The 49,771-nt window shown below is 71.9% G+C and carries 21 protein-coding genes and 2 pseudogenes (1 of these 23 running past the window's edge); 15 read left to right on the top strand and 8 right to left on the bottom strand.

All coding sequences use genetic code 11. The annotated features are described in order from the left end of the window. Both FXF65_RS12475 and FXF65_RS12470 read left to right on the top strand, forming a co-directional pair. Nucleotides 1–218 (top strand): annotated as a pseudogene (locus FXF65_RS12475) (hypothetical protein); the annotation flags it as partial. Nucleotides 219–297: 79 nt separating this feature from the next. After that, the gene (locus tag FXF65_RS12470; protein WP_222868520.1) at nucleotides 298–774 is read left to right on the top strand and encodes a Crp/Fnr family transcriptional regulator; all 477 of its coding nucleotides are present in this window, start codon (nucleotides 298–300) and stop codon (nucleotides 772–774) included. Here FXF65_RS12470 and FXF65_RS12465 read toward each other — a convergent pair. Next, on the bottom strand, nucleotides 771–1,193 hold the full coding sequence (locus tag FXF65_RS12465; protein WP_148349914.1) for a pyridoxamine 5'-phosphate oxidase family protein: 423 nt from the start codon (nucleotides 1,191–1,193) through the stop codon (nucleotides 771–773). The two genes, FXF65_RS12470 and FXF65_RS12465, sit on opposite strands and share 4 nt — an antisense overlap. Nucleotides 1,194–1,354: 161 nt before the next feature. Here FXF65_RS12465 and FXF65_RS12460 point away from each other — a divergent pair, with 161 nt between their 5' ends. Next, nucleotides 1,355–2,212 carry a universal stress protein gene (locus FXF65_RS12460; protein ID WP_148349913.1) on the top strand — a complete coding sequence of 286 codons (858 nt, stop codon included), beginning with the start codon at nucleotides 1,355–1,357 and terminating at the stop codon, nucleotides 2,210–2,212. On the opposite strand, the gene FXF65_RS45240 is transcribed toward FXF65_RS12460, so the two are convergent. From FXF65_RS45240 to kdpF, 5 genes are read right to left on the bottom strand one after another with little or no spacing between them, the layout of a single operon-like run. Then, entirely contained in the window at nucleotides 2,209–2,916 is a 708-nt protein-coding gene (locus FXF65_RS45240) for a TetR family transcriptional regulator C-terminal domain-containing protein (protein ID WP_425458746.1), read from the bottom strand. The two genes, FXF65_RS12460 and FXF65_RS45240, sit on opposite strands and share 4 nt — an antisense overlap. Before the next feature lie 21 nt (nucleotides 2,917–2,937). Next, nucleotides 2,938–3,861 carry a potassium-transporting ATPase subunit C gene (locus FXF65_RS12450; protein ID WP_148349911.1) on the bottom strand — a complete coding sequence of 308 codons (924 nt, stop codon included), beginning with the start codon at nucleotides 3,859–3,861 and terminating at the stop codon, nucleotides 2,938–2,940. 1 nt (nucleotide 3,862) lies between these two features. Next, the gene (gene kdpB / locus FXF65_RS12445; RefSeq protein ID WP_148349910.1) at nucleotides 3,863–6,016 is read right to left on the bottom strand and encodes a potassium-transporting ATPase subunit KdpB; all 2,154 of its coding nucleotides are present in this window, start codon (nucleotides 6,014–6,016) and stop codon (nucleotides 3,863–3,865) included. Then, a complete protein-coding gene (gene kdpA / locus FXF65_RS12440; RefSeq protein ID WP_148349909.1) occupies nucleotides 6,013–7,677 on the bottom strand; it encodes a potassium-transporting ATPase subunit KdpA in 1,665 nt (554 codons plus the stop codon). Before kdpA ends, kdpB begins: the two co-directional genes overlap by 4 nt. Then, nucleotides 7,677–7,766 carry a K(+)-transporting ATPase subunit F gene (kdpF, locus tag FXF65_RS45235; protein WP_148349908.1) on the bottom strand — a complete coding sequence of 30 codons (90 nt, stop codon included), beginning with the start codon at nucleotides 7,764–7,766 and terminating at the stop codon, nucleotides 7,677–7,679. Before kdpF ends, kdpA begins: the two co-directional genes overlap by 1 nt. A gap of 327 nt (nucleotides 7,767–8,093) precedes the next feature. On the opposite strand from kdpF, the pseudogene FXF65_RS46215 reads away from it, so the two are divergent. Continuing rightward, a pseudogene (locus FXF65_RS46215) lies at nucleotides 8,094–8,186 on the top strand (LuxR C-terminal-related transcriptional regulator); the annotation flags it as partial. 11 nt (nucleotides 8,187–8,197) lie between these two features. On the opposite strand, the gene FXF65_RS12420 reads toward FXF65_RS46215, so the two are convergent. Then, on the bottom strand, nucleotides 8,198–9,547 hold the full coding sequence (locus tag FXF65_RS12420; RefSeq protein ID WP_187412245.1) for an aminotransferase class I/II-fold pyridoxal phosphate-dependent enzyme: 1,350 nt from the start codon (nucleotides 9,545–9,547) through the stop codon (nucleotides 8,198–8,200). A 43-nt stretch (nucleotides 9,548–9,590) separates the two neighbouring features. On the opposite strand from FXF65_RS12420, the gene FXF65_RS12415 reads away from it, so the two are divergent. Further along, nucleotides 9,591–10,358 (top strand): YggS family pyridoxal phosphate-dependent enzyme, encoded by a 768-nt coding sequence (locus FXF65_RS12415; protein ID WP_148349906.1) that lies wholly within the window; start codon nucleotides 9,591–9,593, stop codon nucleotides 10,356–10,358. A gap of 15 nt (nucleotides 10,359–10,373) precedes the next feature. Here FXF65_RS12415 and FXF65_RS12410 read toward each other — a convergent pair whose 3' ends face one another. Next, on the bottom strand, nucleotides 10,374–13,025 hold the full coding sequence (locus FXF65_RS12410) for an ATP-binding protein (protein WP_187412244.1): 2,652 nt from the start codon (nucleotides 13,023–13,025) through the stop codon (nucleotides 10,374–10,376). A 140-nt stretch (nucleotides 13,026–13,165) separates the two neighbouring features. Here FXF65_RS12410 and FXF65_RS12405 point away from each other — a divergent pair, with 140 nt between their 5' ends. From FXF65_RS12405 to FXF65_RS45220, 10 genes are all read left to right on the top strand, one after another. Next, a complete protein-coding gene (locus FXF65_RS12405) occupies nucleotides 13,166–13,516 on the top strand; it encodes a hypothetical protein (RefSeq protein WP_148349904.1) in 351 nt (116 codons plus the stop codon). Continuing rightward, nucleotides 13,513–14,112 (top strand): ABC transporter ATP-binding protein, encoded by a 600-nt coding sequence (locus tag FXF65_RS12400; protein WP_148349903.1) that lies wholly within the window; start codon nucleotides 13,513–13,515, stop codon nucleotides 14,110–14,112. Before FXF65_RS12405 ends, FXF65_RS12400 begins: the two co-directional genes overlap by 4 nt. Then, nucleotides 14,109–14,801 carry a hypothetical protein gene (locus tag FXF65_RS12395; protein ID WP_148349902.1) on the top strand — a complete coding sequence of 231 codons (693 nt, stop codon included), beginning with the start codon at nucleotides 14,109–14,111 and terminating at the stop codon, nucleotides 14,799–14,801. The genes FXF65_RS12400 and FXF65_RS12395 overlap by 4 nt, the downstream gene beginning before the upstream one ends. Before the next feature lie 62 nt (nucleotides 14,802–14,863). Next, on the top strand, nucleotides 14,864–15,232 hold the full coding sequence (locus FXF65_RS12390; RefSeq protein ID WP_148349901.1) for a hypothetical protein: 369 nt from the start codon (nucleotides 14,864–14,866) through the stop codon (nucleotides 15,230–15,232). Nucleotides 15,233–15,490: 258 nt separating this feature from the next. Continuing rightward, entirely contained in the window at nucleotides 15,491–17,008 is a 1,518-nt protein-coding gene (locus FXF65_RS12385) for a hypothetical protein (protein ID WP_148349900.1), read from the top strand. Continuing rightward, nucleotides 16,977–17,639, top strand: a complete 663-nt coding sequence (locus FXF65_RS12380; protein WP_148349899.1) for an NUDIX hydrolase — start codon at nucleotides 16,977–16,979, stop codon at nucleotides 17,637–17,639. The genes FXF65_RS12385 and FXF65_RS12380 overlap by 32 nt, the downstream gene beginning before the upstream one ends. Before the next feature lie 80 nt (nucleotides 17,640–17,719). Beyond that, entirely contained in the window at nucleotides 17,720–18,553 is an 834-nt protein-coding gene (locus tag FXF65_RS12375) for a metallophosphoesterase family protein (protein WP_148349898.1), read from the top strand. Next, on the top strand, nucleotides 18,553–19,182 hold the full coding sequence (locus tag FXF65_RS12370; RefSeq protein WP_187412243.1) for a 4'-phosphopantetheinyl transferase family protein: 630 nt from the start codon (nucleotides 18,553–18,555) through the stop codon (nucleotides 19,180–19,182). The genes FXF65_RS12375 and FXF65_RS12370 overlap by 1 nt, the downstream gene beginning before the upstream one ends. A 158-nt stretch (nucleotides 19,183–19,340) precedes the next feature. After that, a complete protein-coding gene (locus tag FXF65_RS45225) occupies nucleotides 19,341–34,808 on the top strand; it encodes a type I polyketide synthase (RefSeq protein WP_187412242.1) in 15,468 nt (5,155 codons plus the stop codon). 6 nt (nucleotides 34,809–34,814) lie between these two features. Next, nucleotides 34,815–49,771 carry the 5' portion of a type I polyketide synthase gene (locus tag FXF65_RS45220; protein WP_148349896.1) on the top strand. The gene runs 1,288 nt beyond the window's last position, so only the first 14,957 of its 16,245 coding nucleotides appear in the window; it begins with the start codon at nucleotides 34,815–34,817; its stop codon lies off the right edge, out of view.

The raw sequence follows: 49,771 nt of genomic DNA, 5'->3' as shown, positions 1-49,771 counted from the left end.
GCATCGGGATGCGGATCGCCGCCGTGGCGGGCGCCGCGCTGCTGGTCATGATGTGGTCGGCCGTCCTGCCCCCGGCCAACAACCTGTTCATGGACGACCACCTGATCTACGCGCTGCTGATCGTCGGCCTGGCGCTGGTCGGCGCGGGCGAGACCCTGGGCCTCGGACGCTGGTGGGGCGACACCCGCCTCGTCCAACGCCTCCCGATCCTGAAGTAGGCGACCTCGACGCGAAACTCGACGGGAAAGGCGCCCGCCCTCCGGTGGGCGCCTTTCCCGCAATCGAAAGGGGGACCGGATGAGCATCGTCACCGGTACGGACCTGGCGCGCGAGCCGTTCCTGAGCGGCATGCGGAGCACCGACCTGGCCAGGTTGGCGAAGGCCGCCCGGCACGTCGCGATTCCGGCGGGACGGCGCGTCTTCGGCCAGTCCGACCCCGCGGAGCGGTTCTGGCTCGTCAAGGACGGGACCGTCTCCGTCGACCTGGACACGCCCGGCCGCGGCGCGGTCGTCATCGAGACCTACGGCCCCGGGTCCGTGCTGGGCTGGTCGTGGCTGTTCCGCCCGTACGAATGGCGGTTCGGCGGGGTCGCCGGGACGCCGGTCCGGGCGATCGAGTTCGACGGGCGGCTCGTCCGGACGCTCTGCGCGGTCGACCCGGCCATGGGGTACGAGCTGACGCGCCGCTTCGCCGAGTTGGTAGTGCGAAGGCTTGAGGCGACGCAGGCGAGGCTGCTGGAACTGTCCGCGGCCGGGGCCCCGGCGACGCCCTAGGACGCGAGCGCGCCGTCGCCGATCCGGCGCCCGGTGATCAGCTCGGGGTGGATCCGGATGAAGGTGTCGCGCGTGCCCGGCGCCCAGCTCTCCAGCGGGAGGGCGGCCAGCGCGGCGATCTCGCGGGGGTCGGTGGCGCGGCGGGCGCGGCCGACGACGACCACCGACCAGCCCGTCCGGGCGGCGGTGTCGAAGTCGTCGATCTCGAAGGCGACGATCGTGTCGGCGGCGGCCGTGGCGAGCCGCGACGTCCCGGCCGTCCGGAACACGATGTCGCCCCGGCTGAGGATGAAGTTGACCGGCTGGACGGCGGGCAGCGCCTGGTGGGTGAAGACGATCCGTCCGATCGCGGCGCGGCTGAGGAGAGCGCGGCACTCGTCCCGGTCGAGGATCTCCAGGCCGCTCTGGTCGAGCTTCATGCGTCCAGCGTGCCGCCCCGCCGCGCGGCGCGTTAGGGACCAAGGTCCCGGGAAGGGCCGAAGGTCCCCGCTGATCTGGACCGACGCCTCTCTTCGGACGGCGTCGTCCGGGGCAGGGTGAAAGTGGGCCGCAAGGCCGAGAAACGGGAGGTGCGGGACTGATGATCACCGGTGTCGTGGTCGGCTACGACGGTTCGAAGAAGGGCGTGCAGGCGCTGGACTGGGCGGCCGGGGAGGCGCGGGCGCGGGGCGTCCCGCTGACCGTGCTGCACGCGTGGAACGTCTACGTCGGCGGCCCGGTCGCCGTGCCCGTCGTCGACTTGCAGGCGCTCGGGCAGGAGATCGTGGACGAGGGCGTCGAGCACGTCCGCAGGGCGGCGCCCGAGCTGTCGGTGCGGGGCGTCCTCGCGCGCGGCCCGGCCGCCGCCGAACTGATCGACGTGGGACGGAGCGCCGACCTCATCGTGCTGGGCCCGCGCGGTCTCGGCGGGTTCGCCGGGCTCGTGCTCGGCTCGGTCAGCGCGCAGGTCGCCGCGCACGCCGCGTGCCCGGTCGTGATCGTCCGGGGCGACCTCGACGCCGGGCCGGGGCGCGTCGTGGTCGGCGTGGACGGCTCGGCCGCGTCCCGGTCCGCGCTGGAGCTGGCCTTCGCCGAGGCGGACGCGCGCGGGCACTCCGTCCACGCCGTGACCGCGTGGGAGTCGGTCCCGGTGAAGGACCTCCCGCCGCTCGCGGACGAGGACGGCATGCGCGCGGCGGCGGAGGCGCGGCAGGCCCGGCTGATGATCCCGATGCGCGAGCGCCACCCCGGCGTGGACGTCCGGGCCGAGGTCGTGTCGGGCTCGCCGCGCGAGGTGCTGCTCGCGGCAGCGGCGGACGCGCGGCTGCTCGTCGTCGGGTCGCGGGGCCTCGGCGGCTTCCGCGGGCTGCTGCTCGGCTCGGTGAGCCAGGCGCTGGTCGAGCACGCCTCGTGCCCGGTGGTGGTCGTCCACGAGCCGCGTCCGAACGGGGACGCCTAGCCGTTCTCCGCCTCGGGGAACGTGATCTCGGGCGTCTCACCGGCGGCGAGGAGGAAGTAGCCGAGGAACGTCACGCCCTCGTCCCGCGCGTCGAACCGCGCTATGCGGACGCCCGCGGGCTCGTAGAACACGTCCCCGGGACGGAGCACCGACGCCGCGTCACCATCGATCTGATAGACCGCCGAGCCGGTCTCGACGCTGCCGAACACCGGACCGTTGTGCACATGGAGCCCGCCCGCGTGGCCGGGAGCGATGGTGATGCGGCGGACCTCGACCCGATGCGTGTCCTGAGGTTCCGCCAGAAGCTGGTCAAGGACGACGGTGCGCTTGATCGGGGACGCGGCGCGGACGGCGTGTGCGTCGAGCAGCGCGAGGATGCCCGCGATGGCCTGGTCGAACGGCTCGGTGGAGTCGGCGGCGCGGGCCAGGACGTATCCGCCCTGGAGGCAGGCGACGATCGCGGACGCGGTGGCCACGGCATTCACCGAGGGCTTCAGTTCCCCGCGATCCACTCCCTCCTGGAGGACTTCGGCCAGCCGGGCGCGCAGCCAGGTGAACGTCTCCTCGACCGGCGCGCGGAGGGCGGGCGTGGCCATGACGTCCGGGTCCTGGGTGAGCCGTCCGACGGGGCAGCCGCGCAGGACGTCCCGTTCCCGGCGCAGATACGCGGTGACGCGTTCGGCGGCGGTGCCGGGCGCGGACAGCAGCTCGTCGGCAGCGCAGGGTCACGGCCGATCCCGGAAGGGGAACTGCCGGTCCAGTGCGAGGTTGAGTTCGAGGACGTTCACCGCCGGTTCGCCCATGAAGCCGACCGCCCGCCCGCCGGTGTGCTGTTTGACCAGCTCTGCGACTCGGGCGGACGGGATGCCGCGCGCCGTGGCGACGCGGGCGGTCTGGAGCCGCGCGTAGGCGGGGGAGATGTGCGGATCGAGGCCGCTGCCGCTCGCGGTCACCGCGTCCGGCGGGACGGCCGGGTCGGCGGGCGCGTCCCCTCGGACGGGCACGACCAAGCCCGTCGCGTAGTCCTCGCCGTACCGGGCCAGCTCAACGCGAACGCCCTTGTACGCGGCGACGAACGGCGCTCTGACGACGCCTTCCTGCTCGTTCAGGCTGACGACGCGGGTCGGGTGCGGGACGTCCCCGCCCGTGGTCCGCTCGCCGAACACCGCGAGGACGGCGCCGACCCCGCTCGGCGCGCAGAACGGGCGCGCACCGCTCACCCCGTCGAGTTCCCCGATGGACTTGCTGCGCTCGCAGACCTGCGTGAGCAGGCTCTGCTTCGCGTTCTCGTCCTCCTTGCCCGCCGCGAGGAGTTTCGGGTCGGGCAGCGTGTCGACGATGTCCTCCGGGCCGAGGTTGCTCGCGGACGTGGCGGTCGGGTCGTAGCCGTCCCCGGCGTTGGACGGACGGCTCTGGAAGTACTGCTTGAGCGGATTTCCGTCCTTGTCGGTGAACGACTGCCCGATGAGCGCGCTGCCGACCGTCCGGCCCTCGGACGTGACGAGCGAACCTTCTGCTTTGCCGTGCAGGCCGGGCAGTTGCGCGACGCCGAACACGGCGAGCGGGTACAGGACGCCGAGCACGACGGTGAACACGAGGAGGGCGCGGACGGCCGCCAGGTGCCGCCGGACCCACGAGAGATTGAACATGTCAGGACATCCCCGGAAGGTACCGAACGAACAGGTCGATGAGCGTGATGCCGATGAACGGGGTGACGATCCCGCCGATCCCGTACAGGCAGAGGTTGCGCGACAGCAGCTTGGACGCGCTCCCCGGCGAGTACCGGACGCCGCGCAGCGCGAGCGGGATCAGCGCGACGATGACCAGCGCGTTGAACACGACGGCGGACAGGATCGCCGACTGCGGGCTGTGCAGGCGCATCACGTTCAGCGCGTCCAGGCCCGGGAACAGCGCCATGAACATCGCCGGGATGATGGCGAAGTACTTGGCGATGTCGTTGGCGATGGAGAACGTCGTCAGCGCGCCGCGCGTGATGAGAAGTTGCTTGCCGATCTCGACGATCTCGATGAGCTTGGTCGGGTCGGAGTCCAGGTCGACCATGTTCCCGGCCTCTTTGGCGGCAGAGGTCCCGGTGTTCATGGCGACGCCGACGTCGGCCTGGGCGAGGGCGGGCGCGTCGTTGGTGCCGTCGCCGGTCATCGCGACGAGCCGGCCGCCCTCCTGCTCGCGCTTGATCAGCGCGAGCTTGTCCTCGGGCCTGGCCTCGGCGAGGAAGTCGTCGACCCCGGCCTCGTCGGCGATGGCCTTCGCGGTGAGCGGGTTGTCGCCGGTGATCATCACGGTGCGGATGCCCATCCGGCGCATCTCGTCGAACCGCTCCCGCATGCCCTCCTTCACCATGTCCTTGAGGTGGATCACCCCGAGGACGCGGGCCCGGCCGTGCGCGTGCTCGGCGACGACCAGCGGGGTCCCGCCGGACGCCGAGATCCCCTCGACGATCGCGCCGAGCTCGGACGGGACCGTCCCGCCGTGCCCCCCGACCCAGTCCGCGACGGCCGAGGCGGCGCCCTTGCGGAGCATCCGCGCGGGGGCGTCCCCGGACGCCTCCAGGTCCACCCCCGACATCCGGGTCTGCGCGCTGAACGGGACCCAGGTCGCGTGGCCGAGTTCGCCCGGCGTCCGCTCGCGCAGGCCGTGCCGCTCCTTCGCGAACACGACCACCGAGCGTCCCTCCGGGGTCTCGTCGGCGAGGCTGGAGAGCTGCGCCGCGTCCGCGAGCCGCGCGCCCGTCACGCCCTTCACCGGGACGAGCTCGGCCGCCTGCCGGTTGCCCAGCGTGATCGTGCCGGTCTTGTCGAGCAGGAGGGTGTTGACGTCGCCCGCCGCCTCCACGGCGCGCCCGGACATGGCGAGGACGTTCCGCTGGACGAGCCGGTCCATCCCCGCGATGCCGATCGCCGAGAGCAGCGCGCCGATCGTCGTCGGGATCAGGCAGACCAGCAGCGACACCAGCACGATCCCGGTCACACCGTGCGCGTCCAGCGCCGCCGTGTCCCCGATGCCGGGGTTCCCGGACTTGGCGTAGATGGCGAGGGGCTGGAGCGTCGCCACCGCCAGCAGGAAGATCACCGTGAGCGCGGCGAGCAGGATGTTCAGCGCGATCTCGTTCGGCGTCCGCTGCCGGTTCGCGCCCTCCACCAGCGCGATCATCCGGTCGATGAACGACTCGCCGGGCCTCTGGGTGATCTTGACGACGATCCGGTCGGACAGCACCTTCGTGCCGCCGGTCACCGCGGACCGGTCGCCGCCCGACTCCCGGATCACCGGCGCGGACTCGCCGGTGATCGCGGACTCGTCCACGCTGGCGATGCCCTCGACCACGTCCCCGTCGCCCGGGACGATCTCGCCCGCCTCGACCACCGCGAGGTCGCCCGGCCGCAGCTCGGACGCCCCGACCCGCTCCTCCCGCCGGTCCGGGCCGGTGAGGCGGCGGGCGGTGACGTCGGCCTTCGTCCGGCGCAGCGCCTCGGCCTGCGCCTTGCCGCGTCCCTCCGCGACCGCCTCCGCCAGGTTCGCGAACAGGACGGTCAGCCACAGCCACACCACGATCAGCCAGCCGAACACGGTCGGGTCCAGCGCGGCGAGGACGGTCGTCCACACCGCGCCGACCTCGACGATCAGCATCACGGGCGTGCGCCAGAGGGTGCGCGGGTCGAGCTTGCGGAGCGCGTCCGGCAGCGACGCGACCAGCAGTCTCGGGTCGAGGAGCCCGCCCTGCACACGGCGGCGGTCGCGCTGCGGCGCTGGTGGCCCGGCGGCCTTCTGAACGGCCTGGGTGGTCATCGGTGGATTCCTTCGGCGAGCGGCCCGAGCGCGAGCGCGGGCAGGAACGTGAGGGCGACAAGGACGACGGTCACGCCGGCGACCATGCCGACGAACTGCGCGCGGTGCGTCGGCAGCGTCCCCTTCGACGCCGGGACGCGGCCCTGCCCGGCCAGCGAACCGGCCAGCGCGAGGACGAAGACGATGGGCATGAAGCGGCCGAGCGCCATGCACAGGCCGAGCGCCGTGTCGTAGAAGACGGTGTTGACCGTCAGCCCCGCGAACGCCGAGCCGTTGTTGTTGGACGCCGACGTGAACGCGTAGAGCACCTCGGACAGCCCGTGCGGGCCGGTGTTGAGCATGCCCGCCCGGCCGTCGCGCGTCGCCATCGCCACGGCGGTCCCGGCCAGCACCAGGATCGGTGTGATCAGGAAGTACAGCGCGGCGAACTTGATCTCGCGGGAGCCGATCTTCTTGCCCAGGTACTCCGGCGTCCGGCCGACCATCAGCCCCGCCACGAACACGGTGATCACCGCGAGGACCAGCATCCCGTACAGGCCGGACCCGACGCCGCCGGGCGCGACCTCGCCCAGCATCATGTTGAACATCGTCATCATGCCGCCGAGGCTCGTGTACGAGTCGTGGAAGGAGTCGACGGCGCCGGTCGAGGTCAGCGTCGTCGCGGTGGCGAACACCGCCGAGTTCAGGACGCCGAACCGGGTCTCCGTCCCCTCGGTCGCCGCTCCCGCCGCCGTCGGGACCGTTCCGTGGTGGACGCCCTGGAACACCATCGTCAGGACGACGCTCGCCATCGCGATGACGCCCATCGCCGCGGCGATCGCGTAGCCCTGCCGCTTCTGCCCGACCATCCGGCCGAACGTGCGCGGCAGCGCGAACGGGATCAGCAGGATGAGGAAGATCTCCAGCCAGTTCGTCCAGGCGGTGCCGTTCTCGAACGGGTGCGCGGAATTGGCGTTGTAGAAGCCGCCGCCGTTCGTCCCGAGTTCCTTGATGACCTCCTGGCTCGCGACGGGACCGCCGGTGATGGTCTGGGAGCCGCCGGTCAGCGTGCTGATCGTCGTCCCGTCGTGGAAGTTCTGGACGAGCCCGCCCGCGACCAGCACGACCGCGCCGACGAACGCGATCGGCAGGAGAATACGCAGCGAGCCGCGCGTCAGATCCACCCAGAAATTGCCGAGGTGCGGGCTCTTCTTGCGCGCGAATCCGCGCACCAGCGCGATGGCGACCGCCATTCCCACGGCCGCGGACACGAAGTTCTGCACCGCGAGCCCCGCCATCTGCACCAGATGGCCCATCGTCGACTCGCCCGAGTACGACTGCCAGTTGGTGTTGGTGACGAAGCTGACCGCCGTGTTCCACGCCTGGTCCGGCTTCACCGGGTCCATTCCGAGGCTCAGCAGGAGATGCTGCTGCACCCGCTGGAGCAGATAGAGGAACAGGACTCCGGCCACGGAGAACGCCAGGACGCCGCGCGCGTAGGCGCCCCAGGTCTGCTCCGCGTCCGGGTCGGTGCCGATCAGCCGGTAGACGCCGCGCTCCACCCGGTTGTGGGACCGTCCGGTGTACACGCGGAACATGTAGTCGCCCAGCGGCCGGTGCACCGCGACCACGGCGAGCACCAGGGACCCGAGGAACAGGATCCCCGCCAGTGTCGGGCTCATCAGAACCGCTCCGGGAACAGCAGCGCGGCCACCAGGAAGCCGATCAGCAGCACCGCCAGCACCAGCCCGGTCGCGTTCACGGCGGTCACAGTCTCTCCACGCCCTTCACCAGCAGGCCGAGCGCGGCGAAGACCGCCACGGTCAGCAGGACGAAGGCCAGGTCGCTCATTTCGGGATCGCCACCTCTGTCGAACTCCGGCGCTGGGACGGCTGCTCCGCGCCGTCCCGAACAAGCCCGGCTATTTCGGACTCAGTGGGAGTAAATTCGCCTTTCTGCGGTGAACTGGAGATCTTGACGGGTTCCTGACGCCGAGCCCGCGGATCTTGACGCGCCGCCGACGTGCGCCGCAATTCCGGACGCGCCGTTCTGTCAGTAGGCCGTGACAGCGTGAAGGCATGACGCCGACGATCCCCGGATCCGACGGGCGGACGGTCCGCTTCCGCAGCTCACCGGCCGAGAACGGGAGGTGCTCACACTCATCGCGGGAGGCATGACGAACAAGCAGATCGCGGACCGGCTCTACCCGGCGACGGCCTCGACGAGGTCGTCGGCCAGCAGTGCGGCGTGCTCGTCGCCCAGGTGGTGGACGGTGAGCCGCAGGTGTCCGGCGGCGGCCGGACGGTCGAGCGCGAAGCGGTCGCTGGTCCGGGCGAGCCAGCCCCGGCGCAGCAGCCGCTCGGACACCGTCCCGGCGTTGTTCGCGCCGACCGGTATCCAGAGGCTGAGGCCGTCGCCGGGACGGATGTCGATGCCGCGTGCGTCCAGCAGTTCGGCGAACCGGGTGTTGCGGTCGGCGTAGTGCGCGCGGGCCCGGTCGACGAGGGCTAGCGCGGACGGGTCGGTGAGCAGCGAGGCGGTCAGGCGTTGCAGGAGGTGGCTCGTCCAGGTGCGTCCGGGGCCGATGCGGGTCGCGAGACGGTCCGCCGTGTGCGGGTCGCTGGCGACGAGGGCGAGGCGGAGGTCGGGTCCGAGGAACTTCGACACCGACCGCACCAGCGCCCAGCGCGCATGCCCGGGATCGATGATGCTGCGATAGCGCGCATTGGACAGCATGGAGAAATGGTCGTCCTCGATGACCAGGACGTGAGGGTGCCCGGAAAGAACGGCGCGGAGTTCCTTTGCGCGTGCGGCGGAAAGGCTCACCCCGGTCGGGTTATGCGCACGCGGTGTGCACACCACCGCGCGCACACCCCGTTGCAGCGCGGCATGGAGCCCGTCGGCCGTCATTCCGTCCGCGTCTACGGGGACGGCGACCGGGCGATATCCCGCCAGCCGGACGGTATTGATGCTCGCCAGGAAGCAGGGGTCTTCCAGGGCGACCGAATCACCGTGCGTCAGGGCTTGGGCGAGCAGCCGCTCGACCGCGTCCACGGCACCCGCCGTCACTGTGAGGCGCATTTCGCGGGGCTGGTCGGACTCCAGCCACCGATGCGCCCACCGTGCCAGCCCAGGATCGGTCGTGCGTTCTCCGTACAGCACGGCTTCGCCCCGCGCCGGACGCACGCCGAACGGATCGGGGAGCAGGGCCGGGTCGGGGTTGCCGCTGCCCACGTCGCGGAGCGGGCTCCCGGCGGCGAAGCCCTCCTGCTCGACGGCGGCGGCGGCCGGGTCCGCGATCACGGTTCCGGCGCGCCGCCGCGTTTCGGCCACGCCCGCCTGAACGAGCCGCTGGTACGCGGCCATGACCGTGTTGCGGTTCACGCCGAGCCGTTCGGCGAGCCGCCGCACCGGCGGCAGGGGCGTGCCGGGGACGAGTTCTCCCGCGTCCGCGAGGGCGCGCACGCTCGCCGCGATCTCGCCCGCCGTCCGCCCGGTGATCTCCGTGCCGCTGATCTCCGTGCCGCTGATGTCCACGCCGCTGGTCTCCATGCCGCCTCCTGGTCCTGGCATGGGACATGTTAGCTTTTGTCCTATGCCAGATGAGCCGCAGCGGTATCCGAAGGCCGAGAGCGTCGCCGACTTCGCCCGCAACCTCGACGCGGTCCGCGCGCGTATCGACGCCGCCGCCGGACGGGCCGGGCGTCCGGGCGCGGAGGTGCGGCTGCTGCCGGTCAGCAAGACCGTCCCGGAGGAGCGGATCCGCCTGGCCGTCGAGGCGGGCTGCCGGACGCTCGGCGAGAACAAGGTCCAGGAGGCGAAGCGGAAATGGCAGAACCTGGCCGACCTCGACGTCTCGTGGTCGGTGATCGGCCATTTGCAGACCAACAAGGCCAAGGACGTCGCCGCGTTCGCCGACGAATTCCAGGCACTCGACAATCTGCGAGCCGCCGAGGCGCTGGACCGGCGGCTCCAGGCGGCGGGCCGGAGCCTGGACGTGTTCGTCCAGGTGAACACCTCCGCCGAGGACTCGAAATACGGCCTGCCGCCGGAAGAGCTCATCCCATTCCTGAAAAGGCTTCCGGAATACGCGGCGCTGAACGTCCAGGGCCTGATGACCCTCGCCGTCTTCACCCCGGACACCGAACGGGTCCGCACCTGCTTCCGTCTCCTGCGTACGCTCCGCGACCAGGCACGTGACCTCGACCTGGTCGGGCCGGGGGAGTTGTCGATGGGCATGTCCGGCGACTACGAGACGGCCATCGAGGAGGGCGCCACGGTCGTCCGCGTAGGCCAGGCGATCTTCGGCGCACGGCCCGTCGCGGACGGCCATTACTGGCCCGGCGCCACCAATGGCAGATAGGCGTCTAGGCGAAAGCTAAGCGTTGGTGGCGTGCCAGGTGGCGATATGCGCGCGGTTATTCACGCCTAGCTTCGTGAGGATGTGCGAGACGTGGTTCTCGACCGTCCGTTCCGAGAGGTGGAGGCGCGCGGCGATCTGCCGGTTGGTGAGGCCGTCGGCGACGAGCGCGGCGATCTGCTGCTCCCGTTTCGACAACGGCGTCCCGCCGTCCTTTCCGCGAAGCGCCGCCGCCCGCTCGGCGAGCGGGCGCATGCCGAGCCGCGCCGCCTCGCGATGGCACCGCTCGCGGTGCGCGGCGGCGGAACGCGGGTCGCCGGGCGCCCCGCGGGCGAGGCACAGCCGCGCCAGTTCCAGGTGCGCGAGGGCCTGGTAGGGCGCGGAGTTGATCGCCTGGCTCTGGGCGAGCGCGCTGGTCAGATGGGTCTCGGCGGCCGTCCAGTCGGCGAGCAGGAGCGCGAGCCGTCCGAGCTGGAGGGCGACGGGCGTGCCCCACGGGGTGTGGGCGGCGGCGCCACCGGACTGGACGCCGGCGTAAGGCAGCAGCCTCTCGTACAGCTCCCGCGCCCCGGCCGTCTCGCCGAGCAGGCTCAGCAGGTCGGCGTTGCCGACGGCGATGACGAGCCATTCCGGGCTCCGCTCCGGAACCCGGCCCAGATGCGGGACGAGCCCGTGCCAGATCCGGGACGCGTCGTCCACCCGCCCGAGGCTGGCGAGCAGGAGCGCGTGCCAGGCGCGGGCGAAGAACGGCCCCTGCTCGGTGAAGCGGCGGACCCGCGGCTCCACCTCCGCGAGCCCGGTGCCGGTGAGGACGGCGTCGTGCGCGGTGAAGATCAGGTCCAGGAACTCGGCGCCCTCGTGGCCGCAGCGGCGGCCGATCGTCCGCGCCTCCGCGACCCGGGCGCGGCCGTCGTCGAAGCGGCCCTCAAGGAACGCCAGCGACGCCAGGGACAACGTGTGCCGCCAGCGCCACAGCGGCTCGCCGGACTGGGCGACGAGCCTGCCGAGCGCCGCCAGTTCGGTGTCGAACTCCACCCGCCGTCCCAGTTCGGTGAAGGCGGACAGCCGCCAGAACCGCCCCCACAGCGCGCATTCCGGGCCCTGCCGGACGGCCTGCTCGCACAGCGCGAGCCTCCGCTCGACGTGCCGCGGGTGGACCAGCTCGGTGTGCCGGGCTTCCAACGCCAGCAGCAGCGCGTCCGGGTCGCCGGTGGCCTCGGCGGCGGCGAGCGCGCGTTCACCGAGGCCCGCCACCGCGTCCGCCTGCCACGGGTCGGCGGTGATCGCGAGCTGGGCGAGCAGCCGCGTCTCGCGGACGGGATCCGTGCCCGCGAGCAGCGGGAGCGCCTCCTCGCACAACGCGTGGACCCGCCCGGTCAGCCCCGAGAAGTAGTCGGCGCGCGGCGCGGTCGCGGCGTCCGCGATGATCCGGGCGTCGCCGGACGCGCGCCCGAGGTCGGCGGCCTCGGCGCAGTGCCCCCACGCCTCCTCCATGTCCCCCGACCGGAACTGGCAGCGGGCGAGCGCGATGAGCAGCTCCGCCCGGCGCGGCCCCGCCGCCGGGAGCGCGAGCGCGGCCCGGTACTGCGCCGCCGCCGACTCGTAGGCGGAGCGGGCCTCGGCGTGCCGGGCCGCGGCGAGCGTGGCGTCGAGGGCCCGGTCCCGGTCGCCGGCCTGACGGAGGTGGTGCGCGACCGCCTCGATCATGCCGTCCGGCCGGAGCGCCTCGGCGGCGCGGGCGTGCAGCCGCCGCCGGTCCGCGCCGCCGAGCCGGGCGTAGAGCGTCTCCTGGACGAGCGAGTGGAAGAACCGCGCCGTCCCCTCGTCGAGTTCGACGAGGCCCGCCGCGACGGCCTCGTCCAGGACATCGGGCGGTGAGCCGGTCACGGCGGTGAACACGGCCAGGGCGAACTCCTGGCCGAGCACGGCGGCCTCGCGCAGCACGTCCGCGCAGGCCAGCCGGTCGACGCGCTGCTCGATCACCTCGCGCACGCCGCGCGGCAGCCCCGCGCCGGACCCGGTGACGCGCATCAGCCGCAGCAGTTCGAGGACGTACAGCGGGTTCCCGCCCGACCTGCGGCGCAGCCCGGCGACCTCCGCGCCGCCGAGGTCGTGGCCGAGGGTGCCCGCCGCGAGCCGTCCGACCTCGCCGGGGCTCAGCCCGCCGAGCGCGATGTGCGAGCAGGCCCGCTCCCGCAGCACCGAACGCAGCGCGGGCGACGGGCCCGGCCCCCGGTACGGGCCGGCGAGCAGCAGCGGGACGTCCGCGACCTCCGCCGCCACCTGGAGCAGCGCCAGCGAGGACGGGTCGGCCCAGTGCAGGTCGTCGATCACCAGCAGCAGCCCGGGCGGCGCGGCGTCCCGCAGCACCTGGACGACGTGGTCGAACAGACGCGGCCGGCTCGCACCGGACAGGTCCAGGCCGGGGAGCCGGAGCGCGCGGGAGAGCTGCGCCCACGGCCGGTAGGGCGACGCGCCGTCGCCCTCCAGGCAGCCGCCCCATGCCGTCCGGACGCCGTCCGCCCGCGCCTCCCGGACGAGCGCGTGCACCAGCGCCGTCTTCCCCGCCCCGGCCTCGCCCTCGACGAGGACGACGCCGCCCTCGCCGTCCAGCGCCTCGGCGAGGCGTTCCCGCAGGAAGGCGAGCTCCCGTTCGCGCCCCACGAACATCGGTTGAGTACCTCGCTGAGTGGTTTCCCAGATGTGCGTAGCGTGCCCGATTCCTAGCGTCGTCGCCATGGAAAGGCGGGTGACCGTCCGCAGTCGGCCGTGTTCCGCGAGCACGCCGCACCACATCGAAGGGACGACCCATGAACCGCTATCAGCTCGGGCTCCTGCTCTGCGTCCTGTCCGCCGTCCTCGACCTCGACGGCGTCATCGCGCTCGGCCAGAGTGACCCGCCCCCCGTGGGCGTCGCGATCGGGACCGCCACGGCCGGGTTCCTCACCTGCGTGGGCGCGGTGGCCGCCTGGCGCGGACGCCGGAGCGGCGTCGTGCTGGTCGTCGCGAGCAGGCTGACGTCGGCGCTGGCGTTCGGCGTCCCCGCGTACTTCATCGGCGCGCCCGGCTGGGTCTACGCCGCGGTCGGCACGGGCATCGCGCTGACCGTCGCGGGGCTCGGGCTCACGCTGACGTCGCTCCGGCGGGCGGCGCGGGCATGAGGAGCGGGCCCGCGCTGACCGCCTCCGGCATCGGCAAGCGGTTCCGCCGCCGGGTCGTCCTGGAGCGGGCCGCGCTGACCGTCCGTCCCGGCGAGGTGGTCGCGGTCGTCGGCGAGAACGGGACGGGCAAGACCACCCTGCTGCGCATCTGCGCGGGCCTGCTCCGTCCCGACTCGGGGCGGGTGACGCGGGACGGGCGGGTCGGCTACTGCCCGCAGGAGCCGCAGCTCATGGAGCGGCTCACCGTCCGCGACCACCTCGTCCTGTTCGGCCGGGCGGCGGGCTGGGACGCGGCCCGCGCGGTCGAGGACGGCGCCCGGATCCTCGCCGACTTCGGGCTCACCGAGCAGCGGCGGGTCCCGGTCCGGCGGCTGTCGGGCGGGGGCCGGCAGAAGCTGAACCTGGCGCTCGCCCTGCTCGGCGACCCCGCCGTCCTCCTCCTCGACGAGCCCTACCAGGGCTTCGACCACGGCGCCTACGTCGACTTCTGGGAGTCGGTGAACGCGTGGCGGGACGAGCGCCGCGCCGTGGTCGTCGTCACCCACCTGCTCGCCGAGCTGTGGCGGGTCGACCGGGCGATCGAGCTGCCCGCATGAGCCGCCGGCGCTGGCTGACGATCGCCGAGATGCAGGGCCGCGACCTCGCGCGCCGCTGGGTCACGCTCGGCCTGCTGTTCGGCCTGCCCGCCACCTGGTACCTCGCGGAGCGGGCGTCCGGCGCGCCGTGGGCGATCGGCGCGGGCGCCCTCGCCATGGGCTGGACGAGCGGCGCCGCCGCGCTGTTCGCCGTCCTCGGCGGACGCCGCGTCGACCCGCGGCTCGTCCAGGCCGGATACCGGGCGGTCGACATCCTCGCGGGCCGGTTCGCGGTCATGCTCGGCCTGGCCCTGGCGATCGCCGCCGCGTTCGGCGCGCTCATCCTCGTCTGCTCGCGCCCGGACCGGCCGGGCCGCCTGTTCCTCGGCCTCGCGCTCGGCGGGCTCGTCGCGGTCGCGCTCGGCTGGGCGCTCGCCGCGCTGCTGCCGCACGAGCTCGAAGCGACCCTCGTCCTGATCGGCGTGGCCGGGATCTCGCCGACCGTCCCCGGCGCGCTCGCCCCCTACCTGCCGTTCCACGCGCTGCTGCGCTTCACCGACGTGACCGTGCCGCCGCCCGCCGCGCTTCCGCTGGTAATCCACGGAATCGCCTACGCCTGCGGACTGACCGCCATCGCCTTGGTGACCTGGCATCGCCGGGTGCGCCTCGTCCCACCGGCCGGACGCCCCCGCGCCCAGCCCGAAACCTGAGCGGAGAAACCCATGCCCGTCCTTCGCGGATTACGGTCCGCCTCTCACATCCAGGAGACCCGGTGACGAACACATCCTCGCGCTCCGGAGCGAACGTGGCCGTGGCCATGCTCGCGGCCGTCTGCGGTTCGGTGCTCAGCGCCCTCATCACGATCGCGATCGGCGAGTCGCCGACGACCAGCCTCGTCGCCGCCGCTGGCGGCGCCGCGTTCGGCGCCCTGGTCGGCACGGCCGGACGGTTCCACGGCCTGCGCATCGGCGCGGGCATCGCCGTGACCGTCCTGGCGCTGGGCCTCACCTATGGCGGGTTCACGCTGGTCTACACCGTCAGCGACCGCACCACCCCGTTCATGCCGGTGCCGTCCGTGGGCGGCGGCAACTCGTCCCTCGACAGCTGCCACCGGCTGGTGATCCTGGAGGTGTGCTGGTAGCCGGACGGGCGCCGAGGACGCGCTATCGGCGGGCGGTAACACCGATGGGAGAGGACCAAAAACGAAAGGCTCGGAATGGGTCCGTGATGTGGTCCGTGGTTGTGGGCAATTCGGTTTCGCGGATGCGGTTCTCGGCCCTGGTCAGGATGGTAGGTTCGGTTGCCGTAAGTCCGATGTCGGCCGGGTGACGCGCGCCCCGTGCCACAGGACCGTCGGACGCATTGATTCCGCAGGTCGGTCCGTGTCGGGGGAGCACCCATGACGATCTCGCATGACGGTTCCGTGTCTTTCGAGCGGCTGGAGACGCCCGCCGTCGTCAAGCACATCACGGCGATCAGCCAGTCGCTCGACAACCAGTGGCTCAGCCGGTCGCTCCTCGCCGCGGCGAGAGAGCGCGGACGCATCACGAAGACCATCGAAGAGGAGAACGCCCGCCAGGTCAGGACGGAGTACCTGCGCACACTCCTCAACGCCGAAAAGGCCGTCGTCAACCGCGCCTACTTCTACAACAACCCCCAGGTGTTCCGGGATTTCCTCGACCCGAAGAGCCAGGACTACGAGGCGTTCCGGGGAATGGTGGAGGAAAGGACGATCATCCCGTTCCTCCTCTTCGAGGACTCGCCGGTCGTCCCGCCCGCGTTCGCGCGGCACGAGCGCGGCTGGGAGGCGTGGCTGCGCGTCGCCTCCGACGTCGAGATGGGCTGCCTGCGCCTGTCCTGGGACACGCGGGGCAACGAGCTGGCCGTGCAGCGGATGTTCCGGAAGTTCCACGAGTACTTCCAGAACCTCAACCAGATGGAGCCCTCCGGTCTCAAACGCGACTTCGGCCTCGACGACGACGGCGCGCGCGCTCTTTTCGACCGGCTTGTGGAGGTCGGAAACCTGGCCTTCGAAAAGGGGAACCAGCGCGAGAAGGTGACCCGCGAATTCCTCTATCAGCAGGCCGTCACCCAGGAGGGGACGGACAACAGCAAAAGGCTGTACCGCTGGGACGACCCGCTCGCACTCGCCACCAAGCAGATCGTCGACCTCAAGTACAACACCAATCTCGGAGACACCCTCCAGGCATATACGCTGACTCCGGCCGACTCGCTGCGCCGGTCCGCTCTTCAAGAGGACGTCCGGCTGCTCAAAGAGGACGCCGATGAGGTCGACGCCGCCGAATTGATCCAGCTCGTGCGGAACCTGACCTTCGATTCGGTGAACGACCTTCTGCAGGCCGTCCCCGTCATCGACGAGCTTTCCCTCGATGACGTGTGGAGGGTCCGCCGCACCGGCACCTGGAACAAATACCGGCAGAGCATGGCGGCGCTGCTCGAAGGTCCGTCGCTGGAGACGTTCGTCGACGAGGAGCGCGGCGCGCCCGCCGTGGTCGGCGCCTACCAGCGGATGATCCGGGAGGCGGAGCGCATCTCGCTCGCCCGCCGGAAGCAGGCCCAGCAGAACCGCGTCCAGGGAATCGTGCAGCTTGCCTTCGACATCGGCACGCTGACGGTCAACGTGGTGTTCCTGCCCGACAGTTCGATCGTCCACGCCGTGGTCGGCGACCTGAGCGCCCTCGTCGGTCGCGGTATCGTCAACGTAGCGGTGCGGATCGGCGTCGGGCGGCTCGTCGAGTCCCGTTCCCGGGAGCAGGTCGACAACAGCGTCAAGATCCTCGAACTGCGCCTCGCCAACCCGCACAACGCCGCCCTGGAACTGATCAAGAGCCTCTCCGACCATCCGAAATGGAGTCCTCCCCCCAATGGCAGGGACCTCAGCGGCGCCGACGAGTGACGACGACCCGTACGAGCGGCTCCGCCGGGAGCGGCCCGCCCTGTTCGCCAACCCGCCCGGTGCGGGCTACGAGATCCTGCCGGTGGCGGACGCGTCGCCCGAACGCGGGCCGTACGGCGTCCAGTACCGGGATCCGTTCGTCACGCTGGTCCGCGACCCGGTGCGGTTCCCGGACGGCCAGGTCGGCGGCTACGTCCGGCTGCTGGCGAGGGCGGAGAGCGGCGGCGCGGCGATCCTTCCCATCATCGGGGCGCGGGTCGTCCTGATCCGCCATTTCCGCCACGCCACGCGCGACTGGCACTGGGAGATCCCCCGCGGGTTCTCCGACCCGGGGGAGACGCCGGAGGAGACGGCCCACCGCGAGCTGGTCGAGGAGCTCGGCGTCGCGCCCCAGGGGCTGCGGCGCCTCGGGATGATCCATGTCGACAGCGGGCTCAGCGCCATGGCGACGACCCTGTACGCCACGACGCTCCCGGCCCTCGCGCCGCACGAAACGCGGGACGAGGCCATCACCGAACGCGGCCAGTTCACCGCGGACGAGCTCGACGCCCTGCTGGCGGGCGGCGAACTGACCGACTCGTTCACGATGGGGGCGGTCCTGCACGCCCGGAGGCTCGGCCTGCTGCCCTAGGGGGGCGGGTCGGAACCGTTAGGGGTCGTGGGCCCTTTTCTGGGGTTGCGGGAGAATTCGCGGCGCGTAGCCTGCTGTTCATGAGCGGATCGCTGTGGGCCGTCAGCGATCTCCACGTGGCGTTCGAGGAGAACCGGAGTCTCGTCGAGCGGCTGCGCCCGGAGTCGCCGGACGATTGGCTGCTGGTGGCCGGGGACGTCGGAGAATACGCCGCGGACGTGGAATGGGCGCTGGGCGTCCTGAGCGAACGGTTCGACACGGTGATCTGGACGCCGGGCAACCATGAACTCTGGACACCGCGCGACGACCCGGTACAACTTCGCGGGGAGCGGCGCTACCGGCGTCTGGTGGACATCTGCCGGCGGTTGGGCGTGACGACCCCCGAAGACCCGTATCTCGTCTGGCGGGGTGCGGGCGGGCCGGTGACCATTGTCCCGCTGTTCCTGCTTTACGATTACAGCTTTCGTCCGCGCGGCGCCGCGTCGAAGAGCCAGGCTTTGGCGATCGCGAACGACGCGGGCGTTCTGTGCACCGACGAAGTGCTTCTGCATCCCGAGCCGTACCGGAATGTCGACGATTGGTGCGCGGCGCGGATCGAGTTGACCGAAAGGCGGCTCGCCGTCCGGGATCCCGCTTTCCCCACGGTTCTGGTCAATCATTTTCCGCTCGTCCGCGAGCCGACCAGGATCCTGCGCCATCCGGAGTTCGCGCTGTGGTGCGGAACCGACCGCACGGCCGACTGGCACAGGAAATACAACGCCGCCGCGGTGGTTTACGGGCATCTGCACATCCCGCGCACTCTGTGGCAGGACGGCGTGCGTTTCGAGGAGGTCTCCGTGGGTTATCCGCGTGAATGGCGGCCGCGCGGCGGCCCGGTGGGGTTGAAGCGGGTCTTCCCGGGCGCGCGGACCTGATGGAGAAGCTCCTGCCCCCGGCCGTGGCGGTCGCGGAGGCGTTCGGGGACCCGCCCGAGGCGCGCCCGCTGCCCGCCGAGGAGGCCGTGGTCAGCCAGGCCGTGGACAAGCGTCGCCGGGAGTTCGCCACCGCCCGGTGGTGCGCCCGGCGCGCCATGGCCGAACTCGGCGTCCCGCCCGGCCCGATCCTGCCGGGCGAGCGCGGCGCGCCGCAGTGGCCGGACGGCGTCGTCGGCAGCATGACCCATTGCGACGGTTATCGAGCCGCGGCCGTGGCGAGGGCGGGCGAGGTGCGGAGCATAGGCATCGACGCCGAACCGGACGCGCCGTTGCCGAAGGGCGTATTCGAGACGATCGCGCTGCCCGAAGAGCAACTCCGGACCGTCCCGGGCGTCCACGCGGACAGGCTTCTCTTCAGCGCGAAGGAGAGCGTCTACAAAGCGTGGTTTCCGCTGACCCGGCGCTGGCTCGATTTCGACGAGGCCGACATCGTGCTGCGCCCCGACGGGACCTTTTCCGCGCGCATCCTGGCCGCGACGCGTCCCGGCGAGGGCATCCCGCCGGACGGCTTCGCCGGACGCTGGACGACCGCCTCCGGCCTGCTGATGACCGCCATTGTCGTGATGTGATCCCACCCGCTCCGCGGGCCTCCGGTACCGCGAGCAGGGGTAGGGGTGGGTAAGGGTAGTGACCCCTCACCGCAGTTCGGTAACGTGCGTTTTGATTGCCGAATAGTGGCTTTCTGGCGAACGTTCGCGCCTTTCCAATCCTGAGTGAGGTGGCCGAGATGAGCGATGAGGAAAGACTTCTCGACTATCTCAAGCGCACGACCCTTGATCTGCGTGAGGCGCGCCGCCGCGTCACCGAACTCGAAGCGCGCGACCGGGAGCCGGTCGCGATCGTCGGAATGGCGTGCCGCTTTCCCGGTGACGTCGCCTCGCCCGCGGAACTCTGGGAACTGATCGCCGCCGGGCGGGACGGCATTTCCCGTTTCCCGGGCGACCGCGGCTGGGACGCCGGGCTTTTCGACTCCACGCCGGGCCGTCCCGGCAAGAGCTATGTCGACCAGGGGGGCTTCCTTTACGGCGCGGGCGAGTTCGACCCGGCGTTCTTCGGCGTCGGCCCGAACGAGGCCCTCACGATGGACCCGCAGCAGCGTCTTCTGCTGGAGGTGTCGTGGGAGGCGCTGGAGCGGGCGGGCATCGACCCCTCGTCCCTGCGCGGCAGCCCCACCGGCGTGTTCGCGGGCGTGAACTACCACGACTACGCCTTCAACAGCAGCACGGGCGCGATCGCGTCCGGCCGCATCTCCTACACGCTCGGTTTCGAGGGCCCGGCGGTGACGGTCGACACGGCGTGCTCGTCCGCGCTGGTGGCGCTGCACTGGGCCGTCCAGTCGCTGCGGTCGGGGGAGTGCTCGCTGGCGCTCGCGGGCGGCGTCACGGTGATGGCGACGCCGGACACGTTCGTCGAGTTCAGCAGGCAGCGCGGGCTCGCGGCCGACGGCCGGGTGAAGGCGTTCGCCGCCGGGGCCGACGGCACGGCCTGGGGCGAGGGCGCGGGAATGCTGCTGGTCGAGCGGCTGTCCGACGCCCGCGCGAACGGGCACCCGGTGCTGGCGATCGTGCGCGGCAGCGCGGTCAACCAGGACGGCGCGTCCAACGGCCTGACCGCGCCGAACGGACCGGCGCAGCGCCGCGTGATCCGGCAGGCCCTCGACAACGCGCGCCTGACCTTCGACGAGGTCGACGCGGTGGAGGCGCACGGCACCGGCACGACGCTCGGCGACCCGATCGAGGCGCAGGCGCTCCTCGCGACCTACGGGCAGAACCGTCCCGACGGCCGGCCGCTGTGGCTCGGGTCGGTCAAGTCGAACATCGGGCACACGCAGGCCGCCGCCGGGGTGGCGGGCATCATCAAGATCGTCCAGGCGATGCGGAACGGCGTCCTGCCGAAGACGCTCCACGTGGACGAGCCCACCCCGCACGTCGACTGGACGGCCGGTCGCGTCGAGCTGCTCACCGAGGCGCGCGACTGGACGGCGGACGGGCGGCCGCGCCGCGCGGCCGTGTCGTCCTTCGGGATCAGCGGCACGAACGCGCACGTCATCATCGAGCAGGCGCCCGCCCCCGAACCCGCCGAACCCGCCGAGGCCCCGCCGGTCGTCCCGTGGGTGCTGTCGGCACGCGACGAGACCGCGCTCCAGGAGCAGATCGACGGGCTTCGTGAACACGTCCGGGCACGTCCCGGCCTCGCCCCGCTCGACGTAGGGCACTCGCTGGCGAAGGGCCGCGCGCTGCTGGAGCACCGCGCGGTCGTGGTGGGCCGTGACCGCGACGAACTGCTGTCGGAGCTGGACGCGCTCGCCGAAGGCACGGCGGAGCGGAGCGCGCGAGGCGTCGCCGGAACCGGCCTGACCGCGTTCCTCTTCTCCGGGCAGGGATCGCAGCGTCCCGGGATGGGCCGGGAACTGTACGACGCGTTCCCGGCATTCGCCGAGGCGTTCGACGCGATCTGCGCCGAGCTGGATCGGCATCTCGACCGTCCGCTGAAGGACGTGGTCTGGTCTGAGCCTGAACTACTCGACCAGACGGCGTTCACCCAGACGGGCCTTTTCGCTGTCGAGGTCGCGCTCTTCCGGCTGCTCGAATCGTGGGGCGTCCGACCCGACCTGCTCGCGGGGCATTCGATCGGGGAATTGGCCGCCGCGCACGTGGCCGGTGTCTTCTCCCTGGAGGACGCGGCCAAGCTGGTCGCCGCGCGGGGACGCCTCATGCAGGCGCTCCCGGCGGGCGGGGCGATGGCCGCGGTCCAGGCCGCCGAGGACGACGTCGTCCCGCTGCTGGACCCGGCGCTTACCGCCATCGCCGCGATCAACGGCCCGGACTCGGTGGTCGTGTCCGGCGCGGAGAAGGCCGTGGCCGGAATCGTGGAGCATTTCGCCGCGCTCGGCCGCCGGACGACCCGGTTGCGTGTCTCGCACGCCTTCCATTCCCCGCTGATGGACCCGATCCTCGCCGAATTCGAGGAGGTGGCCGCCGGTATTTCCTATGGCGCTCCCACCATTCCCGTCATCTCGAACGTGACGGGGCGGCAGGCCGAAGGGCTGGGGACGGCGCGGCACTGGACGCGCCACATCCGCGAGGCCGTCCGTTTCCGGGACTGCGTTCGGACGCTCCGCGAGGCCGGTGCGACCCGGTTCGTGGAGGTGGGGCCGGACGGCGTGCTCGCCGCCATGGCCGAGACCTGCCTCGACGACCCAGGCGACGGCGCGCTCGTCGTCCCCGTCCTGCGCCGCGACCGGCCGGAGGCCGCCGAGCTGCTCACCGCGCTCGGACGCCTCCAGGCGCGCGGCGCCGCCGTCGACTGGGAGCCGCTGCTGCGCGGCGGCTCGCACGTGGAGCTCCCCACCTACCCGTTCCAGCGCCGCCGCTACTGGCTGGAGGGCACGGGCGGGTCCGGCGACGTCGCGTCGGCCGGGCTCCGTCCCGCCGACCATCCGCTGCTCGGCGCGCGGTTGACCCTGCCGGAGACGGGCGGCGCCGTCCTGACCGGGCGGCTGTCCCCGGCGACCCGGCCGTGGCTCGCGGACCATGTCGTCGGCGGCGCGGTGCTGCTGCCCGGGACCGCGTTCGTGGAGCTCGCCGTCCAGGCCGGTGACCACGTCGGCTGCGACACGCTGGAGGAGCTGACGCTCCAGGCGCCGCTCGTCCTGCCCGCTCAGGGCGGCGTGACCGTCCAGGTCGTGGTGGACGGCGCCGACGACGCGGGCCGCCGCCGGGTCGGGATCTACTCGCAGGTGGGCGACGACGAGATCTGGGAGCGGCACGCCGACGGCGTCCTCGCCCCGGGCGCGCCGGAACCGGACTTCGACCTGGCCGCGTGGCCGCCGCAGGGCGCGGTCCCCGTCCCGGTGGACGACGCCTACGAGCGCCTGGCGGAGGTCGGCTACGACTACGGCCCCGTGTTCCAGGGACTGCGGGCCGTGTGGCGGCGCGGCGACGAGCTGTTCGCCGAGGTCGCCCTGCCCGAGGACGCCTGGGACGACGCCGCCCGCTTCGGCCTGCACCCGGCCGTGCTGGACGCCGTCCTGCACGCGGGCGCGGTGTCCCGCGACGGAGACGGCGACCTGGTCCTGCCGTTCGCGTGGACCGGCGTCCGCCTCTACGCGTCGGGCGCCCCTGCGCTGCGCGCACGGCTGTCGCCCGCCGGGGACGACGGGGTCGCGCTGCGGCTCGCGGACGACTCCGGGCGTCCCGTGGCGGCGGTGGACTCGCTGATCTCGCGCCCCGTCCCGGCCGGACGTCTCGCCGCCAGCGGGACGGACACGGCGTCCGATTCCCTGTTCGGCTTGGAATGGATTCCCGCGCCGTCGACCGAGGCGCCTGCCGATTCCTCCTGGGCGCTGTGGGACGACCTCGGTGATGCGCTGCCCGAAGTCGTCGTCCTGCCGATCGCGGCGGACGAGCCGCGCGACGCGGCGCAGCACGCCCTGGCGGCCGTGCGTACGTGGCTGACGGACGAGCGGTTCGCGGCGTCTTCGCTGGTCGTCGTCACGTCGGGCGCGGTGTCCGTGGACGGCGAGGACGTCACCGATCTCGGCGCGGCGGCGGTGTGGGGCCTCGTCCGCACGGCCCAGTCCGAGGACCCGGGTCGCATCGTGCTGGTCGACACCGACGACCCGGACGACGTCGCCGCCGCAGTCGCGCACGCGTCCGGCGAGCCGCAGGTCGCGGTGCGGGGAGGGACGGCGTACGTCCCCCGCCTCACCCGGACGTCCGCCGCCCTCGAACCGCTCGACGACGAGCCGTTCGGCACGGGCACCGTGCTGGTCACCGGGGGGACGGGCGGGCTCGGCGCGCTCGTCGCCCGCCATCTCGCCGCCGTGCACGGCGTGCGGCGGCTACTGCTCGCGAGCCGCCGGGGACCGGACGCGCCAGGTGCCGCCGATCTGCTCACCGACCTGACCGAGCTGGGCGTCGAGGCCGAGGCGGTGGCCTGCGACGTCGGTGACCGGGCGGCCCTCGCCGCGCTGCTCGACGGCCGCCGCCTGTCGGCGGTCGTGCACACGGCGGGCGTCCTCGACGACGGCGTCCTCGCGTCGCTGACCCCCGAGCGGCTGGACGTGGTGCTCGCCCCGAAGGCCCTCGGCGCCTGGCACCTGCACGAGCTGACCCGCGACATGGACCTGTCGGCGTTCGTCGTGTTCTCCTCCGCGGCGGGCATCCTCGGCTCCGCCGGGCAGGGCAACTACGCGACCGCGAACGCCTTCCTGGACGGGCTCGTCCAGCATCGGCGCGCGCTCGGCCTGCCGGGCCTGTCGCTGGCGTGGGGCCTGTGGGACTCGGCGGCGGGGATGGGCGGCGCGCTGGACGCGGACGACGTACGCCGCATCGCGCGCTTCGGCGTCCGTCCGCTGACCGTCGAACAGGGCCTGGCGCTGTTCGACGCCGCCACCGGACGGCCGGAGCCGCTGCTCGTGCCGATCGGGCTGGACACGGCCGTCCTCGGCGAGGACCCCGACGAGCTCCCGCCCCTGCTCGGCGGCCTCGCGCGCCGCCGTCGGCGGACCGCGGGCGGTGGTGGGGGAGGCGCGGCCGGGGTGCTGCGCGAACGCCTCGCGGTCCTTCCGGACGACGAGCGCCGCGCGGCGGTGCTGGAGATCGTCCGCGCGCAGGCCGCGTCCGTGCTCGGGTTCGACGGCCCGACCGCGGTGGGCTCGGAGCGCGCGTTCCGCGACCTGGGCTTCGACTCGCTGTCCGCGGTGGAGCTGCGGAGCAGGGTGAGCCGGGTGACGGGGCTGCGGCTGCCCGCGACGCTCGTGTTCGACTACCCGACGCCGGACGTGCTGGCCCGGCATCTCGCGGACGAGATCTCCGGCGCGCGGCAGGCCGTGACGGTCGCGGCGTCCGCCGTCCGCCCGGCGGTGGACGACGACCCGATCGTGATCGTCGGGATGGCGTGCCGCTACCCCGGCGGCGTCGGCACGCCCGAGGCGCTGTGGGAGCTGGTCGCGGCGGGCGCGGACGGCATCACGCGGTTCCCCGCCGACCGGGGCTGGAACATCGAGCGCATCCACGACCCCGAGGGCGTGCGGCCCGGCACCAGTTACGTCGACTCTGGCGGTTTCCTGCACGACGCGGCGGGCTTCGATCCCGGATTCTTCGGAATCGGCCCGAACGAGGCCCGCGTCATGGACCCGCAGCAGCGTTTGTTGCTGGAGGTCTCCTGGGAGGCGCTTGAGCGCGCGGGAATCGACCCTTCGTCGCTGCGCGGAACCTCGACCGGTGTTTTCGCCGGGATGATGTACCACGATTACGCGCACAACAGCAATTCGGGTTCGGTGGCGTCCGGGCGCATTTCCTACACGTTCGGGCTTGAAGGCCCGGCGGTGACCGTGGACACGGCGTGCTCGTCGTCGCTGGTCGCCCTCCACCTGGCGGTGCAGGCGCTGCGGTCGGGGGAGTGCTCGCTGGCGCTGGCCGGGGGCGTCGCGGTCATGGCCGCGCCGGACGTGTTCGTGGAGTTCAGCGAGCAGCGCGGGCTGGCGCGGGACGGCCGGGCGAAGTCGTTCGCCGCCGCCGCGGACGGCACGTCCTGGGGCGAGGGCGCCGGAATGCTGTTGGTGGAGCGCCTTTCCGACGCGCGCGCCAACGGCCATCCGGTGCTGGCGGTCGTGCGCGGTTCGGCGGTCAATCAGGACGGCGCGTCGAATGGCCTGACGGCGCCGAACGGGCCGTCGCAGCAACGGGTGATTTTGCAGGCGCTCGCCAATGCCGGGCTCGGCGCCGGTGACGTGGACGCGGTCGAGGCGCATGGCACGGGAACGACGCTGGGCGACCCGATCGAGGCGCAGGCGCTGCTCGCGACCTATGGCCAGGACCGTCCGGACGACCGGCCGTTGTGGCTCGGGTCGATCAAGTCGAACATCGGGCACACGCAGGCCGCCGCCGGGGTGGCCGGGATCATCAAGATGATCGAGGCGATGCGGCACGGCGTCCTGCCGAAGACGCTGCATGTCGACGAGCCGACCCCGCACGTCGACTGGACGGCGGGGCGTGTCGAACTGCTGACCGAGGCGCGGGACTGGCCGCAGAACGGTCACCCGCGCCGCGCCGGAATCTCGTCGTTCGGGATCAGCGGCACGAATGCGCACGTGGTCATCGAGGCGCCCCCGGTGGACGGCGAGGACGCGCGCCCGGCGGCGGACGCGCCGCCGGTCGTCCCCTGGGTCGTCAGCGGACGCGACGAGGGCGGCCTCCGCGCCCAGTGCGAGCGGCTGCGCGACCACGTCCTGGCGCGTCCGGACGCCGACCCCGCAGAGATCGGCCATGCGCTCGTCGCGTCGCGGGCCCTGCTGGAGCACCGCGCCGTCGCGGTCGGCCGTGACCGTGCCGAGTTGCTCGCGGCTCTGGACACGCTCATCGACGGCGAGCCGGGCCCGGACGCGGCGCGCGGCGCCGTGGCGTCCGGAGCGACGGCGTTCCTTTTCTCTGGGCAGGGCTCGCAGCGCGTCGGGATGGGCCGGGAGTTGTACGAGGCGTTCCCGGTGTTCGCGGGAGCCTTCGATGCGGTCTGCGCCGAATTCGACCAGCACCTCGACCAGCCGCTGCGGGATGCCCTCTGGTCGGACGCGGCGCTTCTCGATCGGACGGAGTTCGCCCAGCCGGGCCTTTTCGCCGTCGAGGTCGCGCTTTTCCGGCTGCTGGAATCGTGGGGTGTGCGGCCGGACTTCCTGGCCGGTCACTCGATCGGCGAACTGGCGGCCGCGCATGTGGCGGGCGTGTTCTCGCTGGGGGACGCGGCCAGGCTGGTCGCGGCGCGCGGCAGGCTGATGCAGGCGCTTCCGGCCGGGGGCGCGATGGCGGCGGTCCAGGCGGCCGAGGACGAGGTCGTCCCGCTGCTCGACGGCCGGGACGTCGGGATCGCGGCGGTGAACGGACCGCAGACCATCGTCGTCTCCGGAGCCGAAAGCGACGTCGCCCACATTCTTGAGCACTTCACGGAACTCGGGCGCAGGACGACGAGGCTGCGAGTGTCGCACGCATTCCATTCCCCGCTCATGGACCCGATGCTCGACGAGTTCCGGGAAGTCGCGGAAAGCGTCCGCTATGCCGAGCCCGCCATTCCGGTGGTCTCGAACGTTCGCGGCGCGGAGGCGGCGGATCTCGGGACGGCCGAGTACTGGGTGCGGCACGTCCGCGACGCTGTCCGCTTCCACGAGGGCGTCCGGACGCTGCGCGCCGCGGGCGTGAATCGGTTCGTGGAACTGGGCCCGGACGGTGTGCTGGCGGGAATGGTCCGGACGATTCTGGACGACTCGACCGAGGGCGTCGTCGTCACGCCCGTTCTGCGCGCCGACCGTCCCGAGCCCGTCACGGTTGTCGCGGCGGCCGGACGCCTGCACACGCATGGCGTCCACGTCGGGTGGCGGATGCTCTTCGGTGAACGTCCGCCCGCCGTCCCGGCGGAACTGCCGACGTACGCGTTCCAGCGGCGGCGCTACTGGGTCGAGGGCCAGGGCGACGAAGCGGACCTGACCGGGACGGGACTCGCGCCCGCCGACCATCCACTGCTCGGCGCCGTGGTCACCCTCCCGGACTCGGGCGGCGCCGTCCTCACCGGGCGGCTGTCGGTCGGCACGCGGCCGTGGCTCGCCGACCATCGGGTGCTCGGACACGTGCTGTTCCCGGGCGCGGGCCTGGTCGAGCTGGCGATCCGGGCCGGGGACCAGCTCGGCTGCGGCACGCTGGACGAGCTGACCCTGCACGCCCCGCTGCCGCTGCCCGCGCACGGCGGCGTCACCGTCCAGGTCGTGGTCGAGGACGCCGACGAGACGGGCCGCCGCGCGGTCGGCGTCCACTCGCGTCCGGCGGAGGGCCCGGACGACCGGCCGTGGACCCGGCACGCCACCGGTGTGCTGGCACCTGACGACCCGGCGCCCGCGTTCGACCTCGCCGTGTGGCCGCCCGAGGGCGCCGACCCGCTTCCGCTGGACGGCGCGTACGAATCGCTGGCCGACGCGGGATACGAATACGGCCCGGTCTTCCAGGGGCTGCGCGCGGTGTGGAGGCGCGGGGACGAGCTGTTCGCCGAGGTGACGCTGCCCGAGGACGCCTGGGGCGAGGCCACCGGGTTCGGGCTGCACCCCGCGCTGCTGGACGCCGTCCTGCACACCGGTCTGGTCGCCGCGCCCGAGGGCGACTCGCGCGGGACTGTGCTGCCGTTCGCGTGGAGCGGGGTGCGGCTGGTGGCGTCCGGGGCGCGCTCTGTCCGGGCTCGGCTGGTCCCTGCTGGGCCGGACGCGGTCGCGCTGCAACTGGCCGACGGAGACGGGCGGCCGGTGATGTCCGTGGAGTCCTTGCAGTCGCGGCCGGTGCCTTCGGAGAGCCTCGCCGGGGCGGCGGCCGGGGCGACGGATTCGCTCTATCGGCTGGAATGGCGCCCCGTCGTCGCGCCTGCTTCTGAGGCGGCCGTGAAATGGGCGCTCTGGGATTCAGAAATTGGCGAGGTGCCGGAACTCTTCGTCCTGCGTAGCGGGGGCGGTGACCCGATCGACGCGGTCGGCCGCGCGCTCGCGGACCTCCAGGCGTGGCTGGCCGACGAGCGGTTCGCGGCGTCGCGGCTGCTGGTCGTCACCTCGGGCGCCATGTCCCTGGACGGGGAGGACGTCGCTGATCTGGCGGGCGCGGCGGTGTGGGGGCTGGTCCGGTCGGCGCAGTCGGAACATCCGGATCGCATCCTTCTCGCCGACGTCGACGACCTCTCTGACCTGGATGGCGCAGTGGCGTCGGCTGTATCCGCCGCCGAGGTCGGGGAGCCGCAACTCGTGATCCGCTCCGGGGCCGGACACGTGCCGCGCCTCGCGCGGGGCGGCGGCGGGCCCGAACGTGCGGCCGAGCTGCACGGACCTGTTCTGATCACCGGCGGGACGGGCGGGCTCGGCGCGCTCGTGGCACGCCATCTGGTGGCGGAGCACGGCGTCCGGAACCTGCTCCTGACGAGCCGAAGGGGCGCATCGGCGCCGGGGGCGGCGGAGCTTTCGGCCGAGCTGGCGGAGCTGGGCGCGGAGGTCGAGATCACGGCCTGCGACGTCGCCGACCGAGACGCCGTCGCGGCCCTGCTGGACGGCCGCGACCTCTCCGCTGTGATCCACGCGGCGGGGCTCTTGGACGACGGCGTGATCTCGTCCCTGACCGCTGAGCGGCTGCGCGCCGTCCTCGCGCCCAAGGCCCTCGGTGCCTGGCACCTGCACGAACTGACCCGCGACATGGACCTGTCGGAGTTCGTCGTCTTCTCGTCGGCGGGCGGCGTGATGGGCGCGCCGGGACAGGGCAACTACGCCGCGGCCAACGCGTTCGTGGACGGGCTCGTCCAGCACCGCCGGGCGCACGGGCTGCCCGGACGGTCGCTGGCGTGGGGGCTGTGGTCGGCCGACACCGGGATGTCCGGACGCCTCGACGAGGGCGAGATCAGGCGGATGGCCCGGTCTGGGGTGCGTCCGCTGAGCGTGGAACAGGGGCTGGGGCTGTTCGACGCCGCGCTGGGTGTCGATGACACCTTGGTCGTCCCGATCGGACTGGAACCGGCGGCGCTGGCTGCTGCTGGTGACGCGCTGCCGCCGATGCTGCGTGGCTTGGCCGGACGTCCGCGCCAGGCCGCGAAGGCGGGCACCGGCGGGGCGGGCACGGCGGGTGCGCTGCGGGCCCGGCTCGCCGCGCTCCCGGAGGCGGAGCGGACCCAGGCGATGCTGGAGATCGTCCGCGCCCACGCGGCCTCGGTGCTGGGACACGACGATCCGCGGACGGTCGAGCCCGAACGGGCCTTCCGCGACCTGGGCTTCGACTCGCTGTCGGCGGTGGAGCAGCGCAACCGGCTGAACCAGGTGACGGGGCTGCGGCTGCCCGCGACGTTGGTCTTCGACTACCCGACGCCGGTCGTGCTGGCGCGGTACCTGGTCGATGAGGTGATGGGCGCCGCATCGTCGGCGTCGGCGGGCGCGGCCGTCGCGGTGCGCGCTCCGGTGGACGACGAGCCGATCGCCATTATCGGAATGGCCTGCCGGTATCCCGGTGATGTCACCACGCCGGATGCGCTGTGGGACCTGGTCTTGGACGGGCGTGACGGGATCTCGGCCTTCCCGTCCGATCGCGGGTGGAATGTCGATCGGCTCTACGACCCCGAGGGGGGACGTCCGCATACCAGTTACGTGAACGTGGGGGGTTTCCTCTACGACGCGGCGGAATTCGATCCGGGTTTCTTCGGCATCAGTCCGAACGAGGCGTGGATCATGGACCCGCAGCAGAGGTTGTTGCTGGAGGTTTCGTGGGAGGCGTTGGAGCGGGCGGGCATCGACCCTTCTTCGCTCCGAGGGAGTTCCACCGGCGTGTTCGCTGGCGTGATGTACCACGACTACGCCCACAACAGTAATTCTGGGGCCGTCGCCTCGGGGCGGATCTCCTACACGTTCGGGTTCGAGGGTCCGGCGGTGACGGTGGACACGGCGTGTTCGTCGTCGTTGGTGGCGTTGCATTGGGCGGCGCAGGCGTTGCGGTCGGGGGAGTGCTCGCTCGCGCTGGCCGGTGGCGTCGCTGTAATGGCGTCGCCGGAGGCGTTCGTCGAATTCAGTCGGCAGCGTGGACTGGCGCCTGACGGCCGCGCCAAGTCGTTCGCCGCTTCGGCGGATGGGACGTCGTGGGGCGAGGGTGCGGGGATGTTGCTGGTCGAGCGTCTTTCTGATGCTCGGCGGCTTGGGCATCCGGTGCTGGCGGTGGTGCGTGGTTCTGCGGTGAATCAGGATGGTGCGTCGAATGGGTTGACGGCGCCGAATGGTCCGTCGCAGCGTCGGGTGATCCGGCAGGCGTTGGCCAATGCCGGGTTGGGTGTCGGTGATGTGGATGTGGTCGAGGCGCATGGCACCGGCACGACGTTGGGTGACCCGATCGAGGCGCAGGCGTTGCTGGCGACCTATGGCCAGGACCGTGCGGATGATCGGCCTTTGTGGTTGGGGTCGATCAAGTCGAACATCGGGCATACGCAGGCGGCGGCTGGGGTGGCCGGGATCATCAAGATGGTCCAGGCGATGCGGCATGGAGTTCTGCCCAAGACACTGCATGTCGATGAGCCGACGCCGCACGTGGACTGGTCGACGGGAGACGTCCGGCTGCTGACCGAGACGCGGGAATGGGGAAAGAACGGCCATCCGCGTCGAGCCGGGATTTCGTCGTTCGGGATCAGCGGGACGAACGCGCACGTCATCCTCGAAGAGCCGACGACCGTCGAAACTGAAGCCGATGTCCCGGCGGCAGACGAGCCGCCGAACGTCCCCTGGGTGATCTCCGCGCGTGACGACGCGGGTCTTCGGGCCCAGGCGGAGAAGCTGCGGACACACTTGGCCGCTCAGCCGGAACTGCGCATCGTGGACGTGGCCTTCTCCTTGGCCACTTCGCGTGCCGTCTTGGATCACCGTGCTGTTGTCGTGGCCGGTGACCGGGACTCCGCCCTGGAAGGACTGGCTGCCCTCTCTTCGGGAGAACCGCATCCTGACGTGGTGCACGGCACGACCGCCTTGGGCGGGACGGCTTTCCTGTTCTCGGGTCAGGGGTCGCAGCGTGTGGGGATGGGCCGGGGGTTGTATGAGGCGTTCCCGGTGTTCGCGGAGTCGTTCGACGCGGTCTGCGCTGAACTGGACGGGCATTTGGACCGGCCTTTGAAGGATGTCGTGTGGTCTGAGCCTGAGCTGCTGAACCAGACGGTGTTCACTCAGACGGGTTTGTTCGCGGTTGAGGTGGCGCTTTATCGGTTGTTGGAGTCGTGGGGTGTCCGTCCAGATTTCTTGGCGGGTCATTCGATCGGTGAGTTGGCGGCTGCGCATGTGGCGGGAATGTTCTCGTTGGGGGATGCCGCGAGGTTGGTGGCGGCTCGGGGTCGGTTGATGCAGGCGCTGCCGCCTGGTGGGGCGATGGCAGCGGTGCAGGCGACCGAGGACGAGATCGTCCCGCTGCTGGATCACCATGTCGGTGTCGCGGCGGTGAATGGGCCGCAGTCGGTCGTGGTGTCGGGTGTCGAAGATGCGGTCTCTAGGATCGTGGAGCACTTCACGGAGCTGGGACGCAAGACGACCCGGCTGCAAGTCTCGCACGCATTCCATTCGCCGCTGATGGACCCGATGCTGGACGACTTCCGCCAGGTCGCCGAAAGCATCACCTTCAACGAACCCGCCATTCCCATCGTGGGTGCCCAGCCGGACGCCGAGTACTGGGTTCGGCACGTCCGCGACGCCGTCCGATTCCATGACGCCGTTATCAATCTCCGCGACCAAGGTGTCACGCAATTCTTGGAGATCGGCCCGGATGGTGCGCTGACCGCGATGGTGCGCGGCAGCGTGGACGACGCGGTCGTCGCACCTGTCCTCCGCCGGGATCGTCCAGAAGCCAAGCAGTTGTTGACGGCTCTGGGCCAAATCCACGCACACGGCACGGACATCGACTGGCACGCGATGTTCGACGACCACGCCGCCCGCCAGGTCGAACTGCCGACCTACGCCTTCCAGCGTGAGCGGTTCTGGCTGGTGGCTCCGCAGGCCGGTGGTGACGCCGAGTCGATGGGCCTGGGATCGGCGGATCACCCATTGCTCAGCGCGGTGGTGACCACGCCCGAGTCCGACGGAGTGGTGCTGTCGGGCCGCCTGTCAGTGCACACGCAACCCTGGTTGGCCGACCACGCCGTTGGCGGCGTGGTCATCTTCCCGGGTACCGGCTTCGTGGAATTGGCCGTCCGTGCGGGAGATCAGGTCGGCTGCGGCCGGATCGACGAACTCACCCTCGAACAACCACTCGTCCTCCCCGCGGACGGTCACACGCTCGTCCAGGCCGTCGTCGGCGCGGCGGACGAAGATGACCGGCGCACGGTCACCGTCTACTCCCGCACCGGCACTGAAATGCCGTGGACACGGCATGCGGCAGGGCAAATGTCCGGCGCCGAAAGCGAGCCGGAATTCGAGTTGCGGCAGTGGCCGCCCGTGGACGCCGTCCCTCTAGAAGCGAACGGCCTCTACGCCGACATGGCGATGGCGGGCTTGGAGTACGGCCCGGTGTTCCAGGGTCTTACAGCGGCTTGGCGGCGCGACGACGAACTGTTCGCCGAAGTGGCTCTGCCCGCAGCGGAGACCACGGACGGATTCGCCCTGCACCCGGCACTCCTCGACGCGGGCCTGCATGCGATCGCGCTGGGCGGAACGGCCGGTGACGGCCCGTCCCTCCCGTTCGCGTGGTCGGGCGTCGAACTGTTCGCGACGGGGGCGGCCTCGTTGCGGGTGCGCATCGTCCGGGCACCTGGCGGGTCCGTGTCGTTGCAGGTCGCGGACGTGTCCGGACGTCCCGTCGCGGCCATCGGGTCACTCGCGCTGCGGGAGGTCTCGGCGGAGCAGATGTCGGCGGCGAGCGGTCCGGGCTTCCACGAATCGCTGTTCCAGCCGGAATGGTCGCCGATCCCGCTCGCACCGCCCGGCGACCCGTCCTGGGCACGGTGGGACGAGTTGAGCGACGTCGACCCGGTTCCAGACATCGTGGTCCTGACCGTGCCAAGTGGGAAGGACGCTGCCGCCGTCCACCACTCCACGCGCGAAGTCCTGGCCGCCCTCCAGGCGTGGCTTGGCGAGGACCGGTTTGCGTCGTCCACGCTGATGGTCGCGACGTCCGGCGCGGTGTCCGTGGACGGCGAAGACGTGACCGACCTAGCGGGCGCGGCGGTATGGGGCCTGGTCAGGTCGGCGCAGTCGGAGGACCCGGGACGGATCGTCCTGGCCGACCTCGACGACCCGCACAACGTGACCGCCGCGATGGGCGCCAAAGAGCCGCAGGTGGCGATCCGCGGAGACACGGCGTTCGCCATGCGGCTTGCGCGCGTGTCCGCGCAACCGACCGAGCCGCAGCCCTTCCCCGCTGACGGCACGGTCCTGGTGACCGGCGCGCTGGGCGCGCTGGGTTCGGTGGTGGCGCGGCATCTGGTGGTCGAGCGTGGCGTGCGGAACCTGTTGCTGACCAGCCGCCGTGGCGCGGACGCGCCGGGTGCGGCGGAGCTGCGCGACGAACTGTCCGAGCTGGGCGCGAAGGTGGAACTGGCGGCTTGCGACATGGCCGACCGCGACGCGGTGGCCGCCCTGCTCGAAGGCCGGTCGCTGTCGGGTGTCGTCCACGTGGCGGGAGTCCTGGACGACGGCGTGATCGCCTCGCTGACGCCCGAGCGGCTCGACCGAGTCCTCCGTCCCAAGGTGGACGCGGCTTGGAACCTGCACGAACTGACCCGCGACATGGACCTGTCGGCGTTCGTGCTCTTCTCGTCGGCGGCCGGTGTGCTCGGCACGCCCGGCCAGGGCAACTACGCCGCAGCCAACGCCTACCTCGACGCGCTGGCGGCGCATCGCCGGGCGAACGGCCTGCCCGCGCAGTCGCTCGCCTGGGGCCCCTGGATCACGGGCGGCACCGGAATGGCGGACGGCGCGGACGGTTCCGGCGCCCAGCGCACGGCCCGCTCCGGAGTCGACGGAATGGACGTCGAAGAAGGATTGGTGCTGCTCGACACGGCGAACGCGCTCGGCGCCCCCGTCCTCGTGCCGATCAACCTCGACCTCAAGGCGCTCGCCGCCGCGGACAGTGAACCGCACCACCTGTTCAGGGGACTCATCGGCAGGACGGTCCGGCGGGTCGTCGACGCCGATGCGGGTGCGGCCGAGGCGCTGGCGCGGCGCCTCGCCGGGCTCGCCCCGCCGGAGCGGGAGGACGCGCTGCTGGAGGTCGTCCGCGGGCACGCCGCGGCGGTCCTCGGACACGGCGGCCACGGCGCGATCGAACCGGAACGGGCCTTCAAGGAACTCGGATTCGACTCCCTCAGCGCGGTCGAACTCCGCAACAGCCTGAATTCGGTGACCGGTCTGCGCCTTCCGGCGACGCTGGTGTTCGACTATCCGAACGCCCGCGTCCTCGCTGCCCACATCGCCGCCGAAATGGTTCCGGAAAAGGACGGCGGCGACTCCGACGACGAGACGGTCCGGAGCCTTCTGCGGGCCATTCCGCTGAGCCGCCTGCGGGACGCGGGCCTGATGGACAGCCTCCTCGAACTCGCCGGCGCGACCGGCCGCGGCGAGCCCGCGGACGGCGGCGCGGAGCGGGACTCGATCGATGCGATGGACGCCGAAAGCCTGATCAGCATGGCGCTCGACGGTGCGACCCTCGACGACACGACGCGGGAAGAGTGAACGACGATGCCCGAAAATGACGAAAAACTCCTCACCGCACTGCGAGCATCGCTCAAGGAGACCGAGCGGTTGCGCGCCCAGCAGCGTAAGATCACCGCCGATCGCCATGAGCCGATCGCGATCGTCGGCATGGCATGCCGGTATCCGGGCGGCGTCACGTCCCCGGAAGACCTTTGGACGCTTGTCGCGGACGGAGCGGAAGGGCTCTCGGACTTCCCCGCCGACCGTGGCTGGGACACCGGCCTTTACGACCCCGAGCCGGGCACACCCGGAAAGAGCTACGTCCGGACCGGCGGCTTCCTCCACGACGCCGCGGAATTCGACCCGGCATTCTTTGGCATCAGCCCGAACGAGGCGTGGGTCATGGACCCGCAGCAACGGCTCCTGCTTGAGGTGTCGTGGGAGGCGCTCGAACGCGCCGGAATCGACCCCTCGTCCCTGCGCGGCAGTTCCACCGGCGTTTTCGCGGGGATGATGTACCACGACTACGCGCACAACAGCAGTACCGGCTCGGTCGCGTCCGGACGCATTTCCTACACGCTGGGCTTCGAGGGCCCGGCCGTGACGGTGGACACGGCGTGCTCGTCGTCGCTGGTCGCCTTGCATCTCGCGGTACAGGCACTCCGATCGGGTGAATGCACGCTGGCGCTGGCCGGTGGCGTGGCCGTCATGGCGTCGCCGGAGGCGTTCGTCGAATTCAGCCGCCAGCGCGGCCTGGCGGCCGATGGCCGAGCCAAGTCGTTCGCCGCGGCGGCGGACGGCACATCGTGGGGCGAAGGCGCGGGAATGCTCTTGGTCGAGCGCCTTTCGGACGCCCGCGCCAACGGACACCCGGTGCTCGCCGTCGTGCGCGGTTCGGCGGTCAACCAGGACGGCGCGTCCAATGGCCTGACGGCCCCGAACGGCCCATCGCAGCGGAGGGTGATCCGGCAGGCTCTCGCCAGCGCCAGACTCTCGGCCGACCAGGTCGACACGGTCGAGGCGCACGGCACGGGAACGACGCTGGGCGACCCGATCGAGGCGCAGGCGTTGCTCGCCACCTACGGTCAGGATCGTCCGGGGGATCGGCCGTTGTGGTTGGGGTCGATTAAATCCAACATCGGTCACACGCAGGCCGCCGCCGGAGTCGCCGGGATTATCAAGGTGGTTCAGGCGATGCGGCATGGGCTGCTGCCGAAGACGTTGCACGTGGACGAGCCGACCCCGCACGTCGACTGGTCATCTGGAAATGTTGAGCTGCTGACCGAAGCGCGGAAATGGCCGCAGAACGGTCACCCGCGCCGCGCCGGGATCTCCTCCTTCGGAATCAGCGGGACGAACGCGCATGTGATCGTCGAGCAGGCTCCGGCCGTTGACGAAGAGCAGGCGCCCGCGGTGGAGTTGCCGGTCGTCCCGTGGGCCGTGTCGGCACGGAGCGAGGCCGCGCTGCGCGCCCAGGCCGCTTCCCTGGCCGCGTTCGTCCGCGCCGACGACCGGCTTTCGTCGCTGGACATTGGCCTCTCCCTGGCCACGACGCGCGCCATGTTCGAGCACCGCGCCGTGGTGATCGGCCAGAACCGCGGCGAACTGCTGTCAGGTTTGGATGAACTCGCGCAAGGCGAATCCGGCCGTGCCGCAGTGAGGGGTGTCGCCGCACCGAGGCCGACCGCGTTCTTGTTCTCGGGCCAGGGTTCGCAGCGTCCGGGGATGGGACGCGACTTGTATGCGGCGTTCCCGGTCTTCGCCGACGCCTTCGAGGCGGCCTGCGCCGAACTGGACCGGCACCTGGACCGCCCGCTGAAAGACGTGATCTGGTCTGAGCCTGAACTGCTCGATCAGACGGTCTTCACTCAGACGGGCTTGTTCGCGGTCGAGGTCGCGCTGTTCCGCCTGCTGGAGTCGTGGGGTGTCCGCCCCGATTTCCTGGCCGGTCATTCGATCGGCGAATTGGCAGCCGCCTACGTCGCCGGGATGTTCTCGCTGGAGGACGCCGCCAAACTGGTGGCGGCTCGGGGACGGTTGATGCAGGCGCTCCCGTCCGGTGGAGCGATGGCGGCGATCCAAGCCACCGAGGACGAGGTCGTCCCGCTGCTGGGCGAACAGGTCGGCATTGCCGCGGTCAACGGTCCTCAAGCCGTTGTCGTCTCCGGGGCCGAGGAGGAAGTCGCCCGCGTCGTCGACCACTTCAAGAGGCTCGAACGCAAGACGACCCGCCTCCGGGTTTCGCACGCCTTCCATTCGCCGCTCATGGATCCGATGCTCGACGACTTCCGCCAGGTCGCCGAATCCATCACCTACACGGCCCCCGCAATTCCCGTCGCGGGCGCGCGGCCCGCAGCCGAGTACTGGGTGCGGCACGTCCGCGACGCAGTCCGGTTCCACGACACGCTCACCGGCCTTCATGAGAACGGCGTCGCCCAATTCTTGGAGATCGGTCCCGATGGCGTCCTGGCGGCGATGACGCAGGCCGCTCTCGAACCGTCCGACCAGATCGTCGCCGTGCCGGTGATGAGCGCCAAGCGACCCGAACCCGCCACGCTCCTCACCGCAATCGCCACGCTCCACGTGAACGGCGCCCGGATCGGATGGGACGCCTTCTTCGGCGGCCGAGGCGCCCAGAAGGTGGATCTGCCCACCTACGCATTCCAGCGCGACCGTTTCTGGCTGCACGGCGCGGCGGGCGCAGAGGACGCCGCGTCCCTCGGTCTCGGACGCGCCGAGCATCCGATGCTCGGCGCGGTGATGGCGCTGCCCGAATCAGGTGGACTGGTGCTGACCGGGCGCCTCTCGTCCGACGCGCAGCCCTGGCTCGCCGATCACCGGATGTTCGGCGGCGTGGTCGTGCCGGGCACGGCGCTGCTGGAGCTGGCGATCCACGCGGGCGACCACGTCGGCTGCCCGGTGGTCGAGGAACTGACGTTGCAGGCTCCGCTGGCACTGCCCGAGCAGGGCGGCGTCGCGGTGCAGGTGGTGGTGGAGCCGGGCGACGAGTCGGGACGCCGCGTGGTCGGCGTCTACTCGCAGCCGGACGTGTCCGACCAGGTCTGGGTCCGGCACGCCACGGGCGTGCTCGCCGAGGAAAGCGGCGAACCCGACTCCGACCTCGCCGCATGGCCGCCGGAGAACGCCGAGCCCGTGCCGCTGGACGGGGCCTACGAGGAACTCGCCGCCGCCGGCTACGACTACGGCCCCCTTTTCCAAGGGCTGCGCGCCGTTTGGCGTCGCGGCGCGGAATTGTTCGCCGAAGTCGCCCTTCCGGACGAGGAGGACTACTCGCGCCACGACGCAGCCGCGTTCGGCCTGCACCCTGCTCTGCTCGACGCGGTTCTGCACACCGCTCTCGTCACCGGGGACGGGCAGAGCGACGACGAACTGGTGCTGCCTTTCGCGTGGAATGGCATCCGTCTTTACGCATCGGGCGCGTCCTCCGTCCGGGCGCGTCTCACACCGACCGGCCAGGGCGGGATGGAACTGCTTTTGGCGGACGGGACGGGCCGTCCCGTGCTGGCCGCCGAATCCCTGGTGTCTCGTCCGGTCGCGGCGGACCGGCTTTCCGTGTCCGCGTTCCACGACTCGCTTTATCGGCTCCAGTGGTCTCCGGCGGCGTCCCATCCGGCCGCCGAGCCGTCGTCCCGGGCGAGTTGGGACGACTTGGACGCGGATGCCGACGCCCCCGAGGTCGTGGCGCTGCCGGTCGCCGGTGGCCGGGCCGAGGACACCGCGTCCATCCTGCACGGCGTGCTAGCGGTCGCGCAGGCGTTCCTCGCCGAGGAGCGGTTCGCCGCGTCCCGCCTGGTGGTGGCGACCAGCGGCGCGGTCGCCGTGGACGGCGAGGACGTGCGCGACCTGCCCGGCGCGGCGGTGTGGGGCCTGATCCGCTCCGCCCAGTCGGAGGACCCGGGACGCATCGTGCTGGTCGACAGCGACGACCCGGCGGATCTGACCGCTGCGGTGGCGGCCGCTGCCCAGTCCGACGAGCCGCAACTCGCCCTTCGCGGCGGGGCCGTATTCGTCCCGAGACTGGCGAAGGTCCCGGCCCGCCCGGACGCGGAGCCGGTGTTCCGCACCGAAGGAACGGTGCTGGTCACCGGTGGTACCGGCGGCCTGGGCGCGCTGGTGGCGCGTCACCTGGTGACCGAGCACGGCGTGCGCGGTCTGCTGCTGGTGAGCCGCCGTGGCGCGGACGCGCCGGGCGCCTCCGACCTGCGGGACGAGTTGGCGGGCTTGGGCGCCGCGGTCGAGCTGGCGGCCTGCGACGTGGCCGACCGCGACGCTCTCGCCGGGCTGCTGGCGGGCCGCGACATCTCGGCCGTCGTCCACGCGGCCGGTGTCCTGGACGACGGCGTGATTTCGTCACTGACCCCCGACCGAATGAACGCGGTATTGCGTCCCAAGGCGGATGCGGCCTGGAACCTGCACGAACTCACCCGCGATCTGAACCTGTCGGCATTCGTGCTGTTCTCGTCAGCGGCAGGTGTCCTGGGCTCGCCCGGCCAAGGCAATTACGCGGCGGCCAACGCCTTCCTGGACGGGCTCGCCGCCCATCGCGCGTCGCTGGGCCTGCCCGTCCATTCTCTGGCCTGGGGCCTGTGGGCAGCGGACGGCGACTCGATGGCCGGGCACCTGGACGACGAAGACGTCCGCAGAATGGCCAAGTCCGGAGTACGGGCCCTGACCACCGAGCAGGGCTTGAACCTGCTCGACGTGGCGACTCCTTTGAGCGAACCTTTCCTGATCCCGATCGGGCTCGACACGAAGGCGCTCACGAGTGCCGAAGACGAACTGCCGCACATTCTCCGGGGCCTCGTCGCCACACGCACCCGCAGGGCAGCCGCATCAGGCGGCGGTGAAGCGGACGCACTGCGGCAACGACTGGTCGCATTGCCCGAGGCGGAACGTCCGCCGGTCCTGCTGGAAATCGTGCGCGGCCGGACGGCGCAGGTCCTCGGATTCGACCGACCGGACGACATCGACACCACCCGCGCGTTCCGCGATTTGGGATTCGACTCGCTGTCGGCGGTGGAACTGCGCAACAGGCTGAACCAAGTGACCGGACTGCGGTTGCCAGCGACGCTGGTGTTCGACTATCCGACATCGGTCGTGCTGGCCCGCTATCTGGCCGACGAGGTGATGGGCGCGGCGTCGTCGGCCGGTCGGACGGTCACGGTGCGCGCTCCGGCGGACGACGAGCCGATCGCCATCGTCGGAATGGCCTGCCGCTATCCGGGAGACGCCACCTCGCCGGACGCCCTCTGGAACCTGGTCGCCGACGGCCGCGACGGAATCTCCGGCCTTCCCACCGACCGAGGCTGGGACCTCCAAGAACTGTTCGACCCGGAGCCGGGCCGTCCCGGCAAGACCTACGTGGACAAGGGCGGCTTCCTTTACTCAGCGGCCGGATTCGACGCGGAATTCTTCGGGATCAGCCCGAACGAGGCATGGGTCATGGACCCGCAGCAGCGGCTGCTGCTTGAGGTGTCGTGGGAGGCACTCGAACGCGCCGGAATCGACCCGTCGTCTCTACGGGGCAGTGCGACGGGTGTATTCGCGGGCGTCATGTATCACGACTACGCGCACAACAGCAGCACCGGCTCGGTCGCGTCCGGCCGAATCTCCTACACGCTGGGATTGGAAGGCCCGGCCGTCACCGTGGACACGGCTTGCTCGTCGTCCCTGGTAGCGCTGCACTGGGCGGCGCAGGCGCTGCGGTCGGGTGAATGCTCGCTGGCGCTGGCCGGCGGCGTGGCCGTCATGGCGACGCCGGAGGCTTTCGTCGAATTCAGCCGCCAGCGCGGCCTGGCTCCGGACGGGAAAGCGAAGTCGTTCGCGGCCTCAGCGGACGGGACGTCGTGGAGCGAAGGCGCGGGAATGCTCCTCGTCGAGCGCCTTTCCGACGCTCGTCGCAACGGACACCCGGTGCTCGCCATCGTGCGCGGCACGGCTACCAACCAGGACGGCGCGTCCAACGGCCTGACGGCCCCGAACGGCCCGTCGCAGCGGAGGGTGATCCGGCAGGCATTGGCCAACGCCGGACTGGACACGGCTGACGTTGACGCGGTCGAAGCCCACGGCACAGGAACGACGCTCGGCGACCCGATCGAAGCGCAGGCGTTGCTTGCGACCTACGGTCAGGATCGTCCGGAGGACCGGCCGCTGTGGCTGGGGTCGATCAAATCCAACATCGGTCACACGCAGGCCGCCGCCGGAGTCGCCGCGATCATTAAAATGGTCCAGGCGATGCGGCATGGCGTCCTGCCCAAGACGCTGCACGTGGACGAGCCGACCCCGCACGTCGACTGGTCATCCGGAAATGTTGAACTGCTGACCGAAGCGCGGGAATGGCCGCAGAACGGGCACCCGCGCCGCGCCGGAATCTCCTCGTTCGGAATCAGCGGCACCAATGCCCACGTCATTCTCGAACAGGCCCCGGCCGACGAGACTCCAGACACCGAAACCGACGCCACCGGGCCCTCGGCATGGATCGTGTCCGGCAGGACGGCCGACGCACTGCAAGCGCAGGCGGAAAAGCTGCACGCCTACCTCGAAGGTCGCCCGGAACTCGATCACGCCGATATCGGGCTGTCCCTGGCGACCGCTCGCGCCAGATGGGATCACCGCGCCGTCGTGATCGCCGGTGACCGGGACACCGGTCTGGACGGCCTGACCGCGCTCGCCGCAGGCCAGCCGCATCCCGACGTGCTACGCGGCGTGGCCAGCTCAGGCGGTACGGCTTTCCTGTTCTCCGGCCAGGGCTCGCAGCGTCTCGGTATGGGCCGGGAGTTGTATGAGACGTTCCCGGTGTTCGCCGACGCTTTCGACACCGTCTGCGCCGAACTGGACCAGCACCTGGGCCGGTCGTTGCGTGAGGTCATCTGGTCCGACCCTGAACTGTTGGACCAGACCGCTTTCACTCAGACCGGTCTGTTCGCCATCGAAATCGCCCTGTTCCGGCTTCTGGAATCGTGGGGTGTCCGCCCGGACTTCGTGGCGGGTCACTCGATTGGTGAGCTTGCGGCCGCGCACGTTGCGGGGATGTTCTCGCTGGAGGACGCGGCGAAGCTGGTCGCGGCGCGAGGCCGGTTGATGCAGGCGCTCCCATCCGGGGGAGCGATGGCGGCGATCCAAGCCACCGAGGACGAGATCACTCCGCTGTTGAGCGACGAGGCCGGGCTCGCTGCTGTCAACGGCCCGCAGGCCATCGTCGTCTCTGGCACGGAGAACGAGGTCGCCCGAATCATCGACCATTTCACCGGCCTCGGGCGCAAGGCGACCCGGCTCCGGGTCTCGCACGCCTTCCACTCTCCGCTGATGGATCCGATGCGGGACGAGTTCCGCCAGATCGCCCAGTCCATCACCTACAACACGCCCACCCTTCCCATCGTGGGTGCGAAACCCGACCCCGAGTACTGGGTGCGGCACGTCCGTGACGCCGTCCGGTTCCACGACACCCTCACCCACCTCCACGACAACGGCGTCACCCGATTCCTCGAAATCGGACCCGACGGCATCCTCACCGCAATGGCGCAGAGCAGCATCGATAATGACGCCATCGCGACCGTCCTGCGCAGGGACCGTCCTGAGGCCAAGCAATTGCTGGCGGCCATCGGCCAATTCCACGCGCACGGCATGGACGTCGACTGGCACGAGGTCTTCGCAGGACGCGCCACCCGCCTGGTCGAACTCCCGACCTATGCCTTCCAGCGCCAGGACTATTGGCTTGAGGGTCCGGTGACGTCCGGAGGGGCATCGGGGCTCGGGCAGCTACCCACCGAGCATCCGCTGCTGGGCGCGGCCGTGATGTCCCCGGACGCGGACGGTGTCGTCCTGACGGGACGCCTCGCCCTCGGATCCCGGACGTGGCTGGCCGACCACGAGATATTCGGCGCAATCCTGCTGCCCGGCACGGCACTCGTCGAACTGGCGATCCGCGCGGGCGACCAGGTCGGCTGCGACGTCCTCGAACAGCTCACCTTGGAGTCGCCGCTCGTCCTGCCCGAGAAGGGCGGTGTCGACGTCCAGGTCGTCGTCGGCGCGGCGGACGAGAACGGCGCCCGCCCCGTGAACGTCTACTCCCACCGCGACGACGCGCCCGTCGACATTCCATGGACCAGGAACGCCAGCGGTCTCTTGGGCACGGGAGGCGCGGCACCCGCCCGTGGCGAGGCGGTCTGGCCGCCGGAGCACGCCACCGCACTGGACACCGAAGACGCCTACGAAGTACTGGCCGACCGAGGCTTCGGCTACGGTCGGGCGTTCCAGGGACTGAGGGCGGCCTGGCGGCGCGGCGCCGAACTGTTCGCCGAGGTCGCGCTCCCCGAACACGACCAAGCGGAGGCCGCGTCCTACGGCATCCACCCCGCCCTCTTGGACGCCGCGATGCACGCGATCCTCCTGTCCGGCGGTGAAGGCGACGACAGCGCGGGAGCGCCGCTGCCGTTCGAGTGGAGCAGCGTTCGCCTCCACGCGGCCGGTGCGTCCACGATCAGGGTCAGGATCGCCCCGGCGGGTCCCGACGCGGTGAGCCTGCTGCTCACCGACGAAACGGGTCAGCCCGTCCTGTCCGTGGGGTCGTTGCTGTCGCGGCAGGTTTCCCCGTCGCAATTGCACGTCCCCGAGGACGGAAACGACGCGCTGTTCACCATCACGTGGACCGCGAAGCCGATCGGCGAAACCCAACCCGACGCGCACGTCGCGGTACTCGGATCCGACCGGCTCGGGCTCCCCACCGACGTCCCGACTTTCGCGGACGTGGCGGCGCTGGCAGCTCAACAGACAGTCCCGGAAACCGTTGTCTGGGCGGCGTCCCAGGCTGCCACGGACGACGTACCCGGCAGCGTCCGCGAGACCGCCCACGAGGGGCTGCGAATCGTCCAGGAATGGCTGGACGAGGTGCGCCTTGAAGCGTCCCGCCTGCTGATAGTGACCCGGAACGCGGCCGTCACCGCGGACAGCGAGTACCCGACCGACCTGGCCGGGGCGGCACTCCGCGGCCTCATTCGCACCGCCCAGAACGAGAACCCCGACCGCTTCGTCCTCGTCGACTTGGACACGGAAAGCACGCCGGAAACACTCTCGGCCCTGGCCCGCTCCGGCGAACCGGAACTGGCCGTACGCGGCAACGAGATCCGCGTCCCACGCCTGACCAGAAAACAGGGCAAAACCGCCCCAGCCCACACCTGGAACCCGGACGGAACCGTTCTGATCACCGGCGGCGTGGGTGGGCTCGGCTCGCTGGTGGCGCGGCACCTGGTGTCCGCGCACGGCGTCCGGCGACTCGTCCTGACCAGCCGCCGCGGCCTGGACGCCCCCGGCGCGCGGGAACTGCGCGCCGACCTGGCGAACCTCGGCGCGGACGTCGAGATCGCGGCCTGCGACGTCGCGGACCGCGACGCGGTCGCCGCGCTCCTCACCCCCGTGCGGCGACCGCTGACCGCCGTGATCCACACGGCGGGCGTCCTGGACGACGGTGTGGTCTCCGCGCTGACCCCGGAGCGGATGGACACCGTCCTCGCGCCGAAGTCCGACGGCTCCTGGCACCTGCACGAGCTGATCCGCGACCTCGGCCTGGACCGGGAGCTGGACGCGTTCGTGCTGTTCTCGTCCGTCGCGGGCATCCTCGGCGGCGCGGGGCAGGGCAACTATGCGCTGGCGAACGCCTTCCAGGACGCCCTCGCCGAGCATCGCCGCGCCCTCGGCCTCCCGGTCGTGTCGTTGGCGTGGGGGCCGTGGGCCGAGGCCGGCGGCATGGCGGACGGTCTAGACGACGCCGGAGTGGAGCGCCTGCGCCGCTCCGGAATGCCGCCCCTGTCCGCCGACGAAGGGCTGGCGCTGCTCGACGACGCGCTGGCGGCCGACGATGCGGTGCTGGCGCCCGTCCGACTCGACATCCCTCTCCTGCGCTCGTTCGCGAGTTCGGGCGGCGTTCCGGCGATCCTGCACGGTCTGACCGGGGCGCCCGCCCGGCAGGCCGCGCGGTCCGGGGGCGCGGCGTCGCTGCGCCGCCGCCTCGCCGGGCTGCCGGAGGCGGAGCGGGACCGGGCCGTCCTCGACCTCGTCCGCACGCACGTCGCCGCCGTCCTCGGCCACGAGGACGCCCGCTCGGTCGACCCGGAGAAGGCGTTCAGCGAGCTCGGGTTCAGCTCGCTGACGGCGGTGGAGCTGCGGAACCTGCTCACCGCCGCGACCGGCCTCCGGCTGCCCGCCACGCTCGTGTTCGACCATCCCAACGCGCAGGCCGTCACGCTGCACGTCCTGGACGAACTGCTCGGCGCGGCCGACGACACCGCCGTCCCGGCCGCCCGGACGGCGGCGCCGTCCGACGACGACCCGATCGTGATCGTCGGGATGGGCTGCCGGTATCCGGGAGGCGTCGCCTCCCCGGACGACCTGTGGCGGATGGTCGCGGGCGGCGTCGACACGGTCGCGGAGTTCCCCCGCGACCGCGGCTGGGACGTGGACGGCATCTACGACCCGGAGCCGGGGAAGCCGGGCCGGTCAATCACCCGCGAGGGCGGGTTCCTCTACGACGCGGGCGACTTCGACGCGGACTTCTTCGGGATCTCGCCGCGCGAGGCCATCGAAACCGACCCGCAGCACCGGCTGCTGCTGGAGACGGCGTGGGAGGCGGTGGAGAGCGCTGGCATCGACCCCATGTCGCTCCGCCGCACGGCGACCGGCGTGTACGCCGGGGTGATGTACAACGACTACGCGGGCGGCGGCAGCGGCGGCAGCATCGCGTCGGGCCGCGTCTCCTACACGCTCGGCCTGGAGGGACCGGCGGTCAGCGTCGACACGGCGTGCTCGTCCTCGCTGGTGGCGCTGCACCTCGCGGCGCAGGCGCTGCGGTCGGGGGAGTGCTCGCTGGCGCTCGCCGGGGGCGTCACCGTGATGTCCACTCCGGTCACGTTCGTCGAGTTCAGCAGGCAGCGGGGCCTCGCCGCGGACGGGCGCAGCAAGTCGTTCGCCGCCGCCGCCGACGGGACCGGCTGGGGCGAGGGCGCGGGCATGATCCTGCTGGAACGGCTGTCGGACGCCCGCCGCAACGGCCATCCGGTGCTCGCCGTGGTGCGCGGCACCGCGACCAACCAGGACGGCGCCTCCAACGGGCTGACCGCGCCGAACGGGCCGTCGCAGCGCCGCGTGATCGGGCAGGCGCTCGCCAACGCGGGCCTGACCACCGCGGACGTGGACGTCGTCGAGGCGCACGGCACCGGCACGAGGCTCGGCGACCCGATCGAGGCGCAGGCGCTCCTCGCGACCTACGGACAGGGCCGTCCGGACGACCGCCCGCTGTGGCTCGGCTCGATCAAGTCGAACATCGGTCACACGCAGGCCGCCGCCGGGGTCGCGGGAATCATCAAGATGGTCCAGGCGATGCGGCACGGACTGATGCCGAAGACCCTGCACGTGGACGAGCCCACCCCGCACGTCGACTGGACGGCTGGTCGCGTCGAACTCCTGACCGAGGCGCGGGAATGGGAGCGGAACGGCCATCCGCGCCGCGCCGGGATCTCGTCCTTCGGGATCAGCGGCACGAACGCGCACATCATCCTCGAACAGCCCGACCACACCGACCACACCGAGCACGCCGAACCCGAAGACACGGAGCCGGACGTCGTCCCGTGGGTGGTGACGGCCCGCACTCCCGAGGCGCTGCGCGCCCAGGCCGGTCGCGTCGCCGAAGCCGTCCGTTCCGGCGAGGATCTGAACGCCGCCGACGTCGGAAACTCCCTGGCGACGTCCCGGACGGTGTTCGACCACCGCGCGGTCGTCCTGGCGGACGACACGGAGTCCGGGCTGCGCGGCCTCGACGCGATCGCCGCGGGCACCGCCGACGCGGCCGTCGTCAGCGGCACCGGACGCGGCGGCGCTCGCCCCGTCCTGGTCTTCCCGGGCCAGGGCTCGCAGTGGACGGGCATGGCGGTCGAACTCCTCGACTCCTCGCCCGCGTTCGCCGACAGGCTCGGCGAATGCGCCCGCGCCCTGGCGCCCTTCGTCGACTTCGACCTGTTCGAGGTCCTGCGCGGCGACGGGACGGCCCTCGAACGGGTCGACGTCGTCCAGCCGGTCCTGTGGGCCGTGATGGTGGCGCTCGCCGAGACGTGGCGCGCGTTCGGCGTCGAGCCGGGCGCCGTGGTCGGCCACTCGCAGGGCGAGATCGCGGCGGCCTGCGTGGCGGGCGCGCTGTCCCTGGACGACGCGGCGCGCGTCGTCGCCGTCCGCAGCCGGATCATCGGCGAGGACCTCGCCGGACAGGGCGGGATGCTGTCGGTCGCGCTGTCCGCCGAGCAGGCCGCCGGGCGGCTCGCCGGATGGGACGGACGCCTCGAACTCGCCGTCGTCAACGGCCCCACCTCGGTCGTCGTCGCCGGAGAGGTCGACGCGCTCGCCGAGTTCAAGGGGGCGCTGGAGGGGGACGGCGTCCGCGTCCGCCTCATCCCGGTCGACTACGCCTCCCACTCGATGTTCGTCGAAGGCGTCCGCGACAGGATCCTCGCGGAACTCGACGGCCTGTCGCCCCGGACGTCCCGGATCGCGTTCTGCTCGACGGTGACCGGCGGGTTCGCCGACACCGCCGTCCTCGACGCGGAGTACTGGTACACGAACCTGCGCCGGACCGTCCGGTTCGAGGAGGCGACCCGCGCGCTGCTCGACGACGGTTTCACCACGTTCATCGAATGCAGCCCCCACCCCGGCCTGCTGGTCGGGCTGGAGGAGACGCTGCAGTCGGCGGGCGTGACCGGCGTGACGGCCGGGTCGCTGCGGCGCGGCGAAGGCGGCCTCGGCCGCTTCACGGCGTCCGTCGCCGAGGTGTTCGCGGGCGGTGCGGACGTCGACTGGTCCGCCGCGTTCGCCGGGCGCCGTCCCCGGCACGTCGACCTGCCGACCTACGCCTTCCAGCGCGCCCGCTACTGGGTCGGCGCGACGGCGGTGGCGGGCGACGCCACGTCCCTCGGCCTGGACCTGCCCGGACACCCGCTGCTCGGCGCGGTCGTCCCCGCCCCCGGATCGGACGGTGTGACGCTCACCGGCCGCCTGTCGGTCAGCGCGCAGCCGTGGCTCGCCGACCACGCCGTGTCCGGGGTGGTGCTCTTCCCCGGGACCGGGTTCGTGGAACTGGCCGTCCGCGCCGGAGACCATGTCGGCTGCGGACACGTCGAGGAACTCACCCTGGAGGCGCCGCTCGTCCTGCCGGAGGACGGCGGGGCGTCCGTGCAGGTAGTTGTCGGCGCGGCCGAGGAGCCGGGCGGCGGCGCTCGGTCCTTGGAGATCTACTCGCGCGCGGGGACTGACGCGCCTTGGGTCCGGCACGCGACCGGCACGCTGGCAGCCGTCGCGACGCCGCAGGGCCCGGGGCTGGAGCAGTGGCCGCCGCCGGGCGCGTCGGAGGTCGACGTCACCGGACTGTACGAGGGGCTGGCGCTGGCGGGGCTGGAGTACGGCCCGGTGTTCCAGGGCCTGACGGCCGCGTGGCGGCGCGACGGCGAGGTCTTCGCCGAGGTCGCGCTCCCGGAGGAGGTGGCGGCGGACGACTTCGGCCTCCACCCCGCGCTGCTGGACGCCGCCCTTCACGCGGTCGCCCTCAGCGACGCCGTGACCAGCGGGAATGGCGTGCTGTTGCCCTTCGCGTGGACGGGCGTGGACCTGTTCGCCTCCGGTGCCGCGAAGCTCCGCGTGCGGGTCACGCCGTCCGGTCCGGGCGTGGTCGCGCTGACGGTGGCCGACGGGACCGGGGAGCCGGTCGCGTCGGTCGCGTCGCTGGCCCTGCGGGAGATCACCGCTGGGCAGCTCTCCGCGGCGGCAGGGTCGCCGTTCCACGAGTCGCTGTTCCAGTTGGAATGGAGCCCAGTGCCGGCGGCGCCGTCCGTCCCCGCCGTGGAATGGACGGACTGGGACGCGCTCGCCCCTGACGGCGACGTCCCCGGCGTGGTCGTCCTGCCCGTGACCGGCGGCGCGGACCCCGGCTCGGTGCGGACGGCCGTGAACCGCGTCCTCGCGGCGGCCCGGTCGTGGTTCGACGATGACCGGTTCCTCGGCGGGCGGCTCGTGGTCGTCACGTCCGGCGCGGTGTCCGTGGACGGCGAGGACGTCACCGACCTCGCGGGCGCGGCCGTGTGGGGGCTGATCAGGTCGGCGCAGTCGGAAGATCCGGGACGGATCGTCCTCGCCGACGTCCCCTACACCGGTGACGTCGAAGCGGTGTTGCCCGCGCTGGCGGCGGCGGGCTGGGAGCCCCAGGTCGCTTTGCGGGACGGCGCGGTCCGCGCGGCCCGCCTCGCCAAGGTCCCCGCCGACCCGGCTGAGCCGGAAGCGGCGGAGTTCCCCGGGACGGTCCTGGTGACCGGCGCGCTGGGTGCGCTGGGTTCGGTGGTAGCGCGGCATCTGGTGGTCGAGCGTGGCGCACGGAGTCTGTTGCTGACCAGCCGCCGTGGTGCGGACGCGCCGGGTGCGGCGGAGTTGCGCGCCGAGCTGTCCGAGTTGGGCGCGGAGGTGGAGCTGGCGGCCTGCGACATGGCTGACCGCGACGCCGTGGCCGCTCTGCTGGAGGGCCGCTCGCTGTCGGGTGTCGTTCACGTGGCCGGTGTCCTGGACGACGGCGTGATCACCTCGCTCACGCCCGAGCGCGTGGACACGGTGCTGCGTCCCAAGGTCGACGCGGCCTGGAACCTGCACGAACTGACCCGCGACATGGACCTGGCGGCGTTCGTCCTGTTCTCGTCGGCGGCCGGTGTGCTCGGCACGCCCGGCCAGGGCAACTACGCCGCAGCCAACGCCTACCTCGACGCGCTGGCGGCGCACCGCCGGGCGAACGGCCTGCCCGCGCAGTCCCTGGCCTGGGGCCTGTGGGGGACGAACGACAGCGGCATGGCCGGACGCCTCGACGAGGGCGGCATGCAGCGCGTCAACCGCTCCGGCGTCGAGGCGCTCCCCACCGAGGACGGCCTCACCCTGTTCGACACCGCGGGCGCGCTGGACGCCGCGGC

It is taken from the genome of Actinomadura syzygii, from assembly GCF_008085905.1.
GTDB classification, from domain to species: Bacteria; Actinomycetota; Actinomycetes; order Streptosporangiales; family Streptosporangiaceae; genus Spirillospora; species Spirillospora syzygii.
Note: the sequence above shows the minus strand (reverse complement) of the source record. Positions and strands in the feature narration are given on the sequence as shown.

Coding starts and splice junctions, on each gene's coding strand:
- FXF65_RS12450 (WP_148349911.1), bottom strand. CDS start 3,861: ATGTTCAATCTCTCGTGGGTCCGGCGGCACCTGGCGGCCGTCCGCGCC.
- FXF65_RS12370 (WP_187412243.1), top strand. CDS start 18,553: ATGGAGAAGCTCCTGCCCCCGGCCGTGGCGGTCGCGGAGGCGTTCGGG.
- FXF65_RS12385 (WP_148349900.1), top strand. CDS start 15,491: ATGACGATCTCGCATGACGGTTCCGTGTCTTTCGAGCGGCTGGAGACG.
- FXF65_RS12380 (WP_148349899.1), top strand. CDS start 16,977: ATGGCAGGGACCTCAGCGGCGCCGACGAGTGACGACGACCCGTACGAG.
- FXF65_RS12415 (WP_148349906.1), top strand. CDS start 9,591: ATGCCAGATGAGCCGCAGCGGTATCCGAAGGCCGAGAGCGTCGCCGAC.
- FXF65_RS12465 (WP_148349914.1), bottom strand. CDS start 1,193: ATGAAGCTCGACCAGAGCGGCCTGGAGATCCTCGACCGGGACGAGTGC.
- FXF65_RS12375 (WP_148349898.1), top strand. CDS start 17,720: ATGAGCGGATCGCTGTGGGCCGTCAGCGATCTCCACGTGGCGTTCGAG.
- FXF65_RS12405 (WP_148349904.1), top strand. CDS start 13,166: ATGAACCGCTATCAGCTCGGGCTCCTGCTCTGCGTCCTGTCCGCCGTC.
- FXF65_RS45225 (WP_187412242.1), top strand. CDS start 19,341: ATGAGCGATGAGGAAAGACTTCTCGACTATCTCAAGCGCACGACCCTT.
- FXF65_RS12395 (WP_148349902.1), top strand. CDS start 14,109: ATGAGCCGCCGGCGCTGGCTGACGATCGCCGAGATGCAGGGCCGCGAC.
- FXF65_RS12410 (WP_187412244.1), bottom strand. CDS start 13,025: ATGTTCGTGGGGCGCGAACGGGAGCTCGCCTTCCTGCGGGAACGCCTC.
- kdpA (WP_148349909.1), bottom strand. CDS start 7,677: ATGAGCCCGACACTGGCGGGGATCCTGTTCCTCGGGTCCCTGGTGCTC.
- kdpB (WP_148349910.1), bottom strand. CDS start 6,016: ATGACCACCCAGGCCGTTCAGAAGGCCGCCGGGCCACCAGCGCCGCAG.
- FXF65_RS12420 (WP_187412245.1), bottom strand. CDS start 9,547: ATGGAGACCAGCGGCGTGGACATCAGCGGCACGGAGATCAGCGGCACG.
- FXF65_RS12460 (WP_148349913.1), top strand. CDS start 1,355: ATGATCACCGGTGTCGTGGTCGGCTACGACGGTTCGAAGAAGGGCGTG.
- FXF65_RS12470 (WP_222868520.1), top strand. CDS start 298: ATGAGCATCGTCACCGGTACGGACCTGGCGCGCGAGCCGTTCCTGAGC.
- FXF65_RS12400 (WP_148349903.1), top strand. CDS start 13,513: ATGAGGAGCGGGCCCGCGCTGACCGCCTCCGGCATCGGCAAGCGGTTC.